Source organism: Streptomyces dengpaensis, assembly GCF_002946835.1.
GTDB classification, from domain to species: Bacteria; Actinomycetota; Actinomycetes; order Streptomycetales; family Streptomycetaceae; genus Streptomyces; species Streptomyces dengpaensis.
This window is the reverse complement of the sequence record NZ_CP026652.1, coordinates 683,430-738,800: the sequence shown is the minus strand read 5'-3', so window position 1 is coordinate 738,800 and position 55,371 is coordinate 683,430. Positions and strand designations below refer to the sequence as shown.

Genomic DNA, 55,371 nt, shown 5'->3' with positions numbered 1-55,371 from the left:
GGCGGCCCCGGCTTCGGCGCCAACCGCTTCATCGGCAAGCAGGCCTGGCTCGGCCGCGCGGTGCAGGAGTTCCGGGTGCTGCTCCTCGACCAGCGCGGCACCGGCCACTCCACCCCGGCCAACCGGCAGACCCTCCCGCTGCGCGGCGGCCCACACGAACAGGCCGACTACCTCACCCACTTCCGCGCCGACTCCATCGTGCGCGACTGCGAGGCCATCCGTCCCGGGCTGACCGGCGGCGCCCCCTGGACCGTACTCGGCCAGAGCTTCGGCGGCTTCTGCACGGTGCACTACCTGTCCACCGCGCCGGAGGGCCTGCGCACCGCGGTCATCACCGGTGGCCTGCCCTCCCTCGACGCGCACGCGGACGACGTCTACCGGGCCGCGTACCCGCGCATCGAGCGCAAGGTCGCCGCGCACTACGCGCGCTACCCGCAGGACGTCGACCGGGCCCGCCAGATCGCGGAGTACCTCCTCCAGCACGAGCCGGTCCTGAACGGCGGCTACCGCCTGACCGTCGAGGCCTTCCAGTCGCTCGGCATCGTCCTCGGCGGCGGCGAGGGCAGCCACCGGCTGCACTACCTCCTGGAGGAGGCCTTCGTCCGCACCGCGCACGGCACGGCCCTCTCCGACGCCTTCCAGGAGGACGTCCAGAGCCTGCTCTCGTACGCGGGGCACCCCCTGTACGCGCTCGTCCACGAGGCCTGCTACGCCCAGGGCGGTCCCCCCACCGCCTGGTCCGCCGAGCGGGTGCGCGCCGAGTTCCCGCAGTTCGACGCGGCCAAGGCCCTCGCGGACGACGGACCGCTGCTGTTCACCGGCGAGTCCGTGCACCCCTGGACGTTCGAGACCGACCCGGCGCTGCGCCCCCTGCGCGAGACCGCCGAGGAACTGGCCGCCCGCACCGACTGGCGGCCGCTGTACGACCCCGCCCGGCTCGCCGCCAACGAGGTGCCGGTCGCCGCGGCGGTCTACCACGACGACATGTACGTCGACACCGAGCACGCCCTGCGCACCGCACGCGCCGTCCAGGGCCTGCGCACCTGGGTGACCGACGAGTTCGAGCACGACGGTGTACGGGCCGGCGGGCCGCGCGTCCTGGATCGCCTGCTCGCGCTGGCGCGCGACGAGGCCTGACGTCAGGGGTGACGGACGAGCCGCGCCAGAGGGGTGGCGACGGCAGCGGGTCGGCATAGTCTGCACCCATGAGCGAGCCGACGATCAGCCAGCTCCAGCCGATGCCCGGCGACTGGCAGCGCGCCCTCGCCGTGGTGGCCCACCCGGACGACCTGGAGTACGGCTGCTCGGCGGCGGTCGCGGCCTGGACCGACGCGGGTCGCGAGGTCGCCTACGTCCTCGCGACCCGCGGCGAGGCGGGCATCGACACCCTGGAGCCCGCCCAGTGCGGCCCACTGCGCGAGCGCGAGCAGCGGGCGAGCGCGGCGGCCGTGGGCGTCTCGGCCGTGGAGTTCCTCGGCCACCAGGACGGGGTGATCGAGTACGGCACCGCCCTGCGCCGCGACATCGCCGCCGCGATCCGCCGCCACCGCCCCGAACTGGTCATCACCCTCAACCACCGGGACACCTGGGGCGGCGTCGGATGGAACACCCCCGACCACATCGCCGTCGGCCGCGCCACCCTGGACGCGGCCGCGGACGCCGGCAACCGCTGGATCTTCCCCGAACTCACCGAGCGGGGACTGGCGCCGTGGAACGGCGTCCGCTGGGTCGCCGTCGCGGGCTCGAGCACCCCGACCCACGCGGTGGACGCAAGGCCCGGCCTGGAGCGCGCGGTGCGCTCCCTCCTCGAACACCGCACCTACATCGAGGCGTTGACGAGCGAGGACCCGGAGACGTACGTACGGGAATTCCTGACCGCGACCGCCACGACCACCGGCGAGCGCTTCGGCGGGGCGCCGGCGGTGGCGTTCGAACTCTTCGCCCGTTAGCCAGAGCCCAGTAGCGGGAGCCCGGCAGCGCGAACCCGTTAGCGGGATCGGCCCTCCCTCCCTCGGCAGCGTAATGGGATCATCGGGTGAGCGACACATACCGAACGGGGACGGGATGAACGACGACGAACTGCTCGCCGACCGCTTCGAGCAGCACCGTGGGCAGCCGCGGGCCGTGGCCTATCGGATGCTGGGCTCGCTGGCCGAGGCGGACGACGCCGTGCAGGAGACCTGGCTGAAGCTGAGCCGGACCGACGCGGACGCCATCCAGAACCTCGGCGGCTGGCTCACCACGGTGGTGGGCCGGGTCTGCCTGGACATGCTGCGCTCGCGCGCCGCGCGCCGCGAGGAGCCGATCGACGAGACCTTCGTCCCGGACCCGGTGATCCGGCCCCTGTCGCAGATCGACCCCGAACAGGAGGTGCTCCAGGCGGACTCGGTCGGCCTTGCCCTGCTCGTGGTCCTGGAGACGCTGGAGCCCGCCGAGCGGCTGGTGTTCGTCCTGCACGACATGTTCGCGGTGCCGTTCGACGACATCGCGCCGATCGTGGAACGCAGTTCGGCGGCGACCCGGCAGCTGGCCAGCCGGGCCCGCCGCAGGGTCCAGGGGGCCACCCCGTCGGCCGATCCCGACCTCGGCCGGCAGCGCCAGGTGCTCGACGCCTTCCTGGCCGCCTCCCGCGGCGGCGACTTCGAGGCACTCGTCGCCCTGCTCCACCCGGACGTGGTGCTGCGCGTCGACTCGGGTGCCCTGGTGCGCGGAGCGGCCGCGTCCAAGGTGGTGCACGGGGCGAAGGCGGTGGCCGAACAGGCCTTTACGTTCCGGCAGTTCGCTCAGGTCGCACGGCTCGCGCTGGTCAACGGCGCGCTGGGTGTCGTCACCGCACCCGAGGGCCGGCCGGTGTCGGTCACGGCCGTCACGATCGCCGACGGCCGGATCACCGGCATGTACATCCTGTCCGACCCCGAGCGCCTCGAGCGTCTCGCCCTGCCCTTGGGGGAGGACTGACGATCAGGTGGCCACGCCCGCCGCGCTCGATCGCTTCGCCGGGAAGCCATGCTGTCGGAGCGGACCAACACCAGCCGGAGACTGCTGCGTTACTACGAAGAGCAGGGCCTCATCGTCTCCGAGCGCTCCCCGAACGGCTACCGAGAGTACGACGAGCGCCTCGTCGACCGGGTGCTGCAGATCCGGGGGCTGCTCGACGCCGGGCTGCCCACCCGCATCATCAAGCAGATCCTGCCGTGCCTGGACAAGCCGCGGGCGATCCACTTCCCCGATGCCACCCCGGAGATGATCAGCACTCTGGAAACGGAGCTGGGACGGATGAGTCAGCGCATCGAGTGCCTGACGCGCAACCGGGACGCGGTGGCCGAGTACCTGGAAGCCGTGCGGAACTACGGCGGCTCCGACACCGCCTGAACGCCGCTGCGCGGCATGGCCACTTGCGCGGCATGGCCACTTGCGCGGCATGGCCACTTGCGCGGCCCCGGGGCGGTTCAAGCAGGTCAGTAAGCTGGCGGCATGCCAGACCAGAGAGCCGACCTGCGCGACCTGCACGACCTGCGCGGCGACTGTGCGCGCTGCTTCGGGCTGTGTTGCGTCGCACTGCCCTTCTCCCGCTCGGCGGACTTCGCGATCGACAAGGACGCCGGAAAGCCCTGCCCGAACCTGGAGACCGACTTCCGGTGCGGCATCCACACGCGGCTGCGGGACAAGGGCTTCACGGGCTGCACCGTGTACGACTGCTTCGGCGCGGGCCAGAAGGTCTCCCAGGTCACCTTCGGCGATGCGGACTGGCGCTCGGGATCGCGGGAGCGCGCCCGGCAGATGCTCGACGTGTTCCCGGTCGTCCGCCAGCTCCACGAACTGCTCTGGTACCTCAACGAGGCGCTGACGCTCCCCGCGGCCCGCCCCGTGCACGCCGACATCCGCCGCGCGCTCGGCACGACGGAGCGGCTCACCCGCCAAACCCCCGAGGAACTCGGCGAGTTGGACGTGGACGCTCACCGGCAGGAAGTGAATGCGCTGTTGCTGCGCACCAGTGAGCTCGTGCGGGCGGGAAGCGGCCGCGGAAAGCGCAAGGACCGCCGGGGCGCCGACCTCATGGGGGCCCGGCTCAAGGGGGCCGACCTGCGGGGCGCCAACCTGCGCGGCGCCTACCTCATCGCCGCCGATCTCACCGGCGCCGATCTGCGCGGCGCGGACCTGATCGGCGCCGACCTGCGCGACACCGACCTCACGGACGCCGACCTGGCCGGCGCGTTCTTCCTGACCCAGCCGCAGCTGAACGCGGCCCGGGGCAGCGTCGGCACCCGGCTTCCGGAGTCAGTCACCCGTCCGGATCACTGGACGGGCCGGCACTGAGTCCGGTGTGGGCACGCGGCGTTCGAGCCGCAGCCGCAGCCCCTCCGGCATCAACGTCAGCCGCTCGGCCACGCGCAGCCGGTAGTCCGGGTCGGCCAGCAGCTCGTAGCGGCGCAGCAGCAGCCCGAGGACCAGCGTCGCCTCGTGCAGGGCGAACTGGCGGCCGATACAGGCCCGCGCCCCGGTGCCGAAGGGCTTGAAGGTGTGCGCGGGCCGGGCCCGTACGGCCTTGGCGTCGAAGCGATCCGGGTCGAACCGCTCGGCGTCGGCGCCCCACGCCTGCGGATCGCGGTGCAGCATCGCCGTCAGGACCAGCGTCCACGCGCCCTGCCGCATGGGGTGGACACCGCCCAGCACCGTGTCCTGCCGGGCCTCCCGCGCGAAGGCCGGCGCCGTCGGCCACAGCCGCAGCGATTCGTCGAGGACCCGGCGGAGGTACCGCAGCCTGGCGACCTGGTCGTACCCGGGCCGGTCCGTGTCGCCCCAGACCCGGTCGACCTCGGCCCGGGCGCGCGCGGCGACGTCAGGGTGCCGGGACAGGTAGTGCAGGGCGAAGGAGAGCGCGCCCGAGGTGGTCTCGTGGCCGGCGACCAGGAAGGTGATGACCTGACGGCGAATGTTCTCCGGCGCGAGCCGTTCCCCGGTCTCCGGGTGTGCCGTCTTCAGCATCCGGTCCAGCAAGTCGCCTTCCCCGTCGGCGGATCGACGGGCGGCCACCACCGCGTCGACCGTGCGATGGAGATACGCGATGTCCGCCTCGTTGCGCCGGATGGCGCCGCGCAGCAGCAGCGGAGCCAGCGGACCGGGGACGGCATTGAGGCGCTGCGCGTACGTCAGCGTGCCCACCATCGCGTTCACGAAGGGATGCGGCCGGGAGCGCTCGAAGGAACCGAAGTCATGGCCGAAGCCGGTCCGGGCGATCGTCTCCAGCGTCAGCTTCGTCATGTCGCCGGGTACGTCCACCGCGCGCCCGGCCGCCTGCTCCCGGTCCCAGCGGTCCGTCAGCCGCTCGGCGACGGCCAGCATCATCGGGTGGTAGCCCTCCATGGCCTCGCGGCTGAAGCCGGGGGCCAGGACGTCGTGCGCCAGCTGCCAGTTGGGCTCGTGGTTGTACGCCGTGAAGAGGCCGTCCCCGGCCACAGGGCGGAGATTGGCGACCCCGAGGCCCACGTGCTTGGCGAACCGCGACTCGTCCGCCAGCTCGGCCGCGAGATCCGCGCCCCAGACGAAGACGATCTCCTTCCCGAAGGCCTTGCGCCGGAAGATCGGCCCGAGCCGACGCCCGAAGCGCATCGAATCCTGCAGCGGCGATCGCACGCCCGCGCCGAGCACATCGCCGATCAGCGGCACACGGCGCGGCGGATGCGGAATGCGGTGCAGCTCCGGCCAGCCCAGCTCGGCGCTGCGGAACCCCTTGGGCAGCGCGGTCCCCTTCGTCTCCGCCATGACGCCATCTCCCTTGTGCCTGGGGTGAGTTGAGTCTGTTGTACGCGAGTTCAATAGCCGATTTCAGTCTGGTCCCGTTGTCGAACCCACGTCAAGTAAGGTGCGGGCATGGCGGGGAAACAGGGGGAGCGCGGGCGTCGGCGGCTCAGCACCGAGGAGCGCAGAGAGCAGCTCCTGTCGGTCGGGGCCCGGCTGTTCTCGGAGAGCCCGTACGACGACGTGTGGATCGAGCAGGTCGCCGAGATCGCCGGAGTCTCGCGCGGACTGCTGTACCACTACTTCCCGACGAAACGGGACTTCTTCGCGGCCGTCGTCGAGCGTGAGAGCCATCGGATGCTGCGGATGACCGCCGCCGTACCCGGAATTCCCGTCCGCGAGCAACTGGCCGCGGGCCTCGACACCTTCCTCGGATACGTCGAGGAACACGCGCACGGCTTCCGCGCCTTCCACCGCGCCGACGCGGCGGGCGACCAGGCCGTGCGCAAGGTCTACCAGCGGGCGCTGGCCGCGCAGGAGCGGCAGATCCTGGAGGCGCTCGCCGCGGACCCCGAGCTCGGCCGGGCGCCGCAGGACCGCCCCGAACTCCGGATCGCCGTCCGGGGGTGGCTGGCCTTCACCACGGCCGTGTGCCTGGAATGGCTCAGGGGTGCGGAGCTGACCCGCGAGCAGGTGCGCGATCTGTGCGCGCGGGCGCTGCTGGGCGCGATCACCTCCTGAACGCCCACGGATGCGGGAGGCCTGGTTGGCGTACACCCGGATCTTCGGTAGGTTAGGCAAGCCTTACCTAAGGAGGAATCTGATGGGTGACCGTCACACCCGGACGGCCGAGCCCGCCGCTGCGGAACGCGCCCGCTCGGTACTCGCCGCGACATGGTCCTGCGCGGTGACCGCCGAGGGCGGCCGGGAGGAGTTCGTCGGCGCGCACACCGTCGCCGCGGACGGCCGGGTGCTCCTGCACGTGCCGGAGGACAGCACGCTGCTCGCGGCCGCGATCTGCGCGCCGCGCGGCGAGCCGTCCGCCGTCCTCGAGTTCGCCGACGTGGCGCCCGTCCCGCTGCGCAACCGGATCCGCGCCCGGCTGTGGCTCGCCGGCTGGTTCGTCCCCGAGGACGGACACCTTGCTTTCCGCCCGACGCGCGCCGTGCTGCGGCAGCCGTCCGGGACGGTCGTGCTCGACCTGGACGAGTTCGCAGACGCCGAGCCCGACCCCCTCGCCCTGGCCGAGGCCCAGCTGCTCACCCATCTCGCCGACGCCCACCCGGACGCGGTCGAGCGGCTCACCCGCCTCGTCGAACCGGACAGCCTGCACGGCGCCGTGCGCGTCCAGCCCCTCGCCGTCGACCGCCACGGGCTCACGCTGCGCATCGAGCGGGCGCGGGGCAACGGCGACGTACGCCTGCCCTTCCACGCGCCCGCCGACGACGTCGCCCAGCTCACGGAACGCATGCACGTCCTGCTCACCCAGGCGAGCGCCGCCTCCTGCCCCCGCGCGCTACAGCGGCAGCGCACAGACCGCGACGGGTGAGGCGAACGGCTCGCCCGCGAGCCGGAGTTCGCCGCTCTCGCCGTCGACGTGGAAGACACTCACGGTGCTCGACCTCTGGTTCGCCGCGAACAGCAGCCGCCCGTCCGGCGAGAACGCGATCTGGCGCGGGAAGTCGCCGCCCACCGGCACGGTGTCCAGGAGCCTGAGACGTGCGCCGTCCGCCTCGATCGCGTAGCGCGTCAGGCTGTTGTGGCCGCGGTTGGCGAGATAGGCGTACGCGCCGTTCGCCGTCACCAGGATCTGTGCCGGGTAACTCGTGCCCTCACCCGTGCCCGTGGACTGCGGCTCGCCCACTGTGAGCCGCCCGGTGGCCGGACCGTAGGCGCAGACCGCCACGGTGTTGTCGACCTCGTTGGCGAGATAGGCGTAGCGGCCGCCGGGGTGGAACGTGAGGTGACGGGGGCCCGCACCCGGCCGCGTCCGTGCCTGCGACACCTCGGTCAGCGTGCCCTCGGACCCGTTCAGCCGGTAGCTGTAGACGGTGTCGGTGCCCAGGTCGACGGCGAGCACATGACCGCCGTCGGGACTGGTGATGACCTGGTGGGCGTGCGGGCCCTGCTGACCCGGGCCGGGCGCCGGACGGGAGTGCGTCACCAGGTCGGTGCGTTCACCGAGCGCGCCCGAGGCGTCGATGGGGTGCACGGCCACGCTGCCCGAGCCGTAGTTGGCGCTCAGCAGCCAGCGCCCGCTCGGATGGACCGACAGATGGCAGGGGGCCGACCCACCGGTGCCGCGCGTGCCGAGCACCTTGTTCGAGTGCAGACGTACGGCCGTCACCCCGCCCTCGTCCCGCTCATTGACGGCGTACAGCGTGCGGCCGTCCGGATGAAGGGCCAGATACGACGGGTCACCGACACCCGTGATGGTGCCGGCGCCCGTGATACGCCCCGTCGTGGCGTCGTAGGTGGCGACACCGATCCCGGTGCCGCCGCCGTCGACCGAGGTGTACGTGCCGAGGAACAGCGGGCGCGGGCCGGCGCGGTGGGTGGGGGACGGGGACGGGGCGGATCCGGGCGTGGGCGCTGCCGGCGTCGTCGGGGCCGCCGCCGGGTCCGGCCCGGGGGCGGCCGGTGCCGGGACCGTCGTCACCGCGGCGGCTCCCGCCAGCACGCCGACGAAACGGCGCCTGGTCCAGCCGCCGCCCGAGCCTCGCGCCGGTTCTGCACCACTGCTCATGCCTGCACCTCAGGGTGTCGGTTGCCTCAGCTGTGACAGCCACCTTGGCGTGCGACACCCCCGCAGTGCAAAAACGTCAACAGGATGTGCGTCCTGCGGAACACGCTTGCCGCGCCTACCAGTCACCGTCCTCGACCGGCTTGCCCGGCGCGTCTCCGAGCGGCTTCACCTGATGGGGTGAGGGCTGCTGCCAGGGCTCGTGGTCGTCGCCGAGCCAGTCGCCGACCGGCTGGACCGAGCCCAGCGTGTCCGTCGGGGCAAGATCGGTGGCGTCCTGGTCGTAGTAGTCGAACCAGGGGAGCCCGGCGCGGGTGTAGGCCGCCCGGTCCACGGGGGACGGCGGGGGCGCCTCGCCGGTGATACGGCGCCACTCCGGAGGCGTCACGAGATGGACGAAGACGCGTCCGGCCGGCGTCTTGGCCCAGGATGTGAGCGGCCGGTCGTCCCGGTAGACCTCCTGGCGCATCGAACCGCCGACGCCGAGGCCCATCGCCGGGGCACTCCGCGGGCGCCCCGGCGGAGCGCCCGCGGGAGCCGGAGCGGCTCCCTGCGGGGCCGGAGCGGCGCCCGGCGCGGCCGGTGCGGCGGCCATGGGGAACGCGGCACCGTAGCCGCTCCCGGGCGGAGGTGGGGCCATCTCCCGGGCCTGCTCCGCCCTGCGGCGCTCCGCCTCACGCCACGCCGCCAGCTCCTCGTCACGCAGCGGGAAGGACTGCAGCTGTACGCCGCCCCACACCTCCTCGCCGGTGACCTGGCCCTCGACCGTGGCGCCCAGGCCCAGGGGCACCGCCACGAACTGGCGGACCGTCCCCTTCCCGGAGTTGATGCCGTCCAGCCACGGCTGGCGCGGCAGCACCACATAGTTCTGCGGATCCCGGGCGAGCCGGGAACTCCACGGTTTGCCCGAGACGGCGCACACCTTGCCCACGCCGACCTGCAGGGCGGCCGGCTCCGACGTCCCGGCGAAACTCAGCCACATGGCCTCGCGCAGATACACCGGCAGCATCACACCGCCGCGCGCCCGCCACTCGGCGGGCACCGTGTCCGCGTAGTCCTCGACACGGCGTATCGGGAACTCGCCGAGCCCCGGAGGAAGCGCGTGCGTGCCCGTCTCGGGCAGCCGCAGGGTCCGCATGAAGCGCACCTGCACCCCGCCCGGCAGCCGCAGTGTGTTCCCGTCGATCCGCACGGTGCCCTCGGTCATTCGCCCGCCCCCTCGTCGTTTCGCCTCATCGAACGTCGTACCGCTTCCATGACGTCGTGTCGCGCCGTCATATCGCTTCGTCACGTAGAACGACGAGAAGCGGCCGGGCGGTTCCGGTTCCTGCGCAGCAGCGCCAGGGTGCGCAGCTGCTGGCGCAGGCGGGTGAGGCGGGGATGGCGCTCGTGCTCTTCGTGGGTGCAGCGGTCCAGCTCCTCCAGCAGCCGGTGGGTGCGGTGCTCCGTGTCGAGCTCGTCGATGATGCGGTTGACCTCGGTGAGGACGGCGCCGTGCAGCTGCCACTGGCGGGGGTCCCGCTGGACCTCGTCGAGGAACAGCTGGGCCAGCTTGTCGCGGGTGCCGGCCGCCGTGGTCAGTTCCGCGCTGAGCCGTGCCTCGGCCGACTCGGCGCTGCGGCTCACATCGGTGGTGACCAGGACGGCGAAGCTGACGATGGCGTCGGCGACCTCGGACAGCAACTGCTCCAGGGTGGCCCCGGCCTGCGGCGCGAACAGCGGCTGGGGTTCACGCTCCTTGGCGAGGTCGGTGAGACTGCGCGCGAGGACGCGCAGGACCACGGTGCAGATCTCCAGGGTGTCGAGCCCGGTGCGCAGGACGACCCGGTGCAGCAGGCCCTCGCGGACGCGCGGGTTGAGCTTCAGGCTCTCCTCGGCCTGTAGCAGCGCCGCGTCCACCGCGGTGATGTCGTGGTCGAGGCGGCGTGCCTCGTGCAGCCGTTCGGCCGCGAGCTTGAAGGGGGTCTGACCCGCCGCCTCCTCGCCGATCCGCAGCATCAACCGCCGCATCCGGCGGGCCAGCTCCTCCATGGACTCACCGGCCGGGCCCACCCACACCGGCGGCGGGAGCACGGAATTGGCGGCGAGCCCCACGATCGCCCCGATCAGCGTCTCCACCACCCGTGCCCACGCGATGTCGCCCACCCGGGTGACACCGAGGACCAGCATGGCGCTGATCGCCACCTCGGGCACGAACTCGTCGACCCGGACGAGATGTCCCACGATCAGCGAGGCGAGGATGATCAGGCCCAGACTCCACCAGGTCAGACCCACGAGGGTGCTGAAGCCGATGGCGATGACGACGCCGGCCACCACGGAGTTCACCCGCCGGATGCTGGTGATGAGCGTGGAGTACAGGGTGACCTGGACGACCAGCAGCGCGGTCAGGGGAGCGGTGAGGGGTGCGGACTCGGGGCTGAGGTGCACGGCGACGACGTACGCGATCGTCGCGGCGGCCGTCGACCTGAGCGTCTGGACGACCACGGGTTCCCGGCGTTGCTTCACCAAGCGGGCGACGGACTCCGCCCACTCACCACGTTCCTCTTGCATCCTTGGGGTTTTCCCGTTTCACAGGCGTACCGAACGACGGTCTTCGATGAGGACCCTAGCTGTCCGTAACCGGCCCGGCCCGGGACCCGCGCGCCCGTTTCCTGCTGGTTTCCTCCTCGGAGGACGAGCTGGAGGATCACCTAGAGGACGAGCTTGTCGAGGAATGCCGACAGGTTGCGTACCGTCCGGGCGATCTGCTCCTCCGTCGTGAGGCTTTCCTCGAAGCGGGCTCCCGACAGGGGGACCTTCTTGCCGCGTACGTACAGGGAACAGGCCAGGTCGGCGCAGATGCAGACACCGACCGAGTTGCCCTCGCGGCCGGCCGCGCCCGCCTTGCGTGCCGTCATCAGCGAGACACCGTTGCCCGGGTGGGTCGTCAGGCACAGCGAGCACATGCTGCGGTGCAGGAAGCCGCGCTGGGAGAACGGGAAGCGCAGCGTGATGCCGACGAGGTCCTCGCCCCGCTCGGTGACGATATAGCTGCGGCCGGGCGCTCCGGGATCTCGCCAGCCCAGGAAGTCCAGGTCGTCCCAGGGGCGTTCGTCGAGTTCCCGGGGGATCGCGAGACGCTTGGCCTCACCCTTGGAGCAGTTGATGAACGAGGTGCGGATGTCCTGCTCGGTGAGTGATCTCATGGGGATTCCCTCCGGGGTTCGGCCGACGAAACCTTCCGTATCGACGACAGCGCCCCGGTCGTCATGGTCGCGGCGGGCACGGGACTCGCCCCGTTCCGCGGAGCCATCGCCGACCGCACCGCGGCGATCACCGCGCGCAACTGGCCCCGGACGTCTGCTACTTCGGCTATGACGCCCCGGATGCGGACTTCCCGCACGCCGAGCACCTCCGCGCCGCCGAGGCCGCGGGGGCCTGATCATGCTCGTCGAGACCGTGCCTCGCGCACCCGGCGACGAACGCGTGGCCTGGGTGCGCGAGGCGGTGGCTCCGCAGCTCGTCGCCGCCCTCGACGAGATTGCCTAGGCCGCCCCGTGCCCCCTCCCGCCGTGCTCCCGGATGATCTCCGCGTACCGGTGACCGCTTCTCTTCACCGTGCGCCGCTGCGTCTTGTAGTCGACGTGCACGAGCCCGAAGCGCTTGTCGTAGCCGTACGCCCACTCGAAGTTGTCGAGGAGCGACCAGGCGAAGTAGCCGGCGAGCGGAACGCCCTTGCGGACCGCTGATGTGCAGGCCGCGAGGTGCTGTTCGAGGTACGCGGTGCGCTCGGGGTCGTCGACGGTCCCGTCGGGGCGTACCACGTCGGGGTAGGCGGAGCCGTTCTCCGTGACGTACAGCTTGCGGGCGCCGTAGTCGTCCGTGAGGCGGAAGAGGAGGCGTTCGATTCCGGCGGCGTCGACCTCCCAGTCCATGCCGGTGCGGGGCACGCCGAGACGGCGGACCGCGCGGACGTGCGGGGCCGGTCCCGTGGGGTCGTCGGCGGCGGTGGACGGGAAGTAGTAGTTGAGGCCCAGCCAGTCCAGCGGCTCGGCGATCGTCTCCAAGTCGCCAGAGACTTCCGGGAGTTCGACTCCGTACACCTCGCGCATGTCCGCCGGGAAGCCGCGCCCGTGGACCGGGTCCAGCCACCAGCGGTTGCTGTGACCGTCCAGACGCAGCGCCGCCGCGACGTCCTCGGGTCGACCGGAGGCGGGCTCGACGCTGGACAGGTTGTTGACGATGCCGATCTGGGCGTTCGGCACCGCGGCCCGCAGCGCCTGGGTGGCCAGGCCGTGGCCGAGGAGGAGGTGGTACGAGGCGCGGACCGCGGCGGTGAGGTCGGTCAGGCCCGGGGCCATCAGCCCTTCCAGGTGGCCGATCCAGGCCGAGCACAAGGGCTCGTTGAGCGTGGTCCAGTGCGTGACGCGGTCACCCAGCCGCTCCGCGACGACCGCCGCGTACGAGGCGAAGTGGTGCGCCGTGTCACGGACCGGCCAGCCGCCGCGGTCCTGGAGCACCTGCGGCAGATCCCAGTGGTACAGCGTGACGGAGGGCGTGATGCCCGCTTCCAGCAGGGCGTCGATCAGCGCGTCGTAGAAGTCGAGCCCCTTCGCGTTGACCGGACCGTCGCCGCCCGGGACCACACGCGGCCACGCGACCGACAACCGGTAGGCGTTGGTGCCGAGTTGGCGCATGAGCGCGACGTCCTCGCGCCAGCGGTGGTAGTGGTCGCAGGCGATGTCCCCGTCGTCGCCGCCCGCGATCTTGCCGGGGGTGTGCGCGTAGGTGTCCCAGATCGAGGGGAAGCGGCCGTCCTCGGCCACGGCGCCCTCGATCTGGTAGGCCGACGTGGCCGTGCCCCACAGGAAGTCCTGGGGGAGTGCGGCGAGGTCGATGGTCACGGAAGTCCCTTCGGGAGAGGCGGAGCCGGTCACTTGACGGCTCCCGCCGTCAGTCCGGCGACGAGATAGCGCTGGAGCAGCAGGAAGCCCGCGACCACGGGGACGCTGACCACCAGCGAGGCGGCCATGATCTGGTTCCAGTACACGTCGGTCAGCGTGGAGTAGCCCTGGAGCCCGACGGCGAGCGTGCGGGTGGTGTCGTTGGTCATCACCGACGCGAACAGCACCTCTCCCCAGGCGGTCATGAAGGCGTACACGGCGACCGCGACGATGCCGGGGATCGCGGCGGGCACCACCACACGGAACAGCGCCCCGAGAGGTCCGCAGCCGTCGACCAGCGCCGCCTCGTCCAGATCACGCGGCACCGAGTCGAAGTACCCGATCAGCATCCAGATCGAGAACGGGAGGGAGAAGGTGAGATACGTCAGGATCAGTCCGCCGCGCGAGCCGAACAGCGCGATCCCCGTGGCGTTGCCGATGTTGACGTACAGCAGGAAGAGCGGAAGCAGGAAGAGGATGCCCGGGAACATCTGCGTGGACAGCACTGTCACGGTGAAGACGCGCTTGCCGCGGAAGTGGTAGCGGCTCACCGCGTACGCCGCGAAGACCGCGATCACCACCGAGCAGACCGTCGCCGCGCCCGCCACGATCAGTGAGTTCACGAAGTACTTCGCCAGCGGCACCGTCGACCAGATGTCGATGTACGGGCGGATGGTGAGGCCGCTCGGCAGCCAGCGGAACTTGCCCGTGACGTCGGCGAGCGGCTTCAGGGAGCTGGAGACCATGACGTACACCGGCACCAGGACGAAGCCGGTGAGCAGGGTGAGGAAGATCCGCCGGGACCAGAGGAAGGACCGGGGCGGCGCCATCGGGGACCTGGACATCGCGAACGGGGACTTCACGGACCTAGACATCGGCGGTCCTCCGTCCGCGCGAGGTGAGCACGAGGTACACGCCCGTCACGACGAGCAGGAAGAGCAGCAGGAGGACGGACATCGCGGACCCGGCGCCGAAGTTCCAGGTGACGAAGCTGGCTTGGTAGATGTGCACCGAGATGAGGTCCGCGGCCTCCGGTGCCGTCTTGCCGAACAGGACGTACGGCGTGTTGAAGTCGTTGAACGTCCACAGGAACAGCACCAGGATCAGCACCTGGTTGACGGGGCGGAGTGACGGCAGCGTGATGCGGCGGATCTGCTGCCACATGCCCGCACCGTCGAGCGCGGCGGCCTCGTACAGCTCCTTCGGGATGTTCTGCAGCCCGGCCATGACGATGAGGAAGGCGAACGGCCAGCCCTTCCACACCGACACCGTCAGCAGCGCGACGAAGCTGTTGTCGCCGAGGAGCCAGAAGGAGGGCTTGTCGGTGAGGCCGAGCTGGTCGTGCAGGACGTGGTTCACCAGGCCGTTGTCGTGCTGGAACATGAACACCCAGGTGATGACGGCCGCGTAGACGGGCAACGCGTACGGGACGAGGAAGAGCGCCCGCAGCAGTCCGCGGCCCCGGAAGGTGTCCTGCATGAAGACCGCCGCCGCTGTGCCGATCAGCCAGCACAGGCCGACCGACAGCAGCGTGAAGCCGACCGTGACGAGGAACGAGTGGAGCAGCGCCTGGCCGACGGGCGCGCTGAAGTCCACCGAGACCTTGTAGTTGTCGAGGCCGGACCACGGCGCCGTGCCCCAGTCGCGGATGTAGAACTGCGTGAGCTCCTTGAAGCTCATCACGATGCCGGTCGCCATCGGCACCAGATGGACCAGGAGTTCGAGGAGCAGAGCGGGCAGAAGCAGCAGATACGGCAGTCCGATGCGGCGGATCCGCCCGGTGCGGCGGCGGGTGTCGCGCGCCGGCGCACCGGGGGGACTCCCGCCCACGGCGCTCTCCGCCATGGCGGTCGTCATCGTGCTCACTTCGTCGGCATCTGCTGCTGGGCCTTCCCGAGCTTGGCCCGCACCGATTCCGTGGTCACCGGCCGTCCGGCAGCGGCGTCGGCGAACAGCTCCTTGACGGCCGTACCGACCGATGTCTCGAACTGCGACTCGTCGGCGACCTGCGGCAGCGCGGCGGCGCTCTTGGCCAGGGTGTCCTTGAGGACCGCGTTCGCCGGGGTGTTGAAGGTCGGGTCCGCCTGGGCGTTCTTGACCGGCGGAATCGAGCTGTAGGCCTTGTTGAGGATCTTCTGCTCCGCGTCGCTGGTCATGAACTTCACGAACTTCGTCGCGCCGTCGAGGTTGTCGGTGTTCTTGAAGACCGCCAGATTAATGCCCGCGACCATCGAGTTGACGTTTGTGCCGGTCCCCGGCGTGCCGGACTGCACGGGCACCGGGGCGATGCCGTACGCGTCCTCACTCATGCCCTGCGACGTCAGGTTGGCGGACGCCGACTGCCACAGCAGCATCGCCGACTTGCCCTTGGCGAAGTCGCTCACGGACTGGTTCTGCGCGTACTCGGCGTTGCCCGGCGCGATGATCTTGTCCTTCGCCATCAGGTCGACGTACTGCTTGACCGCGGCGACCGCGCCCTCGGACGTGAAGTCGGGCTTGCCGTCGGCGGTGAAGAAGCCGGCCCCGTGCTGCTGGGCGAAGACGAAGGCGTGGTGGATGTTCTCCGACGGGTTCGAACCCTCGGCGCCGAGGCCCCACTTGCCGTCCTTGGACAGTTTCTTGCCGTCGGCGATCAGCTCGTCCCAGGTGGCCGGCGGCTGGGAGATTCCCGCGTCGGCGAACATCTTCTTGTTGTAGTAGAGCGCGTACGCCATCGAGTACAGCGGCACCGCGGCCGGGTCCTTGCCCTGCGCGCCCGTCGAGCCGAGTGCCGAGTCGACGAAGCGGTCCTTGCCGCCGATCTTGTCGAAGTTCTCGGCGTCCCAGGGCAGCAGCGCCCCGGTGGCCTGCAGGGATGCGCTCCAGGTGTTGCCGATGTTCAGCACGTCGGGGCCCTGACCGGACGTGGTCGCGGTGAGGATCCGGTTCAGCAGGTCGGACCAGGGCACGACCTCCACCTTCACCTTGATCCCGGTCTGCTTCTCGAACTTGTCGAGTTCGGGCTGGAGGACCTTCTTGTCCACCTCTACGCTGGCGCCCTGGTTGGAGGCCCAGTACGTGAGCGTCTTCGGCGAGTCGTTGGACCCGCCACTCGACGAGCCGCCGCCACAGGCGGTCGCGGCGGTCAGCAAGGAAATGGTGACCGCACCGGCGGCCGCGGCTCGGATTCTGCGCATGGCTGCTTGTGTCCCTTTCCCGGAGGGAGAGCCGCGAGAGGCGCCCGCGTTCACTTCCCGAACGACCCTCATGGCTTAATTTAGGACGTGAGTTAAGACCCGGAAGAAAGTCGCGTCAAGGGATCGCGCAGCGGTATCTTGCAGGTCGGGCGGGCCGGAAGGGATGCACATGGCGGGGTGGAACGGGCGGACGGTGCGTGACCTGCGGCGGGGCAATCGCACCGCCGTACTGCAACGGTTGTATTTCGACGGGCCGATGAGCCGTTACGAGCTGGGCCCGGCCACCGGACTGAGTTCCGGTTCCGTCAGCAACGTGGTCGCCGAACTCGTCGCCGACGGACTGGTCGAGGAGGCGGGCAGCGTCGACTCCGACGGCGGCCGCCCGCGCACCCTGCTGCGCGTCGTGCCCGGCAGCGGCCACATGATCGGCGTCGACGTCGGCGAAACCCGCGTCCGCGTCGAGCTGTTCGATCTGACCCTCACCGAACTCGCCCGAACCGAACGGCCGTTGGAGCCGCCCCAGGGGTACGAGGCCGGCCAGCAGTCGGAGCGTCAGGGATCGTCGGAGCGCCAGGGATACGAGGCCGATCAGCCGTCGAAGGGCCAGGGATACGAGGCCGAGGACGCGCCGAAGCGCCAGGATTACGACGTCGACCTCATCGTCGGCCACATCCGTGACGGCATCGCGGACGTCCTCGCCGAGGCGGAGATCGCCCCAGAACAGCTCCTCGGCGTCGGCATCGGCGTCCCCGGCATCGTGGCCCGCACCCCCGAGCTGGGCGCGGTCGTGCACGGCCAGACGATCGGCTGGGACGCTGTCCCGCTCGAATCCCTGCTCCGCTCGGCCTGCGAACTCCCCGACTCCGTCCCGTACTTCGCGGACAACGGCGCCCGGACCCTCGGCCAGGCCGAGATGTGGTTCGGCTCCGGACGCGGCGCCCGCAACGCGGTCGTCGTCCTCTTCGGCTCCGGCGTCGGCGCCTGCCTCGTCACGGAGGACGTGGAGAACGGCCGGTCCGTGGAGTGGGGCCATCTGACCGTACGGGTCAGGGGGCGCCGCTGCCGCTGCGGCGCCCTGGGCTGTCTGGAGGCGTACGCGGGCGCCGAGGCGCTCCTCGACCGCTGGCGCGAGGAGGGCGGGCGCCCCCCGGAGGGCACCGACGAGGAGACCGCGCTCACCGCGATGCTCGCCGCCGCCTACCCCGCCGGGGACGCCGAGCCCGACCCCGTGGCGCTCGCCGTCCTGGAGGAGGCCGCCGAGTATGTGGGCGCGGGCCTGTCCGACCTGATCAACCTCTTCCAGCCCGAGCGCATCCTCATCGGCGGCTGGGCGGGCCTCCAGCTCGGCATCCGCTTTCTGCCCGCCGTGCGCCGGTACGCGACCTCGTACGCCCTGCGCTACCCCGCCGAGCGCGTCTCCATCGACCTCGGCGAACTCGGCCCGGACGCGGTCACGGTCGGCGCCGCGATCCTCCCTCTCGCCGACTTCTTCGCCCGCGGCGGGCGCCGGGCCGAACCGGCGGGCGAGGGGCCGTCACCGGCTTGGCGCACGGCGCTGGGGGAGCGGGCGCCGCGCTGATCCCTGGCGGGGGATCCGCTGGTTCTCGCCGTCATCGGCCTGCTGCTCGGGTTTGCTTCGCCCCCTCCGCCCCTACCCGTCCCGTACCTGGGCCCGCGGCGGAGCCGCTGATGGATGCAGCGCCCCAGACCCCGCTCCTCAAACGCCGGAGGGGCTGATTTTCAGCGCCTCCGGCCCGACAGCACGCTCGAGGTTCATTCGAACGCGTTCACCCCGGTCAGCTCCGCCGACAGCTCCCACAGCCGCGCGGCCTGCTCGGAGTCGATCGCGTAGTCGGCCACGCCGACCCTGGTGCCGTCCGCCGGAGCGGGCTCGGCGATCTCGCAGTCCTCGCAGTACACCCCGCCCATACCGGCCAGCTGCGGCGAGGTCGCGGCCCACACCTCGGTGGCCGCGCCCTGCTCCGGCGTCTTGAAGGCCTCGGGGTCCAGCGGGTTGCCGTTCTCGTCGATCCAGCCGCGCTCGACCATCTCCTCCGTCGGGAGATGGCGCTGGAGCGGCGTGAGGATGCCACCGGGGTGCAGGGCGAACGCCCGTACGCCGGATTCCCGGCCGAGCCGGTCGAGGTGTACGGCGAACAGGACGTTCGCCGTCTTGGCCTGGCCGTACGCCTGCCACTTGTCGTAGCCGTTCGTCCAGTGCACGTCGTCCCAGCGCATGCCGGACAGGAGGTGAGCGCGGGACGACACGGAGACGACGCGCGCCCCGCCGGGCTCGATCGCAGGCCAGAGCCGGTTCACGAGGGCGTAGTGACCGAGGTGGTTGGTCGCGAACTGCGCCTCCCAGCCGGGGCCGACCCGCGTCTCCGGGCAGGCCATGATTCCCGCATTGTTGATGACGATGTCGATGACGCGGTCCGAGGCGAGGAACCGGTCGGCGAAGGCGCGCACGCTCTCCAGGTCGCCGAGGTCGAGCTCGTCCACCTCGACCCCGTCGATGCCCTCCAGCGCCTCCCGGGCGGCGGCCGGGCGCCGCGCGGGGACGATGACATGGGCGCCCGCCTTGGTGAGCGAGCGGGTCGCCTCCAGGCCGAGGCCCGAGTAACCGCCCGTGACGATCGCGAGCTTTCCGGAGAGGTCGATGCCCTCGAGGACGTCGTCGGCGGTGCTCCGGGCACCGAAACCCGAGCCGATCTTGTGCTGTGCAGTGCTCATGTGCCGCACGCTACGAGTTGGAGAGAACTCGATGTCAAACGGACGTCGCCGTCCGGCTCCCGGGAAAGACCCGCGGGAAAGAACTTCCGGGAAAGACCCGCGGGCAAAGAAAAGACCCCGACCGGACGGGGGAATCTCGGTCGGGGCCGCCTGTGGTGGGCACGGATGGCGGTCGCCTCTCGGCGAAACGCTCCACAGGGCTTCAGCCGGACGATCGTCCCTGTGGGCAAAAGGTGAGGCCCGGGGACACTGTCCCATCCGCACCCACGGATTGTTCAACGGGCAACTGTCCATGTGTGTTCCGGCGCCCACGGTGATCTGGATCACTGCGGCAGCCGGCGCTCCCGGGCCCAGGTCAGCAGGTCGTCGACGGGCCAGGTGGTGACCACCCGCTCGGCGGGCACCCCGCACTCCTCCGCCCGGGCGCAGCCGTTGATCTGCCAGTCCAGCTGACCGGGTGCGTGCGCGTCGGTGTCGATCGAGAGGAGGACACCCGCCTCGACAGCCCGGCGCAGCAGCGGCCGCGGCGGGTCGAGCCGCTCGGGACGGCTGTTGATCTCCACGGCCGTGCCGGTCTCGGCGCACGCGGCGAAGACCGCGTCCGCGTCGAACCGCGACTCCGGCCGCGCGGCACCCCCGTCCCGCCCGACGAGCAGCCGTCCGGTGCAGTGCCCGAGGATGTCGGAGTGCGGATCGCGTATGGCGGCGACCATGCGGCGGGTCATCGGGCGGGCGTCCATCCGCAGCTTGGAGTGCACGGACACCACCACGACGTCGAGCCGCTCCAGCAGCTCCGGCTCCTGGTCGAGCGAACCGTCCTCGAGGATGTCGCACTCGATGCCCGTGAGCAGCCGGAACGGCGCCCAGGTCGCGTTCAGCTCCGCCACCACGTCCAGCTGCTCCCGCAGCCGCTCGGGCGACAGACCGCGCGCCACGGTCAGCCGCGGTGAGTGGTCCGTGAGCACCGCCCACTCGTGCCCGATCCACGCCGCGGTCCGGCCCATGTCCTCGATCGGGCTGCCGCCGTCCGACCAGTCGGAGTGCAGATGGCAGTCGCCGCGCAGCAGCGCCCGCAACCCCTCACCCGCACCGGAAGCCGGCGCCCCGGCCTCCCGCTCCAGCTTGTCCAGATAGCCGGGCACCTCACCGGCCAGCGCCTCGCGCACGACCTGCGCCGTCTTCGGCCCGATGCCCTTGAGCGACTCCAGCGATCCGCCGGCGGCACGCTCCGCCACCTCGTCGGCGGGCAACGCGGTCAGGACGGCCTGCGCGGTGCGGAAGGCACGTACGCGGTAGGTGGGGGCCTGGGCCCGCTCCAGCAGGAACGCGATCCGGTCCAGGGCCTCGACGGGGTCCATCGGCACCTCCTGCCCCCTCCTTCCAGCGTTGCCAGGCCGTTCCTCCAGCGTTGCCCAGCCGCCGCCGGCGCGCACGGCGGCTGGACGCTTCCGCGGCGCGATGGCTCTCAGCCGCTGACCCGGGCGAACCGCTCTACGCTCTATTCATGACCGAAATCGCGAGCCCCCACATCTCCCACCCGCGGATCATGGTGCTCGGGGTACAGCCGGGCACGCCGCCGTTCCGGATCATGGAGATCGACGGCGAGGTGGTCGGTGAGGCCAAAGCGCTCACCGACGTCCTGGAGACCGCCGCGGCCTACGGCATCACGGTCCACGACCTCGACGACCCGGAAGTGGTCCGCTGGGTGGGCGGCGACAAACTCACCTGGACACTGCGCTGACCCGCGGCCGCACTGCAGCAGCTCGGGGAGCGCGCGGACCTGCGGGTTTCGCGCCGTTGTGAGCTGCGTGGGGGACGAATGCCCCCGCACCCCGGCAAAGATCATCAATCGGTGGGAACCGCGCATGGGTCCGCTCCCGCGAGGGCACGCTGATCTCGCCGGGTGATCATCACCGCCCGGCGTCCTCTCTTCCCGACGGGAGTCGTCGTGTTCCGTGGCTTCGCCGTGCCCGCAGCTGCCCTCGCCGCCGCCTTGCCGGGGGCCGCCCCCGCCCCCGCCACCGCCGTTGGCGCGCCGCTCGCCGGGGACGTGTGCTTCTGGACGGCCGCCGGACAGCACGGCTCGTCCTGGTGCTACACACCACCCGGCTATACGGATGTGCCCGACTTCCTCCAGGACAAGGCCGCTTCCTTCCGCACCAATGCCGACACCGCGGTGTACGCCATCGAATGGGGCCGTGACACTTGTCACCACCGGCTGATTCGCACGCACGATCTGGCCGACAACTGGCCCTGGGGCGCCCGGCTCGACGGCGTCGCCGATACGACGATGGGCTGCGAGGTCGGCTGACGCGTGCGACTGTTACGCGCGCTGTGCGCCACCGCGCTGGCGCTGCTGGGAGCGCTGGCGCTGACCGGATGCGGCACGACCACGGACGCGACGGGTGCACGGGGAGCCTTGGCGCTGCCCACCACCGAGCGCGGCAAGGACGACCTCATCGACACCGCCCAGCAGGTGCTCGTCGACCGGTGTCTCGCCCGCCAGGGCCTGACCCTGCGGCCCGCGTCGGACCAGGGGCACGCGGCCTCGGACCAGGGGCACGCGGCCTCGGACCAGGGGCACGCGGCCTCGGGCCAGCGGGCCTCGCCCTCGGACCAACGGCCCCCCCCTCGACGAGCGGAAGGCCTCGGCGGAGGACGACCAGCGGCTCCAGGCCGCCCTGTTCGGCAGCGGCCGCCCCGAGCTCTCCGTCACCCTCGCCACCGGTTACACCGTCACCGCCCACACCGACGGCTGCCTGGCCACCGCGCAACGCGAGCTGTACGGGGAGCAGGGCCGCTGGTTCCGCACCCGGGTCGTCGTGAACAACCTGCGGGCCGAGGCCCAGCAGCGCATGAAACGCGACCCCGACTACCGTGCCGCGACCGCCCGTTGGGCCCAGTGCACCACCCCGGCGCACGGCCCCCGGCCCGAGCGCCCCGACCCCGCCGTCTCCGCGCGCTGCGCGCACCGGAGCGGCCTGGCCGGGCTGCGCGCCCGATTGGAGCCGGCGCTGCTGGCCGAGGTCCGCGCCGACCGGCGCGCCCAACTGACCACCTACCAGCAGCTGCGCACTCGCGCACTGCACCGCGCGGCGGCCCTGTACGCCGAGCGGACCGTTCCGGTAACCCGAGAGAAAGGCAGTACCACCTCGTGATCACCAAGCGCCTCGCCACCTTCGCCGCCGCGGCCCTCCTCGCCCTCGGGGGCGGCCTGGCCCTCGCCACGCCGTCCGGCGCGGCGGACTGTCCCAGCGGCGACTTCTGCGTATGGGAGAACACCAACTTCGACGGTCAGCGCGCCAATTGGTCGGGGGACGACGGCTGGTGGGAGAGCTGGATCGCCGACACCGACTCCTCTTGGGCCAACCACGGCATCTCGGGACCGGGCGTCAAGGACCACGTCCAGGTCTACGAGGACGCCTGGCAGGGCGGCGACATGACGATCTGCCTCACCCCCGGTGAGGAGGTCGGCTACAACGGCGTCGCCAACGACCGCGGCGACTCGCACACCTGGACCATGAGCTGCTGACCGGCCGACACCAGCCAGTGAGCTGCTGACCGGCTGACACCGGCTGAAGCGGACCGATTCCGAACCGTTCCGACCGGCATCGGCCGAGTCCATTCCTGACACCGGCCGACCGGTTGCGTCCGCCCGCGGCGAGCACCGCGGGCGGACGGTCATGAACCGGCAGGACCTCAGCCCACCGTCCACTTCTGGTTGGCTCCACCGGTGCACGACCAGATCTGCAGTCGTGTGCCGGTGGCCGAGTTGTTGCCCGTGACGTCCAGACACTTGTTGGCCTGCGGATTCACGATGTCGCGGGCCGCGGTGACCGTCCACTTCTGGTTCGGACCGCCGGTGCAGTCCCACAGCTGGACGGTCGAACCGTCCGCCGTGCCGTTGTTCGTGACGTCCAGGCACTTGCCCAGCGCGCGGAGGGTGCCGTCCGAGGCCACCGTCCACTTCTGGGCGGCGGTTCCGTTGCAGTCGTAGAGCTGTACGGGAGTGCCGTTGGCGGAGTTCGCCCCGGCCACGTCCACGCACTTGCCCGCGAGGCCCGTGATCGGAACGCCCGAGCCGCCCGGGCTGTCACTCGTCGTCACCTTCACCTCGTCCACGACGAGTTGCTGCGGGAAGACGGTGGAGCCGTCGGGGTCGCCCGGCCAGTAGCCGCCGACCGCGAGGTTGAGAATGAGGAAGAACGGCTTGTCGAACACCCATGGGTTGCCGCCCAGATCGGCGGGCGTACGCCGCTGGTAGACCGTGCCGTCCACCGACCAGGTGATCGAGCCGGGCGCCCAGTCGACCGCGAACGTGTGGAAGGCGTCCGCGAAGGCCTGGCCGTTCGGCAGGGAGTATCCGGCGCCGATGCCGCCCGAGCCGGAGTACCCGGGACCATGGAGCGTGCCGTGCACGGTCGACGGCTCGAAGCCGACGTTCTCCATGATGTCGATCTCGCCGGAGTTCGGCCAGCCGACCTGTCCGATGTCGTTGCCGAGCATCCAGAACGCGGGCCACATGCCCTGGCCGCGCGGAATCTTCATCCGGGCCTCGACACGGCCGTATGTGGTGGTGAACTTGCCCGCGGTGTTCAGCCGGGCCGAGGTGTACTGGCACGTTCCGTACCAGCACTGGTAGTTGGCCGGATTCTCCTTGCGTGCGGTGATGACCAGATGGCCCTGGCCGTCCAGGGCCGCGTTCTTGTTTCCGGACGTGTAGTACTGCCGCTCGTGGTTGTTGACGTTGTCGCCGGTCTCGATCTGCCACTTGGACGAGTCGACGGCCGAACCTGCCGGGCCGTCGAAGGTGTCCTGGAACGTCACGGCGGCGGCAGCGGCCTCCTCGGGGCCCGCGTACGCGGGAGTGAGGGCGGCGGACGCGACGAGCACGGCGGACAGCGCGGCGAAGAGGCATCTTCGGAGCAGGCGCGGGGAGTCCATGACTCTCCCTTCCGTACGGCGACCCGGGGGACGGGTGCGCCGACTGAGTGGGGGGTAACTGAGTGGGGGTGATGCTTCGCCTCTTGATTCAAGGAGTGAGCTAAGGGGGTGTCAAGAGCTTGGTCCAGACCATTACTTGACCAGACCCATACTTGACAGACGGTTACTGAGTGCCTGTCAGGAGCTACGGCGCTTCTTGGGGTGTACCGCCCGGCCGAGCCGCCGCCCCAGCAGCAGATAACCCACCAGTGCCCCGGCCGTGTTGAGGATGACGTCGTCGATGTCGAAGGCGCGCCCGGTGATGAGCGCCCCCTGGATGAGCTCGACCAGGAGCATGACCGCCGCGGTCAGCGCCGCAACGCGCAGGATTCCCAGGGCCCTTGGCACCAGCACGGGCAACAACACCCCGAAGGGAATACCGAGCAGCAGGTTTCCGCCGATCTGCTTGACGGCGTCGCGCAGTTCCGGCTGGTCGAGATAGGCGCGCAGTGAGCGGCCGGGGCGCAGGTTGCTGTGGGTCAGCGCCTCTGACGCCGGGGACGGCTCCAGCGTCAGCCGGGCCAGCGCGGCCGCGAACGCCACCATGGCCGCGAAGGCCAGCGCCATGGCCATCAGTCGCACGGCGAGCGGGAGCGCTCCGCGCCCACCGGGTGGCGCCGAGGCCCGGCGACCGGACTTCGGTGCCGGTTTCGGGCCCGCTGACTTCGCCGCCGCTGTCCGGCGACCGGATTTCGCGGCACGCGTGCGTGGCGCCGTACGGGCCATGCGATCCTCCCGGTTTCCAACTGCCCTCTGAATAAGGGCGGTTACCCCAATGGATGGCGCCGATGCCGAGTAGGACGACGGCGGCATGGCCCGCACGGTGACGTGAGCTCGACGGGTCAGGTGCCGTAGGTGACCGTCACCTCCTTGAAGCCCAGGGAGCGCAGAAGGCCTTCCAGCATGCTGGTGGTGTTCGTCTCGGCGCGCGCGGTCAGGCGGCTGTCCTTCGCCGCCTCACCGATGTGCTTCACCGCGAGCTTCTGCACGGCGCGCTCGCTGTTGGGGTTGTCGGAGAAGAGATCGCCGAGCCGGTCAAGGAGACCGCGCTGTTTCGACACGGCATACGAGTGGTCGGCGTCGAGGGCGGGCTTGCCCAGCGCCGCGTGGGGGAGCCGGAGCGTGGCGGACGTACGGTCGTCGTTGACCGTCACGTCGTTCTTGTCGAGCCGGCCGAGGTCGACATACGCGTCGACAGTGCCCGCCCCCACGTACAGGGTGCGGGTGCCGCGGAGCGCGTCCGGCAGGTACTTGGCGTCCTTCTCCAGATCCACGACCACCTGGAAGTTGCCCGAGGCGGCGTCGTAACGGCTCAGGTCCTGGATGGACTTCAGGAGCGTGGGCCCCGACCGGTCGTGCGTCTCCGTGCCGAACAGATCGCGCAGCCCCGGCAGCACGCTCAGCCGCAGACCGGCGAACAGCACCACGAGCACCAGCGCGACCGCGGTGACCACCTTCGCCCAGCCGGGCATCCGCCGCTTGGCGGGCGTCGAGGGGGGCGTCTGCTTGATGGACGTCGTCATGTCGACAGTCCTCCCTTCACTGAGGCGAGTGCCCCCAAATCCCCTTCCAGAACGCCATGTTGGACGCACGTGGTGCTGATCGTCTCTTGGACCGACCGCAGTTCGCCGTACGACGATGACGCATCGCGTCCGCTCGGAATACCGCATCCGGGGCGGCGAACCGCGGGTCGCCCTACGCCCGTCGGCTTCCCGGCCCTCCCGGCCGTGCGGCCAGGCGAGCAGCGCCGCGCGGACCGTGTCCCAGTACCATGAAGCACGCCCCCCGGGCCGATCTTGCCAACCGGCGACTGAGCCCGGTTTGCTCAAGCGAGGAGCGGTCGTGCGTGACATCGCCGTGTTCAGCGGTAGTGCCCATCCTGAGCTGGCGGCCGAGGTCTGCGCGCATCTCGGTGTGCCCCTCAGCCCCACCCGCGTCAGCCGGTTCGCCAACGACTGCCTGGAGGTCCAGCTCCAGGCCAACTGCCGCGAGCGCGATGTCTTCCTGGTACAGCCGCTGGTCACGCCTGTGCAGGAGCATCTCGTCGAGCTGCTGATGATGTGCGACGCGGCGCGCGGAGCCTCCGCCGGGCGCATCACCGTGGTCATGCCGCACTACTCGTACGCCCGCTCGGACAAGAAGGACATGCCGCGGATCTCCATGGGCGGACGGCTCGTGGCGGACCTGATGGTGGCGGCCGGGGCGAGCCGCGTCCTCGCGATGACGCTGCACTCGCCGCAGGTGCACGGCTTCTTCTCGGTCCCGGTCGACCATCTGCACGCCCTGCGGGAGCTCGCCGCGCACTTCCGCGGCTACGACCTGTCGCGTACGACGGTGGTGTCGCCGGACCTCGGCAACGCCAAGGAGGCGGCGGCCTTCGCCCGGCTGATCGGCGCCCAGGTGGCCGCCGGTGCCAAGCAGCGGTTCGCCGACGACCGGGTCAGCATCAGTTCGGTCATCGGTGACGTCACCGGGCGGGACGTCATCGTGCTGGACGACGAGATCGCCAAGGGCAGCACGGTCCTCGAACTCCTGGAGCGGCTGCGGGAACTCGGGCCGCGGTCCATCCGGGTGGCCTGCACGCACGGGCTGTTTGCCGCGGGCGCCCTCAAGCGGCTCAGCGACCAGCCCGACGTCCTGGAGATCGTGTGCACGAACACGGTGCCGGTCCCGATCGAGAAGCACACGGAGAAGCTGCGCGTCCTGTCCATCGCCCCGGCGCTCGCCGAGGCCGTGCGGCGCATTCACAACGGCGAGTCCGTCAGCGCCCTGTTCGACGCGCCTGAGAGCGAATAGACAGGAAGGACAGGAACTTCCTGTCCGTTCGCCCGGCCACGAGCGCGGCGATTCGCCCGGTCAGGAAGCAGTGAAGCAACGCTCGGCGTCACCCAGGTGATCAGGAGGGCTTGCAGTGGCGAAGGCGAAATTCGAGCGGACCAAGCCGCACGTCAACATCGGCACCATCGGTCACATCGACCACGGTAAGACGACGCTCACGGCGGCCATGACCAAGGTGTTGCACGACCAGTTCCCCGACCTGAACCCCTACACGCCCTTCGACCAGATCGACAAGGCTCCCGAGGAACGCCAGCGCGGCATCACGATCTCGATCGCGCACGTCGAGTACCAGACGGAGAACCGGCACTACGCGCACGTCGACTGCCCGGGACACGCGGACTACATCAAGAACATGATCACGGGCGCGGCGCAGATGGACGGCGCCATCCTGGTCGTCGCGGCGACCGACGGCCCGATGCCGCAGACCAAGGAACACGTCCTGCTGGCCCGGCAGGTCGGCGTCCCGTACATCGTCGTCGCCCTCAACAAGACCGACATGGTGGACGACGAGGAGATCCTGGAACTCGTCGAGCTCGAAGTGCGCGAGCTGCTCATCGAGTACGAGTTCCCGGGCGACGACGTCCCGGTCGTCCGGGTCTCCGCGCTCAAGGCCCTCGAAGGCGACCCGACGTGGAGTGCCTCCATCCTGGAACTCCTCGCGGCCATCGACCAGTTCGTGCCCGAGCCGGTACGCGATGTCGACCGGCCGTTCCTGATGCCCATCGAGGACGTGTTCACCATCACCGGCCGCGGCACGGTCGTCACCGGGCGCATCGAGCGCGGTGTGCTGAAGGTCCACAACGAGGTCGAGATCATCGGCATTCACGAGCAGAAGACGAAGACCACCGTCACCGGCATCGAGATGTTCCGCAAACTCCTCGACGAGGGCCGGGCGGGAGAGAACGTCGGACTGCTGCTGCGGGGCGTGAAGCGCGAGGACGTGGAGCGCGGGCAGGTCGTCATCAAGCCGGGCTCGGTGACCCCGCACACGGAGTTCGACGCGCGCGCGTACATCCTGTCCAAGGACGAGGGCGGCCGGCACACGCCGTTCTTCGACAACTACCGGCCGCAGTTCTACTTCCGTACGACGGACGTGACCGGCGTCGTGACGCTGCCCAAGGGCACGGAGATGGTCATGCCGGGCGACAACACCACCATGCAGGTGCAGTTGATCCAGCCCATCGCCATGGAGGAAGGGCTGAAGTTCGCCATCCGTGAGGGCGGCAGGACGGTCGGGGCAGGGCAGGTCACCAAGATCCGGAAGTAGCTTCCGGGCGACTCTGCGACTCTGCGACTCTGCGCCTCGTCCGGCGAGCCGACGGCGGCAGCGGGCGCGCGAGACCGGAGCCCCGGACGAGGCGTGGCGTCACAGGCCGCGAGGTCAGTCCATCACCAGGACCAGCTTCCCCGCGGTCCGGCCGGTCTCGCCGAGCTCATGCGCCTTGGCGGCATCGGCCGACGGGAACGTCCCGGCGATCGTGGCGCGCAGCTTGCCCGCCTCCACGAGCTCCGCGATCGCCTTCATCCCGCTGTGGGAGGCGTCGACGAGCATCCTGACCGCCCGTACGCCGAGCCGCTCGGCCTCCTCGTAGAAGTCGTCCGACCCCACCGGCAGGATCGACACCACGACCCCGCCCGGGCGCAGTACACGCAGTGAGCGCAGGCTGTTGTCGCCACCGAGCGTGTCCAGGACGACGTCGACGTCCTGGACGGCCTCGACGAAGTCGGTCGCCCGGTAGTCGATCGTCTCGTCCACGCCGAGTTGGCGCAGGAAGTCGTGCTTGCCCGCGCTTGCCGTACCGATCACATACGCGCCCCGCGCCTTGGCGATCTGCACGGCCACGTGCCCGACCCCGCCGGCCGCCGCGTGGATCAGTACCCGCTGCCCCGGCTGGATGTCCGCCGTCTCGACCAGGGCCTGGTACGCGGTCAGGGAGACCAGCGGCAGAGCGCCCGCCTGGATGTGGTCGATCACGGACGGCTTGTGCGCGAAGGCGCGGGCCGGGGCGGTGACGTACTCGGCGTGCGAGCCGTGACCGTACGGGTAGGACAGCATGCCGAAGACCTCGTCACCCGGCTTGAAGCGGGCGACGCCGATCCCCGTCGCCTCGACGACGCCGGAGACGTCCCAGCCGAGGACGAAGGGCGGCTCGCCCAGGAAGCCGCCGCCGGCGCGGTGCTTCCAGTCGGTCGGATTGACTCCGGCGGCGCGCACCCGGACCAGCACCTCGTTGGCGCGCGGCGTCGGCCGCTCCACCTCCACTTCCCTGAGGACCTCGGGACCGCCGAGGACGTCCTGACTGATGGCTCGCATCGTGTTCACAGTGTTCATGGTCGTCCAGCCTGCCGGGGTTCGCCCGGCACGAACATGGCACGATTGCCAACCTTCGATAGGATCGTGCCATGCGGCATGTGGAGCGAGTCGTGGTCCTGGCGCTGGACGGCGTCTATCCCTTCGAACTGGGCATCCCCAGCAGGATCTTCGGCGCGGCGGACGGCCGGTACGAGGTGGTGACCTGCACCGCCGACGGACGCCCCGTCCGGACCAACGCCGACTTCTCGGTCACCGTGGACCACGGTCCCGAGGCGCTGCGCACGGCGGACACCGTGGTGATCGCGCCCATCGACCCGTGGAGCGTCACCGCGGAGCTCCCCGACGAGGTCAGGGCGGCGCTCGCGCTCATCCGGCCCGACGCCCGCATCCTCTCCATCTGCACGGGCGCCTTCGTCCTGGCGGCGGCGGGTCTGCTGGAAGGTCACCGGGCGACGACACACTGGCGGCTGGCCGACCTGTTCCGGAGCATGTACCCGCACGTTCCCCTCGACGCCGACGTGCTGTTCGTCGACGACGACACGGTCCTCACCTCGGCCGGCGCCGCGTCCGGGGTCGACGCCTGTCTGCACATCGTGCGCAAGGACCACGGCAGCGAGCTGGCGAACAAGGTGGCCCGGCGCTGTGTCGTCCCGCCCCTGCGTGACGGCGGCCAGGCCCAGTACATCGAGCAGCCCGTGCCGGAACCCACGGCGACGAGCACAGCCGCCACGCGCGCGTGGGCCCTGGCCCACCTCGGCGACCCGCTGACCCTGACCGACCTGGCAGGCCACGCCCGGATGAGCCTGCGCACCTTCGCCCGCCGCTTCAACGACGAGGTGGGCATGAGCCCCGGCCGCTGGCTCATCCAGCAGCGGGTCTTCCGGGCCCGCCATCTGCTGGAGTCCAGCGACCTGTCGGTGGACCAGATCGCCGGCGAGGTCGGCTTCGCGACCGGCACCTCGCTGCGCCAGCATCTGCACGCCGCGATCGGCGTCTCACCGCTGGCGTACCGGCGTACGTTCCAGGCCACCCGCTAGCCACCGGACGAGCGGTGCCGCCCGGGCGTCGGGCCTGGGCGAGTGCGCCGGGCAGGGCCTGCCCGAAGATCACGCCCGGCGGTCATCCGGTTGTGCTTCGCCGGCCTGGGGTAGCGATGCACCGGATCTCCGCTTCCGGAAGGGGAGTTGACGTGTCGGGCAGTCTCACGGCGGGTGGGTGGAGCGCGCGTGAGCAGGCGATGTGGGCCGCTTTCCGCAGGGGGAGTGGTACGCGGACGCCGGCGAGGTCCGGGCCTCGGTCGTCCGCGCACTGCTGCTCGCGCCACCACCGGCCGAGTCGGGACATCTGCCGCGGCTGCGCCTGCGGGATGTACGGATCGCCGGGACCGTCTTGGTGACGTACCACGGGGCCCGCGCCCGGCACCACGCACACGGTGCCGGGGCGACTAGGGCCATGCTGCCCGTCAGCCCTGGCGGGCCTTGAAGCGCGGGTCCTTCTTGTTGATGACGAACGTCGCGCCCCGTCGACGCACCACCTGCGCACCGGGCTTGTCCTTCAATGAGCGCAGCGACTTGCGCACCTTCATCGTGGTCTCCTTCTTCAGAATCGAACTGGGTCCGCGGTCAGCGGCGGAACGACGCGGCAGTGCCACCACTCGCAGTGCTCCACGCGACCCGCGTTGTCCACGACACGCGAGGCTGTCCGGGTCGGGTGGCTCGTCGACGAGATCAAGCGCCCGGAACCGGATACGCAGGGCGGGGGAAAACTGGACACCTGAGGTGCGGTCGCGGAAGACGACCGGGCCGGAGACGGGGTGGGTACGGGTCTCTTGCGGTGTCGTTGGTCGGTGGCCTTCGCCGCGGGCCGGCGAAGGCGAGGGGTCATCGCTCTTCGCGGAAGAGGACGTGCTCGTCGGCGATCGGGTCGTACTTGCGCAGAACCAGCCGGTCAGGGTCGTTGAGACGGTTCTTGCGCGTCACGTAGGTGACGCCGGTACCGGCCGTCGACTTCAGCGTGACGACAGGTCGTGTGGTGCTCCGTGGCATGAGGTGCTCCTTCCACCACCGAGTCAATTGACTCAAACATGTCAGACAATCCCCTTAACGCCGTCGCCCCGCACCGCATTCCCGGCGGTCGTTGTTCTCGGGGAGCCTCGACCGACGCAACACTCCCGCGCGGCCCGCGCCAGGCGCCGAGGTGGCAGACGCGGTGCGTGTCCGCATCCGGAGGAACGACGTGTGCGGAGACGCACTCCACAGGTCGGCTTCGCCGGTCCGGGGGCAGTCGAAGGTGCCGCGTCCGGGAGGACGCCGTTGCCCCCCGAGGGGGCGGGCCCGGCCGTCGAGGAGACCCCGCGAACACCGGTCCGCGACGGCAGGGTCCGTTACCCAGGCCTCCCCGACGTGCCGGACTGGGCCACCCCCGAGGCATCCCCCCACCGCGGTGGCCGGGCTCAGCCGAACAGCTCGTAGGACTCCACATAGATGCCGTCGGTGTGACGGCGGGCCTCGGAGTGGATCTTCTGGAGCTTCGTGTAGAGGGCGTGTTCGGCCGGGGCGGGGGTGAAGGTCTCACCTGGGCGCACCATGGCGTCGATGGCGGTGTCGAAGTCCGGGTAGGTACCGGTGGCGACGGCGGCGGTGATGACTGAGCCGAGGCCGGCGGCGTCGGCGACGGCGGAGCGGCGGGCGGGGACGCCGAAGACGTCGGCGAAGATCTGCATCATGACGTCGGAGGCGGAGCCGCCGCCGGAGACGATGACCTCCTTGAAGTCCGTGCCGAGTTCGGCCGCCATCTTGCCGGCCGTCTCACCGATCGTCAGCGCGAGCCCTTCGAGGATCGAGCGGTAGATGTGGAAGCGGCCCTGGCGGCCGTCGAAGCCGAGGATGGAGCCCTTGCGGTGGGGCGCCTCGGTGGGGGCGAGCCAGTCGAGGACGGTGATCAGGCCGTCGGAGCCGGGCGGGACGAGGGCCGCCTGCCGGTTGATGTACTCCTCCGGGCTGATGCCCGCCTCGCGGGCCGGGCCGGCCGCTTCCTCGCCGAGCAGGTCGCGGTACCAGCTGACCGTCCACATACCGCGCCGTACGCCATAGCTCTCGTAGAGGTAGGCGTGCGGGGTGGCCGCGTAGTTGGTCCAGAAGTCGGCGCTGTCCGTGACGTTGCGGCTGCCGGTGGTCATGCCGGCGACGTAGGTGCCGAGGGAGACCAGGAGGGTGTCGTCGGAGCGCAGGCCGCAGCCGAGGGCCTCGACGGCCTTGTCGTTCGCGGTGGCGACGACGGGCAGGCCGGCGGGGATACCGGTGTGGGCGGCGGCGGCCTCGGTCACGGTGCCGAGGATGGCGCCGGGCTGGACGAGGTCGAAGAGCATCGAGCGGTCGAGGCCGAGTTCGGCGATCCCGGCGTCGTCGGTCTTCCAGTCGAAGGTGTCGGAGTCCAGCGGCCACATGCCGGCGTAGTTGGCGGCGGTGTCCCGGAACTGCCCGGTCATGCGGTGGGTGATGTACCCGGAGGAGGTGGTGACGTAGGCGGCGTCGGGGGTTTCCCGCTCGTAGGGGCGGGAGACTCGGGCGTCCATCCAGCTCATGACGGGCTGGGCGAGGGTGCCGTCCGCCTTCAGGACCGCGCGGCAGAAGCGGATGGTGCACAGTCCGACGCCCACGATGTCGGCCGGGTCGCCGGGGAAGGCGGCCATCGCCTCGCCGGCGGCGGCGCCGATCGAGGTCCACAGGTCGTCGTCGGGATGCTCGACGACGCCGGGGCGCGGGGTGTCGTAGGGGCGCAGGGCGCGGCGGGCCACGCTGACGACGTGGCCGTGCTCGTCGAAGACGCTGACCTTGGAGGACTGCGAGCCGTTGTCGATGCCGATGAAGTACCGGGTCATGCCCACTCCGGGGGTGCGGGGCCCGGGCGCCGTCGTCCGGGCGGGAAGTCAGAGGGGTCGAAAGTCGATGCGGGCCGGTGCCGGACCGCGCTGTGGGCGGTCCGGCACCGGGGTGCGGCTCAGTCCTCGATCGGGAAGATCGTGCCCTTGTTCATGATGCCGTTCGGGTCGAAGGCGGTCTTGAGCTTGGCGAGCATGTGGTACGCGGAGCCGTGCTCCTCCTTGGTCCACGGGGTGCGGTACTTGCCGATGCCGTGGTGGTGGACCATGGAGCCGCCAACCTTGAGAGCCTCTTCGACGATGATCGCGTTGAGCGGGATGTGGTACTTGTCGATCTCTTCCCGCGGCTCGCAGTTGATCTTGTAGTCGTAGACGAAGTAGAGGTTCGTGCCGGTCTGGTAGGAGTGCGAGGAGTGCGCGCCGAGCATGGTCAGGTCGCCGGTGTGCGGGTACTCGTGGCGAATCCGGCCCATGACGTTGTCGTAGAGCTCGACGGTGTGCGACCAGTCGACCGAGACCTCGGTGGTGTAGCCCAGCTCGTTCTCGCGGAGCATGGTCTGCTTCTCCGCGTCGATCTTGTCCTGGCCCCAGTTGAGGTTGGCGAACCAGGTGGAGATCAGTTCGGAGTCGACCTTGATGTGCTTGTGCTGGTCCGCGACCCGCACGATCTCCTCGCTGGTCGCCTTGACCAGACCCTTCGGGCCCTCGGCGACGAAGACGACCACGCACTTGCCCTCGTAGAAGTGGGAGAAGTGCTGGCGGGCGTCCTCGGGCGAGTAGACGCGCACGACGGAGGGACGGAAGCCGTTGGTGACCACCTCGCGGATGACGGATACACCAGTGGCCAGGTCGTCGACGAGGAAGCCGTGGTACTCGTTGTTCTCCGGCTGGTACCTGAAGACCTTGATGGTGACTTCGGTGATGTAGCACAGGGCGCCCTCGTTGCCGATGACGATGTGCCGGATGTCCGGACCGGCGGCGCGGCGCGGGACGTTCTTGACCCGCGAGACGGTGCCGTCGGGGAAGACCGCCTCCAGGCCGACGACCATGTCCTCGATGGCGCCGTAGAGAGTGGACAGCTGCCCGATGGAGCGGGTGGAGACCAGACCGCCGTACTGGGCCAGCGGCTTGGACTGCGGTGAGTGGCCGGTGGTCAGGCCCTGCCCGCGCAGGATGTCCTCGAGCTTCTGCAACGGAACGCCGCAGCCGACGGTCACCTGCATGTTCTCGGCGTCGATCTTGATGATCTCGTCGATGCCCGAGCCGTCGAGGACGATGGTGTCCTCGACGGCGGTCTCCAGACCGCCCTCGGTGCCGGTACGGCCGGTGCGGGCCACCACGTTGATCCGGTTCTCGTTCGCGAACTTCAGGACGGCAGCGACGTCGGCGGTGTTCCCCGCCTTCACGATGGCGCTGGGGAAGGGGCCGTCGAAGATGCCGTGGACGGAGGTGAACTTCTTGAAGCGGTCCACGCTCGCCTCGCGCAGCTGCTCCTCGTCGGTGACGACCTTCCCGGCGCCGACCAGGCCGACGAGCCCGGCGACGATGTTCCCTCGGTCCAGCTTGGAGACGGACGGTGCCATGGTGAATCTTCCTCTTGCTTCTTCGGGGCAGGTGGGGGCTGGTTGTGGTGGAAGTGAGGAGGCCTGGGTCAGCGGACCAGGTAGCCGCCGTCGACGGCCAGGACGTGCCCGTTGACGTAGTCGGCCGCGCGGGAGGCAAGGAACACGGTCGCGCCCATGAGGTCGGCGACGTCGCCCCAGCGGCCGGCCGGGATGTGATCGAGCACGCGCTGGTTGGCCTCGGGGTTGGCGCGGGTCTCCTCGGTGATCTTCGTGGCGAAGTAGCCCGGGGCGATCGCGTTGACCTGGATGTTGTACTGCGCGAGCTCGTCGCAGTACGCCTTGGTGAAACCGGCGATGCCGTGCTTGGTGGCGGCGTAGGCCGGGGACCACTGGCCGCCGAGGAAGGAGAACATCGAGGCGATGTTGATGATCTTGCCGGAGCGCTGCGGGATCATGAACTTGATCGCCTCATGGCTCAGCTCGAACGGCGCGGTCAGGTTGACGTTGATCATCGGGTCCCACTCCGCGCGGCCGAACTCCTCGACAGAGGCGAGGTTGGAGATGCCGGCGGAGTTCACGACGATGTCGAGCGAGCCGAAGGCATCCACGCAGCCCTGGGCGATCTGGGCGGGGACGCCCGGCTTGGTGAGATCGGCCTGGAGGAACTCCATCCTGCGGCCCTCGGCCTCGATCAGCTTCGCGGTCGTGCCGTCGTCCGGCGTCACACTGGGCACGAACACGTTGGCGCCGGCCTTGGCCAGGGCCAGCGAGAACGCCTGGCCGAGGCCGGTGTTGCCGCCGGTGACGATGGCGTTCTTGCCGTCCAGGGAGAAGAAGTCGCGGTTGAACTCGGTGATGTCCATGAGTACGTCTCCGGGAAGGGTGTCGGGGTGGGGGTCAGCCGGCAGCGAGCTGCGGTTCGGGGGCGGCGGTGCGGGCCGCCAGTTCGCGGGCGCGGACCCGCTGGGTGACCGTCGTGACGACCAGGCCGAGGACGGCGGCGGCGAACAGGACGGCGAACATGGTGGTGTAGCCGCCGCCGTGTTCGGGGACTGCGGGCTTCGCGGTCGGGTCGCCGATCCACCAGGCGGCCAGCGCCGGGAGGAAGGCGTCGGGGAGATAGGCCAGCCCGGAAGCGAGGCCGATCACGCCGCCGCGCTCGTTCTCGGGAATCTCCACCTCGCCGACCGTCGCCCAGTAGACGCCGCGGGCGGCGAAGACGAACAGGCACAACACGAACATCAGGGTCAGGGCGACCCACGCCAACGCGCTGGTACGCGGCATCAGCAGGAAGGCGGCGGCGATCACCGCACAGCCGGCGAACATCCAGCGCAGGAACTTCGGCGAGGACTTGGTGACCTTGTCGACCAGGACTCCGCCGGTCGGGCCGGCGACGAACTGGAAGACATAGGTGCGCACGACGCCGATGACACCGATCAACCCGGCGGCCAGGCCGTACTGGTACTCCAGCAGCGGCGAGAAGTAGCCGAGCGTGGTGTAGAAGCAGTACATCAGCATGACGGTGAGGCCGATCAGCCAGGTGTACTTGTTCTTCGCCGCATGCAGCAGCTGGCGCAGGGTGACGGTGGAGGAGCCGAGCGCGGCCAGCTTCTCCCTGTCCTCCTTCACGCAGAACCAGACGGCCGCGGCGAGCACGAAGCAGAGGATGCCGTAGATCCGGATCAACCACAGGACGCCGTGGGCAGGGACGACGGCCATGGCGACGATCGCGGTTCCCACCAGGCCCACGAGCGTCGAGGTGAGACCGCGCACGCCTTCCAGGAAACCGAAGAGCCGGCCCTGCTCGGAGGCGTCACCCAGCATGCCGATCGCCTTCACCAGAGCAGGCCAGTACAGGCCCATTCCGAGGATTGCGAAGGCGATGTGGACGAGAAGAGTGCCGAAATACCCTGGCGCCGCGGCCAGATAGATGTCGGCGATTCCGGTGCCCGCCAATGCGATGGTGATCAGCAGCCGCGGGGAGAATTTGTCGGCGAACCAGCCGCCGAAGAAGTACATCACCATCGCCACGACACCGAACACGGAGACGATGTTTCCGTAGTCCTGGGCCGAAAGCTCCAGCGCCTTCGCCGTTGGGCCCAGGAAGACGAACCGGATGTACGCCACCTGGTAGATGATGCCGCCGGTCATCGACAGGATCAGAAAGGCGACCCACCGCCGTGACCGGCTGGTTCCCTCCGTCATGGACCACTCCCTTGTGGTGATTTCGGACAAATCGAAAGCTGCGGACCCAAAAAAAGAGAACAGCAAACACCCTGTTGAAAGGGAGTTACTGTTCTCTCGTCTCTAGTAACTGCCGCCACGCGAGGTGGCAGCCAATATGAAGTTTTTGGTCGAGCGCCGCCAAAGTTACGTTCCGAGCGTCGCCACAGTCAATGCCTTCAGCTGTGTCCGCCGTCACATTCTCCGTGAAGCGCGGGCCGCGACGGCGAGATCCAGGTCCCTGGTCTCAGGGGCCAGGAAATGCGAGACGTGCCCGCCCAGCGCGAGAACTCCGGCTCCGATCCACAGCACGAAAGGCGCCCCATAGGCCTCGGCGACGATGTCGATCTCGATGCCGTAGCGGGTGATCAGTGCCTCCGCCTCCGCCCGGCGGTCGCGGCTGAGCAGCCAGCGCGCGACTCCGGAACGCCCCCGCACAGCGCCACGCAGACCACGGCGATCACCGCCGAGCTCGCCGGCGACCGGCGCCAGCCGCCCTCGACGTCCGCGAGCACCGCGCTGACCACGGTGGCCGGCGCGTATCCCGGTTCGGCGGCGGGCCGCACCAGTCGGAGCCCGACGCGGGCGACCGGCGCGGGCTCCGGTCGCCCGGCCGCGCCGTCGTCACATCTTCCAGACGTCCTGATTCGACGAGGCGATGGCCGCCGCACCCGCGCCCAGAGCGGCGATCACGTCGTCGCGGTCGCAGACCAGGCCGCCCGCGATCAGTGGCACGTCGATGTCCGCGACCACCCAGCCGATCACCCGCGGCATGCAGCCCGGCAGGATCTCCACACTGTCGGCCTTCGACATCGCGACCTGCTTCGCCAGGTTCCGGTACGACAACGAGTCGATCAGGAAGAACCGGTGCACGGCGTAGAGTCCCAGCTCACGGGCGGCACGCACCATGAACGCCTTGGAGCTGAGGATGCCGTCCGCCTCAGTGCGCTCCTTCACATAGCGCACCACGATCTCCTTGCCGCCGAAACCCTCCAGCAGGTCCACGTTGACCAGCACGATCTTCCCCGCCGCCTTGAGGGAGGCGACGATCTCCGGCAGGTCGAGAATCGACCCGTACAGCAGGAAGGCCACCTTGCAATCGGATTCCAGCACCGCCTTCAACCCGGCATCGTCCTTGACGCTCGCGACGATCGGGTGCTCTTCGAGGAGAGTGGCGAGGGAGGGCACGGCAGGCTCCAAACACTCAAGGGGACGGTTGAGCGACAGGCCACAGTAACCCGACCCGGACTGCCCGGGGGTGGCGTAGGGCGGCCAGCTCCTCGTTGGCGAACACGGTCGCGTGCCGGTACCCCGATGGGGATCTTGACAGGGGAACCGCCGTCGACCGGCTCATTCCAATGGATCAAGCACTCGTGTGGTACGTCCGCGCAATGCCGCATGTGTGGCATGCGGCACCCCGGGACGCGGCACACCTCACCTGTCGGCCGCCCGGCTGAGCCTCCCCACTTCCGCCGCCGGCGTCGACGGTGAACGCACCACGGTTGTCAGGTGATCACAACGCAGTCATCACCGGCACTCACGCTTGTCGCGGGGGCGGAGCTGCGGGTCGAGGCGGTGACGGGGCGGAGCAGTGGGCGGCCGTGGCCCTGGTCTGCCTCGGCTGGCTGCTCGCGACGACGGCTGCCGCGGGCGCCAACCGGATGCTGCGCAGGGCCTGACCGCTCCGGTCGGCCTCCGGCGCTCGCCATCACGGACGCCGAGCACCGGGGGAGGCCGCCGGCCCCTATGCCGTACGCGGGTGCGGTGTCATCGACAGCTTGTCCGGCTTGACCGTCACGATGGCCTGCGGGCGCGGGGGAGCCGAGGTGAGCGTCAGCCGCCACCGCTGGAGAACCGTGGCGAGGATGATGAGGAGTTCCGTCCAGGCGAACTCCTCGCCGATGCACTTGCGGCGGCCGTCACCGAAGGCCAGGAACGAGGAACGGTTGACGCCCTTCGCTCGCTCCGGCTCCCAGCGGTCAGGGGCGAAGGTGCCGGGGTCGGCGTAGACCTCGGGGTCGTGCTGATGGACGTAAGGGCTGTAGATGACGTCCGCGCCCTTCGGTATCGGGTGGCCGTCCAGCGTGACCGGGCGCGTGGTGGTCCGCGTGACCAGCCAGGCCGGGCCGTACATGCGCATGGTCTCCTTCAGCACGGCGCGCATGTACGGGAGAGCGGCCAGGTCCTGCTGGGTGAGCGGGCGGTCGCCGCACGCCGCGTCGAGCTCCTCGTGCAGGCGTTGCTCGGTCTTCGGGTTCCTGCTGATCTCGTACAGCGCCCAGGCGAGGGTCGTTCCCGTCGTCTCGATGGCACCGGTCAGGAGGGTGATCGCCTCGTCCTGGAGCTGCTGGCGGGAGAGCGGGCCGGTCTCCGGGTCGTCGGCGGTGAGCAGGGTGGAGAACAGTCCGCCGCCGGGGGCCTGTTCGGCGGACTGGTGCGCCGGGCAGCCTGCCGGTGCCTCGGAGGCGGTCGGCGCCGCCGCCAACTGGGCACGATGGTGGTCGATCGCCTGGTCGATGAGGGCGCGCAGGCGCGCCACACGCCGCTCGTGCGCCCGGTTCGCCGGGAGCGGCAGCTTGGTCACCCAGCCCGGCAGGATGGTCTGCCGGATCGTGCCGCGCATGATCGCCGGCATGAGGCCGGTGAACTCCTCCTCGACATGGGCGGGCAGACCCGAACCGAAGAGGGCCACCAGAAACGTCGAGAGCGTGAGGTCGTTCATGTCCTCGTACGTCTCGCGCGCGACTCCCGGTGTCCAGGCGTAGGTCGCGGTCCGCACGTGGTCGATCATGACGTCGCCGCGGGTCGCGATGTGCGCCTTGTTGAACATGGGCTGCATCAGGCGCCTGTGCTTCATGTGCAGGTCGCCGTCGGCGATGGTGGCGAGCCCGTCGCCGAAGAACACCCGCAGCGCGTCGATGATCTTTCCGCCCTTGGCGAAGGCGTCGACCTCCGTCACCAGCACTTTGCGCGTGACGGCGGGGTCGGTGACCACGTAGGCGGGGGTGGGTCCGAGCAGGATCCTTACGACGCTGCCCTGTCCGCGCAGGGAGTCCATGAAGTCCAGCGGACGACGGGCCAGTTGGTGAGCGTGTCCGATCAGGGGCAGGCGGCCGGGCGCGGTGGGCGCCACGGTGGGGGAACCCGGCAGGGGACTCATCCGTACGTCTCCTCAAGATCATTCCGAGTGGCATTGAGCATGACATGCATGCCCCTGGCGATCGCCGTATACCCCCGACGGATTGATCACATCCGTCGGTTCGATGGCTACACAATGTGCGTGATTGCGGTATCGGTGAAGGGATTTGTCGAGAAGAGCACACCTTTCGGAGCGCGATCGGATACTCACCGGTATGCGGAGGGGAGTTGATCCTTTCGATCTCAAACCCGATAAGCTCCCCTGTGGCGCTGCGAGTTGACGCGAACACATTCGGTCGCCTCACGCTTCGTTGTCGACGCCTACGGCGCCAACACACCCCCCCGTTCGCACGTGTTGCTTTCGAAGGATCCAGATGGAACTTGCCACTCCGCCCCCGGCGGCGCGGGCACCGGTCACCTGGTACAGCTGGTGGCTGATGCCGCTCGCCTTAGGCGCTGGGACCGTCGCCACCGCCGTCGCGGGACCCGACCAGGTCCAGATACCCGCGACGTTCGCCGGTGCCGCGGCCACCGCGGCCAGCGCCGTCTGCGTACGGCTCCTCGTCCGTACCCAGTCCCAACTGCGCCGCACCACCGGCGACTTCCGTGCCTCCCAGGCCGAGCAGTCGCAGCAGTGGCAGCAGCACGTGTCGGGCCTGGAGCGGAAGTTCACGGCCGAGCGCTCCGGTCTGGAAGCCCAACTGGCCGAACAGGCCGACGCCTTCGAGGCGCGCCTCGCCGAGCAGGCCCAGGCCTTCGAGACGCGGCTCGCCGAGGAGACCAAGGCCCACGAGGCCCGGCTTGTCTCGGAGGCCCAGGGCTATGAGACGCGGATCGCCGACGAAGCCGGGGTCTGGCAGGAGCAACTCGCCTCCCAGCAGGCCGCCGTCGCCCGACTCGCCGACACGCATCTGCCCGACGCGCTCAAGCGGCTGCGGGCCGGTGACGCCATCGACGACATCCTGCCGGAGATCGCCGAGGAACTGGACGCGGGCCCCGAGCTGCGGGCCGAGCTGCGCAAGGTCCTCAGGACCGCGCTGATCGGTATGGAGGAGGAGCTCGACCGCTCCACCTCGGCCGAGCAGGCCGTGATCAGCATCGGCAGCCGTATCCACGTACTGACCAGCAAGCTGCGCGGGCGCCTGCACGAGATGCAGGGCGAACACGGGCGGCTGCCCGCGGTCGCCCAGGGCCTCATGGAACTGGACCAGGAGATCGGCCCCGCCGACTGTCTCGCCGCCAGCATCGGCGTGCTCGGCGGCTCGGACCGGCCCGGACGCCAGTGGCAGGAACCGCAGCGACTGCTCAGCGTGGTCCGCGGCGGCATCGGCCGCATCAAGGACTTCGACCGCGTCCAGGTCCGCCACCTGCCCGAACTCGGCGTCGACGGCGGTCTGGTGGACCACCTCACGCTGATCTTCGCCCACCTCCTCGACAACGCGGCGCGCTACTCGCCGCCCACCGAGCCCGTGGTCGTCTCCGGCAAGGAGGTCCCGAACGGCGTCGGCATCGAGATCCAGGACGCGGGCAAGGGCCTGAACGAGGAGAAGAAGCGCGAGGCGGAGCAGTCCCTCGCGGGCACCTCGGCGGGCCCCGGCCTCGGAGGCATCTCCGAGGACGCCAACCTGGGCCTGCGCGTGGTGGGCGCCCTGGCGCGCCGCTACGGCATCCGGGTCACCTTCGCGGACTCGCCCTGGCTCGGTACGTCGGTCGTCGTGGTCGTACCTCACAAGTACTTCAGCCCGCTGCCCGCCGCCGTCGCCGAACCGGCCCCGGTCCAGGCCGCGGTGGCCGCGCCGAGCGCCGCACCGGCCCCGGCCGCCCCCGCACCGGCCGCCGAGGCCGCGGACACCACGCCCGGTGGCCTGCCCCGGCGCCGCAGCAGGAAGAACGAACCGTCGGTGCCGCGGCCGAAGGCCGCCGACGAGACCGTGGAGGCCATGGCCGCCGTACCGCCGGACGCGTCCTTCGCCGGCCTCGCCGCCTTCGCCACGGCGGGACGCGAGAGCGGCCCGTCGAGCGAGACGACCACGGACAACGGTCCGGCCGCCGACAGCGAGAAGAGCGCCGGACGCGAGTCCAACGAGCACCGCACTGAAGAGAGCGACTAGTCCACATGACGCAACAGGGAACCGACGTGAGCTGGGCGCTCCGCGACCTGACGGAGAGCATCCAGGAGATCCGCTTCGCCCTCGTGGCATCGAGCGACGGCAAGGCCATCACCTCTTACGGCGCCGACGACCCCGACGACGTGGACCGCTTCGCGGCCGTGGTCGCGGGCCTGCAGGCGCTGGCCCAGCCGGTGGCCGAGCAGTTCCCCCAGTACGCGGGGCAACTGCGGCTCGCGATGATCGAGGTCGACGGTGGCCACCTGTTCGTGGTGCGGGCCGGCGTGGAGACGTACCTCGGAGTGCTGGCAAAGGAAGGCCTCGACCAGGGTCTTCTCGGTCACCAGATGAGGGATCTGGCCCGCAGGATGGGTGAGCTCCTCGGCACCACTCCGCGGCTGGAGGAGCACTCTGGATGAGTGCTCCCCGCCGGCCCACGGACCCGTCCGGTCTCGAGCGCTACTACGTCCTCACCGGTGGCCGCAGCGGACCGGGCGGTTCGGCGTCGGGCCTTGACGTGGCGACCCTCATCGTCTCCCGCGCAGCGGCCGTACCCGGCATGCAGCACGAGCACGAGGAGATCATCCGGCGCTGCCGCGATCCGTTCTCGGTGGCCGAACTGGGCGCCCACCTCGGATTGCCCTTCAACATTCTCGCGGTGCTCCTGGCCGATCTGCTGGACGCAGGCCGCGTCGAAGCCCGTCATCCCATCCCGGCGTCGGACGCCGGCAGCGGGGCCGACCTCGCGCTCCTTGAGGAGGTACTCAGTGGACTTCAAAGGCTTTGACCACCCCGACCGGGGTGCGGGCGGCGGCACCCGCTCGGTGAAGGTGATGATCGCCGGCGGCTTCGGCACCGGCAAGACCACCATGGTGCGCTCGGTCAGCGACATCAAGCCGCTGACCACGGAGGAGACACTGACCCAGGCCAGTGCCGGCGTCGACAACCTGATCGGCGTGGTGGACAAGACGGAGACCACCGTCAGCCTGGACTTCGGCAAGATCGGCATCAACGACGAACTGGTGCTGTACCTGTTCGGCACGCCCGGCCAGGAGCGGTTCTGGTTCCTGTGGAACGGCCTGTTCAAGGGTGCCCTCGGCGCGGTCGTCCTGGTGGACACCCGGCGGCTGGCCTCCAGCTTCCGGGCCATCGAGGAGATGGAGCGGCAGAACGTCCCCTTCGTCATCGCCCTGAACGTCTTCCCCGACTCCCAGGACCACCCGATCGAAGAGATCCGCGACGCCCTGGACATCTCCCCGCACACTCCGATCGTGGCCTGTGACGCCCGCGACCGGTCCTCCAGCCGTGACGTGCTGATCGCGCTGATACGTCACCTCAAGGAACGCTCTGCCGTCGCTATGGAGCCCCGATGAACGACCAGCCCTTAGACGGACCCGACGTCCCCCGCGGTTGCCCCGTCGCGCACGGCGGCGCGGGCGATCTCACCCGGCTGTACGGGGCGGAGGCGGCGCTCGATCCCCACGGCATCTACGCGCGGCTGCGCAAGGAGTACGGGGCGGTGGCGCCGATCCTCCTCGAGGGCGACATTCCCGCCTGGCTGGTCCTCGGCTACCGGGAGAACCGGCGCGTGCTCGACAACCCCCGCCAGTTCAGCCGTGACGCGCGGATCTGGCGGGACTGGAAGGAGGGCCGCGTCGAAGACTCCTCACCGCTGATCCCGATGCTCGGCTGGCGCCCCGACTGTGTGTCCCAGGACGGCGAGCCGCACCGCAGGCTGCGCGGGGCGGTCACCGACAACCTGCTGACGGTGGCGGGCCGCGGGATCCGGCGCCATGTCACGCACTTCGCGAACAAGCAGATCGACGCGTTCGCGAACGGAGGCAAAGCCGACCTGGTGTCCGACTACGCCGAGTACCTGCCGATGCTCGTGCTGACCAGGCTCTTCGGGCTCCCGGCGGGCGAGGGCCACAACCTGGCAGTCTCCTGCGCCCAGGTCATCAAGGGCGGTGAGGACGCCGTCGCCCACAACGACCGCATCATGCGGATCCTCGGGGAACTCGCCGACCGCAAGCGTGCCGAGCCCGGCGCCGACTTCACCACCGGGCTGATCGGGCACCACGCCGGCCTCGACGAGGACGAGATCCTCAGCCATCTGCGCCTGGTGCTGATCACCGCGCACATCACCACCAGCAATCTGCTGGCCCGGGTGCTGCAGCTGATCCTCACCGACACCTCCCGCCTGGCGGGTCTGGTGAGCGGACAGCTGAACGTCTCCGCCGTCGTCGAGGAGGTCATGTGGAACACCCCGCCCCTGGCGGTCCTGCCGGGGCGCTTCGCCGCCACCGATCTCGAACTCGGCGGCCACCACATCAAGGAGGGCGACCTCCTGGTGCTCGGTCTCACTGCGGGCAACCTCGACCCGGACATCCGGCCCGACGCGGGTGTCTCCGTCCAGGGCAACCAGTCGCATTTGGCGTTCAGCGGCGGCGCCCACGAGTGCCCGGGCCAGAACATCGGCCAGGCCATCATCGAGACGGCCGTCGACGTGCTGCTGCACCGGCTGCCGGGCCTGCGCCTGGCCGTCACGCCCGACGAACTCACCTCGACCGCCTCCACCTGGGAGGCACGGCTCGACTCCCTGCCCGTCGAGTTCGCAGCGCAGGTCGCCGGAGCCTGATCGTTTCTGTGACGTTTCTGCCCGGCCGGAGCACTCCGGCCGGGCAGAAACCGTCCGTCACACCGCGAGCAGATCGTCCAAGGACCCCTTGCCCGCCAACTCCGCGGTGGCGGCCGGGCCTTCCTTCGCGGCGGCGTAGCGGCCCGTGGTCAGGGCCCATTCGTAATTGCCGTTGATCCAGTGCTGGATGGCCTCCACGCCCATCCGCACCTGGACACGCTGCTCGGCGCTCAGGCCGAGCTCCTCGCACATCTGCGGGACGCGCGCCTCCAGTTCGAGGTACTCGTCGAGGCATTCCGTGGTCATCCTGTACGCCTCGGCGGCGGCCTCCTCCCACGTGCAGCCGGTCTCGCGGTGCAGCACGGCGATCAGGTTGTGTCCGTCTCCCCGGCGCTTCTCGCGCTCGAAGGAGTGGATGTCGTTCATGAACCCGATGGTGTCCGAGGCCAGGTCCCGCATCCGGATCATCAGCGGATGCGCCTGCACCTGAGGCGGCACCTCGAAGCGCCGGCTGCGCTCACCGGCGTCGATGCTGTGGTGGATGCCCACCGTACGGCGCCGGAACTCGGCGTACTCCTTGAGGCCGAGCGTGCCCTCCAGGCCCTGCGCCGCGAGGTCGACCTCCTCGGTGTGCGCCACGAGGAAGCGTCCCCAGGACGCGGCGAACCGGGTCCGCCAGGTCAGGGACATGCCATCCGAGAGATGGGCCCAGACCTCGGCCCAGGCCACGGTGATCGGGCACACCACCCGGGGAGCGGTCCCGGCGGGACGCAGCGGCGTGACGATCAGTTCTCGTGCGACCTCCGCTATGCGGTCGGCGCGGTCGGGTTGTCCCGTGTCGAACTGGTCGTCGAACAGGAAGGCCAGGGAGAACCAGTTCATCAGGACGACCATGTCGTCGGCCGAGGCGTGGGGGTAGGTTCGTGCCGCCGCCTCGGGAAGGTCCCAGGACTGGTACTCCTCGAACCCGGCCTGGCTGCGCACCAGTCCCATGTCCCACACCCAGCGCAGATGGCGCTCTCGGGCGTACTCCAGGTGCTCGCTGACCGGGGTGGTGAAGGGGAGGTCGAACCTGACGTCCTGCGGCATTCGCATCCTCTCTTGAGACATAACGCAGGCCCCCGCCCCTGCGAGCGGGCGATTGGAATGGACGCCCGCCGACTCGAACTGCTCATTTTGAGCCGCTAGTTGACGACTCAAGTGCACTTCGAGACTGCCCTGAGCCTAAACGATCTATGGTGTGAGATCGATTACGCGTGATGCGGGTGTGAAATGCGGGGCGAGCCGCTCAACTCGCCCCGCCGCAGGTGGTGTCGGATGCAGAGCCCCCGGCACAGGTCCGAGTCAGACTTCCGGTGCCTCGTACACGCACTCACCGCCGACATACGTGAGCGCCACTTTCGTCTCACCGATCGCTTCCGGACGCCCCGCGTACGGGTCGCGGTCCAGGACGACGAGATCCGCCAGCGCCCCCGTCCGTACGCTCCCGGTGTCGTCGAGATGGTTCGCGTACGCACGTCAACTCACCCCGCCTGCCTCTACTTCCGCATCATCCCGCGGCGTGTGCAGGCCTGGCGCGAGGCCGACGAGTGGCCGACTGATCTTCAGTCCCGGCCGCCCTTGTCCGAGGACGGCCGGCGACGGCGCCGCCGGCCCAACTCAGCACGAAGCCGAGGAGCTTGTAGGCGAGGGGGAGTTTGAGCTTCTTGGGCTTCGTGGACACCTGGTCTCCTCTGGCTCGGCGGTCGACGTCGGCCGTGTCACAGAGGGAAGCCCCGCCGCGACGGGGGAACGCGGCGGGGCCTGACGCTCGGATGCCCCGTGGGGGGCGGATCATGCGCGCCGATTCCAAGGAAATTCGCGCGAGCGTCAGTCGGTCGGCTCCAGCACGAAGACGGGGATCTCGCGCTCGGTCTTCTTCTGGTAGTCGGCGTACGGGGGATACGCGGCGACCGCGCGCTCCCACCACAGCGCCTTCTCCTCACCCGTGACCTCACGGGCCGTCATGTCCTGGAGGACGGGGCCGTCCTGGAGCTCCACGTGGGGATCGGACGTGACGTTGTAGTACCAGACCGGGTGCTTGGGGGCACCGCCCAGCGAGGCGACGACCGCGTAGCGTCCGTCGTGCTCGACGCGCATCAGCGGGCTCTTGCGGATCTTGCCGCTCTTGGCGCCGCGAGTGGTGAGAATGATGACGGGCAGGCCGGTGTCCATCAGCGTCGTCCCCTTGGTGCCCCCGGAGCTCTCGTACAGCTCCACCTGCTCACGCACCCACTGCGTCGGGCTGGGTTCGTACTCGCCCTCAAGAGGCATGACTTCCGTCCCATCGTCGCGTCGTACCGATTCCTTCTCAGCAGACTGCAACAGCGGCACCGGCGCAAATCATCCGCGCCATGCCCCCGGAGCTCACCCCCAGGTGGCCCCCGCAGGCTCCTTGATCGTCGCGTTGAGCCGGTTGAAGAAGTTCGTCGTGGCGATCCAGAGGATGAGCGCGGCGAGCTGCTGCTCGTCGTAGTGGTCGGCGACCTCGTCCCACAGTTCGTCGCAGACCGCGTCGCCGGAACGGTCACCCAGCCGGGTCATCTCCTCGGCCAGCGCCAGGGCGGCCCGCTCGGCGTCCGTGTAGTACGGCGCCTCGCGCCAGGCCGCGACGGACCACAGGCGCTCGTCCGTCATGCCTGCCTTCTTCGCGCCCCGGCCACCCCCGTCGACACAGGCGCTGCACCCGTTGATCTGGCTGGCCCGCAGGTGTATGAGCTCCAGGGTCTCCTGCGGGACACCGCCCTTGCCGGTGGCCTTGATCAGCCCCTGGATGGCCTCCATGGCGCCAGGAAGGATCATCGCCGGGTTCTTCATCCGTGCCTGCATGACATGCTCCTCAAGAGTTCGCGGCGTCTTCTGCTCTGCCACTGCACTGCTCAGTCACTGCACTGACGGAGCCCGGCGGGGACATGTGACAGGACGGTCCGCGCTCTTTTCCGCGCGTCTCGTTCGCGTCTCTTGCCGCGCGCCTTCGCCCGCCGCTCTTCTCGGTCACGGCGGCGCCACGAGCATCCGCACGGCCAGCACCGTGATCACGACGCTCGACGCGAGCGCCGTCACCAGCCGCCCCCGGTGCCCCGTCAGGGCCCGGCCGAGCAGTGCGCCGCCCCCGGCGAGCAGGAGCTGCCAGCTCGCGGACGCGGCGAACGCGGCGAGGACGAACACCCCCTGCTCCAGAGGGCGAACCGCGTCGGCCGTACGGCTTCCCAGCACCAGCGCGGTGAAGTAGATCACCGTGGTGGGGTTGAGCAGGGTGATCCCCAGCAGCGCCAGATACGCGCGCGCCGGGTGCGGCGGATCCTCTCCGGACCGGGCGGCGAGCCGTTGGCCGCGGTACTGGCGGAAGGCGCTGACCGCCCCCCGTATGGCGAGCGCCGCAAGGACCAGTCCCGAGGCCCAGCGCAGCGGGAGCAGTACCGGCTGCAGCGTGCCCGCGAGCGCGGAACCGCCGAGCGCGGCGACCAGGGCATAGAGTCCGTCGGCGGTCGCGACGCCCAGGGCGGCGCAGACGCCGGTCCGCAGGGAGGTACGAGCGGTGAGGGAGACGAGGTAGGTCGCGACCGCTCCGACGGGGATGGCGATGCCATACCCCGCGAGAAGCCCCGCGACGAGCGCGGCGGTCACGACCGCGGAAGCGCAGGCCTCCGCGGTCGGCCGGGCTGCTGCTGGACCCGCACCGGACGAGCGGCGGCGGGGGTCGGCGGCAGGAAGGCTTCGATCATGGACATGCGTAGATCCTGGGGCCACCGGATGGGCCACGCAAGCGAATTACCCCGGAGTTAGGCTGGAGTGGATCAGGCCATGTGTGCGCCGCCAGGGCGACGACACACGTGGGAAACCCGAGGAACTCGGCGGCGGTCCCCCCCACGCTTCGGCCAGATCGCGCGTCCGGCGCATCTGGCCGAACTTTGTGTGGCCGTATAGGTGCCTGGGGCATCTAATGAAGATCGGCAAGAGGGAACCAGCGCTTGCGAGGTCATCCATGACAGAGCCCCTCACGACACAGCCCCCCACGGCGGGACCCCCCACCGCGGAACCGATCGCCTTCCCCCAGGACCGTACGTGTCCTTACCACCCGCCGACCGCCTACGACCCTTTGCGCGAGGCACGCCCGCTCTCGCGGATCTCCCTGTTCGACGGGCGCGGCGTGTGGGTGGTCACCGGCCACACCACCGCCCGTGAACTGCTCACCGACCCGCGACTGTCGTCGGACCGGACCCTGCCCTCCTTCCCGGCGCCCACGGAGCGGTTCGCCAAGGTCCGTGACCGCCGCGTCGCGCTGCTCGGCCTCGACGACCCCGAGCACCACATCCAGCGCCGCATGCTGGTCCCGAGCTTCACCCTCAAACGGGTCGCCACGCTGCGCCCGCGCATTCAGGAGACCGTCGACCAGCTCCTCGAACGGATGGCGGCGCAGGGCCCGCCGGCCGACCTGGTGGACGCCTTCGCGCTGCCCGTGCCCTCCATGGTGATCTGCGCCCTGCTCGGCGTCCCGTACGCCGACCACGACTTCTTCGAGGAACAGTCCCGCAGGCTGCTGCGCGGTCCGGCCGCGGCCGACATCAAGAACGCGCGCGACCAACTGGACGCGTACTTCGTATCGTTGATCGACCGCAAACAGCGGGAGTCGGGCGACGGGCTGCTCGACGAGCTCATCCAGGATCAGCTGCGCGCGGGCACGGTGGACCGCGCGGAGCTGATCTCGCTCGCGACGATCCTGCTCGTGGCCGGGCACGAGACGACGGCGAACATGATCTCGCTCGGTACGTTCACCCTGCTCAGGCACCCGGAACAGCTGGCCGAACTGCGGGCCGAGCCGACGCTGATGCCCGCCGCCGTCGAGGAGATGCTGCGTTTCCTCTCCATCGCGGACGGGCTGCTGCGGGTCGCCACCGAGGACATCGAGGTCGCCGGGAAGACGATCCGCGCCGACGAGGGAGTGATCTTTTCCACCTCCGTCATCAACCGCGACGGGCACGCCTTCCCCGAACCGGACGCCCTGGACTGGCACCGCTCGGCCCGGCATCACGTCGCCTTCGGCTTCGGCATCCACCAGTGCCTCGGCCAGAACCTCGCCCGCGCCGAGATGGAGATCGCACTGCTGTCGCTCTTCGACCGGTTCCCCGGGCTGCGGCTCGCCGCACCGGTGGACGACATCCCCTTCAAACCGGGCGACACGATCCAGGGGATGCTGGAACTCCCCCTGACTTGGTAAGAGGCTGCGGGCATGACTATCAAGATCTCCATCGACAAGGACGTCTGCATCGGTGCGGGCCAGTGCGCCCTCACCGCCCCGAACGTCTTCACCCAGGACGATGACGGATTCAGCGAGCTGCTGCCGGGCCGCGAGGACGGCGGCGGCGACCCCATGGTGCGGGAGGCGGCGCGGGCCTGCCCGGTCAGCGCCATCACGGTGACCGAGACCTGAAATCAGCCATGGTGACCGAGACCTGAAATCAGGCATGGTGACCGCGACCTGCCAGCAACAGGCCCGAAGGTCACGCTCGCCGGGTCCTGCGCGGAGAAGTCAGGGCCAAAAATCAGCCCCTCCGGCGTTTGAGGAGCGGGGTCTGGGGCGGAGCCCCAGGTACGGGACGGGTAGAGGCGGAGGGGGCGAAAAACCCACCCGCGCACCCCAACGCCCGGCTCAGGACCGGCGGTAGATCGTGATCGAGTGGCCGACCTCGTCGACCGGCGTGCTGGTGGCGAGCAGTTCCGCCAGCCGCCCGCCGGCTTTGGCGACGGCGGAGTCGGACACCACAAGCAGCCCCCGCACCTTGCCGGGAGGCACCACGCGCGGATCGGCCGCCTCGATCCCGTAGTACGAGGGAACCCCGGCACCCTTGTAGACGAGCCACACCCGCTCGTCCGGATACCCCCGCTCCAGGCGCTCGGCGAGGCGCCCCAGATCCTGCCCCCAGTCGACGTTCGAGTCGTGCAGACGCAGATGGGTCTTCGCGGGCCCGCCGAACACCTCGTTGGAGTACGGCAGATAGTAGGGGTACGCCCGCAGCGAGCTCACGGCGGCGAACAGGACCAGCCCCGCCGCGGCGACAGGGCCCCACCGCCACCGGAAGGCGACGACACCGGCCGCCGCGACCGCGAGGAACACCGGCACGAAAAGCGCGTAGCGCACACCGAGATCCCGGGAGCCCTGCATGGCCGCACCCAGCAGCACGGCCGGCAGGATCAGGACGTACGGCACGGCGGGCCGCAACCGGCGTACGGCGACCATCGCGACGGCACCGGCGAGCCACAGCGCCAGCATGCCCAGCGGCGTCTTCACCAGCAGCGCGGCCGGCAGGTAGTACCAGAGCGAGCCGTGATAGAGGCGCCCGAAGAGGAAGCCTTCCCAGAGCGTGTTCTCGAAGCCGTACTGGACCCGCATTCCGTCCCGGTAGGGCTGCGGGAACGGCAGCCAGTCGATGAGCAGCCCGCGCAGTCCGTGCACGGCGGGCAGGTTCGCCGGCGCTGTCCAGCGCAGCTGCGGGTCGACGGCGAGGTAGGCGGCCCACACCACGGCGATGCCCGCCAGCGCCATCCCGGCCGCGGCCGCAGCGCCGAGCCGCGCCTTCCCGGCGGTGCCGAGACCGCGCCCGTGCCACACGGACGCCACCGCCAGGAGCAGCAGCACCGGAACGGCGGGCAGCGTACTCATCTTCGTGGCCACCGCCGCGCCGAGCGCCGCACCGGCCAGGAGCAGGTGGAGCAGCGGACGCCCCCTCGCCCGCCACACCAGCCACACCGACGTCAGGAGGAAACCGGACGCCGGTGCGTCGAGCGTGGCCAGCGAGCCGTGCGCGATGACGTCGGGGGAGAACGCGTACAGCGCGAGCGCCACCAACCCGCCCGCACGGCCGGTCAGTTCACGGGCGAACGCGAGGACGACCAGGCCGAAGAGCAGCGTCAGCACGATCACCGGCAGCCGCGCCCACAGCATCACCCGCCAGGGATCGTTGCCCGACTCGTACAGCAGACGCCGCCCCAGCTCCGTCTGGTCACCCTGGAAGTCCGCGTCCAAGTGCGGGCGGGCGAACACCAGCCCGCTCGCGATGATCAGTTTGCCGAGCGGTGGATGCTCGGGGTTGTAGCGCAGGCTGTGCTGCTGGACGTAGACCACCGCCGTGCCCGCGTACACGGGTTCGTCGATCGTGGGGGTCTGCTCCACGGCCGTCGTGACCATCGCGACCGCCATCTCCACGAGCAGCGCGACCACGGCCACCACGAACAGCCACCGCCGGTGCCGCCCCAGCCCCTCGCATCGCCTCGGCGGCTCCGTGCTGCTCACGGGCACACGGTCCCCGCGCCTGCTGGCCATGAATGTCGGCATGCCCTTGGTTACGTCCGTTCCGTACGAGCCTGCTCATCAGTGGCTCAAGCGTGCCGTCCCTGGCCCGCCTCCGCCCGGATTTCCGGCCGATGGAGCGCCCGCATGAACGCGGACGCCGTCACGTCTTTCGTCAGCGGGTCCGGCGGACATAGTCCTCGCTGCCGGGCGTCGACACATCGACATCCCGGCGTACGATGCTCAGCCGGTCGCCGAAGCCCGAACGGGCCTTGCGCAGACCGCTGTCGGTGTACTCGACGACGACCACCCGGTCGTCGAAGGCCTTCGCGTACACCCCGCACTCGTCGTACGCGCCGCACTCCTCCGCCACCGCGAAGTCGAGCCCGGTCCGGGACCTGAGAGCCGCCAGTTCCACGGTGTTCTTCTGGCCGATGGCCAGATTCCGGGCGTGCGCGTGCGCCGACAGCAGGCTGATGAACGCGGTGGCGTCGTCGGCGGTCACCAGGTTCCGGGAGCGGGTGTAGCTGTCGTAGTTGTCGGGCTCGACCGCGTCGAAGCCCTTGTCGGCGCAGCCGTCGATCCACTGGTTGATCCGCGCGGCCACGCGCTGCCGTTTGGCCGCCGTGCCGATGTCGAGCAGCGCCTCGTCCCAGTCCTCGTCGACGACCAGCTTGCCGTGCGCGTCGCGCAGCAGCAGGTCGGCGGGCCACGACTCCTCGGCGCCTGGCTGCGCCTGGAAGGCGTTGACGTAACAGATGTTGTAGAGGCCGGGCGCGGGGGACGCCGTACGGTCGCGGGCGACGATACGGACGCCGGAGGGCGGGGGATAGGCGCCGCCGATCTGGTAGTCGAAGTCCGCGTGCAGCGGAGGGAGTTCGACCGCCGTCGGGGGCGACGCGGTCTTCGGCGTGGGCTTCGAGGAGGTCGCCGGGGCCTTGGCGGACGCCGGCGATCCGTGCGACCCGGCGCCCGTGTCCTTCTCCGCACCACAGCCGGTCAGCGCCAGCAGAGTCGCCAGCACAGCCGCCGTCCCCGGACCCCCGACGCGGGAAACACGCGTGACGGACATGTCCACTCCATCAATCGCGAGTACGACCCCGCCTCGGACGCTTCCCGCGATCCTGGCGACTGTGGCCGGACTTGGACCGAGTCCGCTACCGGCTGGGCGCACCTCTGCGTGCCGGGTCGCACCACAGCACGCCGTGATCAAAGCGTGCGGACACACCCTCGTCAAGCCCGCGGCGGCAGAGGCACCACGCCAGGCGGCGGCCCGCTGCACCCGAACCTCTCCGGTCAGGACATGACCCGTATCGTCAGGACATGACCGGAGACCGCATCGCACTGGCTGTTCACGACCACGGGGGCGACGGCCCACCCCTGCTCCTCGTGCACGGCGCGGGACGCACCCTTGCCGACTGGGCGGCCGTCGCCCCGCTCCTCGTCCCCCGGCACCGGGTCCTCGCCGTCGACCTCCGCGGACACGGTCTCTCACCGTCCGGCACCTGGGACTTCCCCCATGTGCTCGGGGACATCGAGGCGGTCCTCGAGGAGTACGGCATCCCCGGCGCGCTGCCCGTCGGGCACTCCCTCGGCGGGTTGATCGCCGTCCAGTACGCCCTGGAGCACCCGCACATCACGCCCGGCGCGGTGAACCTCGACGGATACGCGTGGGGCCGCCTCGACCAGTACGTGGGCCTCGACCCCGCGTACGTCGGCGAACGGCTCGCCCAGGTGCGGAAGGCGGCGGAGACGGCGTCCGGCGAGCCGCTCCCCGCCGACGGGCTGAAGGGGCGGCTCGCCCGGGAGCGCGCGATGTCGCAGCAACTGGGCATCCCCTACGAGCTGTTGGAGGCGGGCGTCCTGCGCTCCCTCCGCGAAAGGCCGGACGGCCGACTGGAGCCGCGGCCGGAACGCCAACACGCACGGGAGATGCTGAACGCCGTCGAGTCACTCGACCCGTTCGCCCTCTTCCGTCGGGTGGCCGTACCGCTGCTGCTCGGGCGTGCGCTGCGACCCGGACCGCCGATTCCCGGTATGGAATGGCTCGGCGAACTGATGGGGGCGTACGCGCAGGGCCTTGCCCGGGATCTCGCCCAACTGGCCGAGCAGCGCGCCGATGTGACGGTCGCCGAGATCGACGGCAGCCACGCGATGCTCCTGGAGAACCCCAGGGCGGTCGCCGACGCGATCCTCGACTTCACCTCCCGGACGATCCCCGGATCCGCCGCGTGACCGGCCCTCAGTGGGGACCCGCCGCCGCGAACCCCGTGCCGCACGGCCCGCCGCCCTCGCTCTCGGGCAGGGCGACGGGGGCCCCGCTCATCGTGAGCGTCCGGTAGAAGCGTGCGATGCGTTGTGTGGAGCGGCCCACGTAGTGGCCGATGAAGGAGCGGCGGAAGCGGTCGGGGCTGCGGTTGGGGCCTGAGCCGTGTACGAGGCTGCCGTTGAAGAACAGGACGTCCCCCGGCTCCATGTCGACGGGGACGGCGGCGAGGCCGGGCGGCGGCGGAACGTACTCGCGCGCGAAGGACAGCGCCGCGTCCGCCTCCTCCGGACAGAACAGGTCCATGCGGTGCGTGCCCGGGACGACCTCCAGGCCGCCGTTCTCGCGGTCGATCGTGTCGCAGGCGATCCAGGCGGCCACGCAGGTGCCCGGCTCGACCCGCAGATAGAAGTTGTCCTGGTGCAGCGCCTGGCCACGGGCGCCGGGCGGCTTGAAGTAGAACATGCTCTGCGCGGCCAGGACCTCCTCGCCCAGCAGGGTCTCCAGGATGTCCCGCAACCGGGGATCGAGGAGGCAGCGCCGTGACAGAGCGCTGATGCGGTGCGGATGCAGGACGCGGGGGTAGGCGTGCAGCGGATCGTCCAGGCCGCTGGTCTCCGTGGGGCGGGGTTCGAAGTGTCCCGGGACCGGTCCGGCGGCGTGGAGCGCCGTGAACTCCGCGCACAGCTCGTCGATTTCGGAGGCATCGAACAGTCCCCGCACCACCGTGAAGCCGTTCGCCTCGAACTCCCCGAGCCGGCTGATGTCTCTGACTGTC

Annotated in this window: 54 protein-coding genes and 2 pseudogenes (2 of these 56 running past the window's edge); 24 read left to right on the top strand and 32 right to left on the bottom strand. The window is 70.2% G+C overall.

Annotated features, from left to right (window positions below):
- From C4B68_RS03550 to C4B68_RS03530, 5 genes are all read left to right on the top strand, one after another.
- Positions 1-1,137: the 3' portion of an alpha/beta fold hydrolase gene (locus C4B68_RS03550; RefSeq protein WP_099501425.1), read on the top strand. It extends 165 nt beyond the left edge of the window; only the last 1,137 of its 1,302 coding nucleotides appear in the window; its start codon lies off the left edge, out of view; it ends in the stop codon at positions 1,135-1,137.
- A 68-nt stretch (positions 1,138-1,205) separates the two neighbouring features.
- A complete protein-coding gene (locus C4B68_RS03545) occupies positions 1,206-1,949 on the top strand; it encodes a PIG-L deacetylase family protein (RefSeq protein ID WP_099501424.1) in 744 nt (247 codons plus the stop codon).
- Positions 1,950-2,064: 115 nt separating this feature from the next.
- Positions 2,065-2,958, top strand: a complete 894-nt coding sequence (sigJ, locus tag C4B68_RS03540; RefSeq protein WP_099501422.1) for an RNA polymerase sigma factor SigJ — start codon at positions 2,065-2,067, stop codon at positions 2,956-2,958.
- Between the two features lie 48 nt (positions 2,959-3,006).
- The gene (locus C4B68_RS03535; RefSeq protein WP_099501420.1) at positions 3,007-3,372 is read left to right on the top strand and encodes a MerR family transcriptional regulator; all 366 of its coding nucleotides are present in this window, start codon (positions 3,007-3,009) and stop codon (positions 3,370-3,372) included.
- 102 nt (positions 3,373-3,474) lie between these two features.
- The gene (locus C4B68_RS03530) at positions 3,475-4,317 is read left to right on the top strand and encodes a pentapeptide repeat-containing protein (RefSeq protein ID WP_099501419.1); all 843 of its coding nucleotides are present in this window, start codon (positions 3,475-3,477) and stop codon (positions 4,315-4,317) included.
- On the opposite strand, the gene C4B68_RS03525 is transcribed toward C4B68_RS03530, so the two are convergent.
- Positions 4,279-5,763, bottom strand: coding sequence for a cytochrome P450 (locus tag C4B68_RS03525; RefSeq protein ID WP_099501417.1), 1,485 nt, complete (start codon positions 5,761-5,763; stop codon positions 4,279-4,281). The two genes, C4B68_RS03530 and C4B68_RS03525, sit on opposite strands and share 39 nt — an antisense overlap.
- Positions 5,764-5,871: 108 nt before the next feature.
- Between C4B68_RS03525 and C4B68_RS03520 the strand changes: the two genes are divergently transcribed.
- On the top strand, positions 5,872-6,480 hold the full coding sequence (locus tag C4B68_RS03520) for a TetR/AcrR family transcriptional regulator (RefSeq protein WP_099501415.1): 609 nt from the start codon (positions 5,872-5,874) through the stop codon (positions 6,478-6,480).
- 82 nt (positions 6,481-6,562) lie between these two features.
- A complete protein-coding gene (locus C4B68_RS03515) occupies positions 6,563-7,288 on the top strand; it encodes a DUF2470 domain-containing protein (RefSeq protein ID WP_099501414.1) in 726 nt (241 codons plus the stop codon).
- Here the strand turns inward: C4B68_RS03515 and C4B68_RS03510 are convergent.
- The 4 genes from C4B68_RS03510 to C4B68_RS03495 all read right to left on the bottom strand — a co-directional run bounded on the left by C4B68_RS03510 (position 7,256) and on the right by C4B68_RS03495 (position 11,667).
- Entirely contained in the window at positions 7,256-8,485 is a 1,230-nt protein-coding gene (locus C4B68_RS03510; RefSeq protein ID WP_180289234.1) for a lactonase family protein, read from the bottom strand. The two genes, C4B68_RS03515 and C4B68_RS03510, sit on opposite strands and share 33 nt — an antisense overlap.
- A gap of 115 nt (positions 8,486-8,600) precedes the next feature.
- Complete coding sequence (locus tag C4B68_RS03505) at positions 8,601-9,689, bottom strand: hypothetical protein (RefSeq protein ID WP_099501412.1); 1,089 nt, start codon at positions 9,687-9,689, stop codon at positions 8,601-8,603.
- An 80-nt stretch (positions 9,690-9,769) separates the two neighbouring features.
- Positions 9,770-11,032, bottom strand: a complete 1,263-nt coding sequence (locus C4B68_RS03500; RefSeq protein ID WP_099501410.1) for an aromatic acid exporter family protein — start codon at positions 11,030-11,032, stop codon at positions 9,770-9,772.
- 140 nt (positions 11,033-11,172) lie between these two features.
- Complete coding sequence (locus C4B68_RS03495) at positions 11,173-11,667, bottom strand: FBP domain-containing protein (RefSeq protein WP_099501409.1); 495 nt, start codon at positions 11,665-11,667, stop codon at positions 11,173-11,175.
- A 27-nt stretch (positions 11,668-11,694) separates the two neighbouring features.
- Between C4B68_RS03495 and C4B68_RS42915 the strand changes: the two are divergent.
- A pseudogene (locus C4B68_RS42915) lies at positions 11,695-11,900 on the top strand (hypothetical protein); the annotation flags it as partial.
- Positions 11,901-12,006: 106 nt separating this feature from the next.
- Here C4B68_RS42915 and C4B68_RS03480 read toward each other — a convergent pair.
- The 4 genes from C4B68_RS03480 to C4B68_RS03465 are packed head-to-tail and all read right to left on the bottom strand — an operon-like array spanning position 12,007 to position 16,580.
- Positions 12,007-13,365, bottom strand: a complete 1,359-nt coding sequence (locus C4B68_RS03480) for a GH1 family beta-glucosidase (RefSeq protein ID WP_099501631.1) — start codon at positions 13,363-13,365, stop codon at positions 12,007-12,009.
- A 29-nt stretch (positions 13,366-13,394) separates the two neighbouring features.
- Entirely contained in the window at positions 13,395-14,279 is an 885-nt protein-coding gene (locus C4B68_RS03475; RefSeq protein WP_099501407.1) for a carbohydrate ABC transporter permease, read from the bottom strand.
- The gene (locus tag C4B68_RS03470; protein ID WP_099501629.1) at positions 14,272-15,261 is read right to left on the bottom strand and encodes a carbohydrate ABC transporter permease; all 990 of its coding nucleotides are present in this window, start codon (positions 15,259-15,261) and stop codon (positions 14,272-14,274) included. Before C4B68_RS03470 ends, C4B68_RS03475 begins: the two co-directional genes overlap by 8 nt.
- A 5-nt stretch (positions 15,262-15,266) precedes the next feature.
- Complete coding sequence (locus tag C4B68_RS03465; protein WP_099501405.1) at positions 15,267-16,580, bottom strand: ABC transporter substrate-binding protein; 1,314 nt, start codon at positions 16,578-16,580, stop codon at positions 15,267-15,269.
- Between the two features lie 169 nt (positions 16,581-16,749).
- Between C4B68_RS03465 and C4B68_RS03455 the strand changes: the two genes are divergently transcribed.
- Positions 16,750-18,159 carry an ROK family transcriptional regulator gene (locus tag C4B68_RS03455; RefSeq protein WP_240634166.1) on the top strand — a complete coding sequence of 470 codons (1,410 nt, stop codon included), beginning with the start codon at positions 16,750-16,752 and terminating at the stop codon, positions 18,157-18,159.
- 194 nt (positions 18,160-18,353) lie between these two features.
- On the opposite strand, the gene C4B68_RS03450 is transcribed toward C4B68_RS03455, so the two are convergent.
- A complete protein-coding gene (locus C4B68_RS03450) occupies positions 18,354-19,313 on the bottom strand; it encodes an SDR family NAD(P)-dependent oxidoreductase (RefSeq protein ID WP_099501403.1) in 960 nt (319 codons plus the stop codon).
- 323 nt (positions 19,314-19,636) lie between these two features.
- A complete protein-coding gene (locus tag C4B68_RS03445; RefSeq protein ID WP_099501401.1) occupies positions 19,637-20,671 on the bottom strand; it encodes a PHP domain-containing protein in 1,035 nt (344 codons plus the stop codon).
- Between the two features lie 146 nt (positions 20,672-20,817).
- Here C4B68_RS03445 and C4B68_RS03440 point away from each other — a divergent pair, with 146 nt between their 5' ends.
- The 4 genes from C4B68_RS03440 to C4B68_RS03425 all read left to right on the top strand — a co-directional run bounded on the left by C4B68_RS03440 (position 20,818) and on the right by C4B68_RS03425 (position 22,845).
- Positions 20,818-21,054, top strand: coding sequence for a hypothetical protein (locus tag C4B68_RS03440; protein ID WP_099501399.1), 237 nt, complete (start codon positions 20,818-20,820; stop codon positions 21,052-21,054).
- A 162-nt stretch (positions 21,055-21,216) separates the two neighbouring features.
- On the top strand, positions 21,217-21,624 hold the full coding sequence (locus tag C4B68_RS03435) for a hypothetical protein (RefSeq protein WP_240634164.1): 408 nt from the start codon (positions 21,217-21,219) through the stop codon (positions 21,622-21,624).
- Positions 21,625-22,135: 511 nt separating this feature from the next.
- Positions 22,136-22,471, top strand: coding sequence for a hypothetical protein (locus tag C4B68_RS42395; RefSeq protein ID WP_180289233.1), 336 nt, complete (start codon positions 22,136-22,138; stop codon positions 22,469-22,471).
- Positions 22,468-22,845, top strand: a complete 378-nt coding sequence (locus tag C4B68_RS03425; RefSeq protein WP_099501398.1) for a peptidase inhibitor family I36 protein — start codon at positions 22,468-22,470, stop codon at positions 22,843-22,845. Before C4B68_RS42395 ends, C4B68_RS03425 begins: the two co-directional genes overlap by 4 nt.
- Before the next feature lie 167 nt (positions 22,846-23,012).
- Here C4B68_RS03425 and C4B68_RS03420 read toward each other — a convergent pair whose 3' ends face one another.
- The 3 genes from C4B68_RS03420 to C4B68_RS03410 form a co-directional block, all read right to left on the bottom strand.
- Complete coding sequence (locus C4B68_RS03420; RefSeq protein ID WP_099501396.1) at positions 23,013-24,257, bottom strand: ricin-type beta-trefoil lectin domain protein; 1,245 nt, start codon at positions 24,255-24,257, stop codon at positions 23,013-23,015.
- 177 nt (positions 24,258-24,434) lie between these two features.
- Entirely contained in the window at positions 24,435-25,022 is a 588-nt protein-coding gene (locus C4B68_RS03415; RefSeq protein WP_099501394.1) for a VanZ family protein, read from the bottom strand.
- A gap of 116 nt (positions 25,023-25,138) precedes the next feature.
- Positions 25,139-25,819 carry a DUF4230 domain-containing protein gene (locus C4B68_RS03410; protein ID WP_099501392.1) on the bottom strand — a complete coding sequence of 227 codons (681 nt, stop codon included), beginning with the start codon at positions 25,817-25,819 and terminating at the stop codon, positions 25,139-25,141.
- 319 nt (positions 25,820-26,138) lie between these two features.
- Between C4B68_RS03410 and C4B68_RS03405 the strand changes: the two genes are divergently transcribed.
- Both C4B68_RS03405 and tuf read left to right on the top strand, forming a co-directional pair.
- Positions 26,139-27,092, top strand: coding sequence for a ribose-phosphate diphosphokinase (locus C4B68_RS03405; RefSeq protein ID WP_099501390.1), 954 nt, complete (start codon positions 26,139-26,141; stop codon positions 27,090-27,092).
- Positions 27,093-27,207: 115 nt separating this feature from the next.
- On the top strand, positions 27,208-28,401 hold the full coding sequence (gene tuf / locus C4B68_RS03400; protein ID WP_099501388.1) for an elongation factor Tu: 1,194 nt from the start codon (positions 27,208-27,210) through the stop codon (positions 28,399-28,401).
- Positions 28,402-28,515: 114 nt separating this feature from the next.
- Here the strand turns inward: tuf and C4B68_RS03395 are convergent, their stop codons facing one another.
- On the bottom strand, positions 28,516-29,466 hold the full coding sequence (locus C4B68_RS03395) for an NADP-dependent oxidoreductase (RefSeq protein WP_099501387.1): 951 nt from the start codon (positions 29,464-29,466) through the stop codon (positions 28,516-28,518).
- A 71-nt stretch (positions 29,467-29,537) separates the two neighbouring features.
- Between C4B68_RS03395 and C4B68_RS03390 the strand changes: the two genes are divergently transcribed.
- Positions 29,538-30,485: a GlxA family transcriptional regulator gene (locus C4B68_RS03390; RefSeq protein ID WP_099501385.1), complete on the top strand. Its 948-nt coding sequence runs from the start codon at positions 29,538-29,540 to the stop codon at positions 30,483-30,485.
- A gap of 425 nt (positions 30,486-30,910) precedes the next feature.
- Here C4B68_RS03390 and ykgO read toward each other — a convergent pair whose 3' ends face one another.
- The 9 genes from ykgO to C4B68_RS03345 all read right to left on the bottom strand — a co-directional run bounded on the left by ykgO (position 30,911) and on the right by C4B68_RS03345 (position 40,276).
- Positions 30,911-31,033: a type B 50S ribosomal protein L36 gene (gene ykgO, locus C4B68_RS03385; protein ID WP_099501625.1), complete on the bottom strand. Its 123-nt coding sequence runs from the start codon at positions 31,031-31,033 to the stop codon at positions 30,911-30,913.
- Between the two features lie 295 nt (positions 31,034-31,328).
- Positions 31,329-31,493, bottom strand: coding sequence for a 50S ribosomal protein L33 (gene rpmG / locus C4B68_RS03380; protein ID WP_099501383.1), 165 nt, complete (start codon positions 31,491-31,493; stop codon positions 31,329-31,331).
- 407 nt (positions 31,494-31,900) lie between these two features.
- Positions 31,901-33,328, bottom strand: a complete 1,428-nt coding sequence (locus C4B68_RS03375) for an FGGY-family carbohydrate kinase (RefSeq protein WP_099501381.1) — start codon at positions 33,326-33,328, stop codon at positions 31,901-31,903.
- Positions 33,329-33,447: 119 nt separating this feature from the next.
- On the bottom strand, positions 33,448-34,911 hold the full coding sequence (locus tag C4B68_RS03370; protein WP_099501379.1) for an FAD-binding oxidoreductase: 1,464 nt from the start codon (positions 34,909-34,911) through the stop codon (positions 33,448-33,450).
- Between the two features lie 68 nt (positions 34,912-34,979).
- Entirely contained in the window at positions 34,980-35,756 is a 777-nt protein-coding gene (locus C4B68_RS03365) for an SDR family NAD(P)-dependent oxidoreductase (protein ID WP_099501378.1), read from the bottom strand.
- A gap of 34 nt (positions 35,757-35,790) precedes the next feature.
- Positions 35,791-37,098 carry an MFS transporter gene (locus C4B68_RS03360; protein ID WP_099501376.1) on the bottom strand — a complete coding sequence of 436 codons (1,308 nt, stop codon included), beginning with the start codon at positions 37,096-37,098 and terminating at the stop codon, positions 35,791-35,793.
- Positions 37,099-37,311: 213 nt separating this feature from the next.
- A complete protein-coding gene (locus C4B68_RS42905) occupies positions 37,312-37,554 on the bottom strand; it encodes a hypothetical protein (protein ID WP_240634163.1) in 243 nt (80 codons plus the stop codon).
- Positions 37,555-37,740: 186 nt separating this feature from the next.
- A complete protein-coding gene (locus C4B68_RS03350) occupies positions 37,741-38,304 on the bottom strand; it encodes a glycerol-3-phosphate responsive antiterminator (protein ID WP_099501375.1) in 564 nt (187 codons plus the stop codon).
- 556 nt (positions 38,305-38,860) lie between these two features.
- Complete coding sequence (locus C4B68_RS03345) at positions 38,861-40,276, bottom strand: cytochrome P450 (RefSeq protein WP_099501373.1); 1,416 nt, start codon at positions 40,274-40,276, stop codon at positions 38,861-38,863.
- Between the two features lie 352 nt (positions 40,277-40,628).
- Here C4B68_RS03345 and C4B68_RS03340 point away from each other — a divergent pair, with 352 nt between their 5' ends.
- Genes C4B68_RS03340 through C4B68_RS03320 form a run of 5 tightly spaced genes read left to right on the top strand, consistent with a single transcriptional unit; the run spans position 40,629 to position 45,000 of the window.
- Positions 40,629-42,365: a sensor histidine kinase gene (locus C4B68_RS03340; RefSeq protein ID WP_099501371.1), complete on the top strand. Its 1,737-nt coding sequence runs from the start codon at positions 40,629-40,631 to the stop codon at positions 42,363-42,365.
- Positions 42,366-42,370: 5 nt separating this feature from the next.
- The gene (locus C4B68_RS03335) at positions 42,371-42,781 is read left to right on the top strand and encodes a roadblock/LC7 domain-containing protein (protein ID WP_028798637.1); all 411 of its coding nucleotides are present in this window, start codon (positions 42,371-42,373) and stop codon (positions 42,779-42,781) included.
- On the top strand, positions 42,778-43,149 hold the full coding sequence (locus tag C4B68_RS03330) for a DUF742 domain-containing protein (protein ID WP_099501369.1): 372 nt from the start codon (positions 42,778-42,780) through the stop codon (positions 43,147-43,149). The genes C4B68_RS03335 and C4B68_RS03330 overlap by 4 nt, the downstream gene beginning before the upstream one ends.
- Entirely contained in the window at positions 43,130-43,735 is a 606-nt protein-coding gene (locus C4B68_RS03325; protein WP_099501367.1) for a GTP-binding protein, read from the top strand. Before C4B68_RS03330 ends, C4B68_RS03325 begins: the two co-directional genes overlap by 20 nt.
- A complete protein-coding gene (locus C4B68_RS03320) occupies positions 43,732-45,000 on the top strand; it encodes a cytochrome P450 (protein ID WP_099501365.1) in 1,269 nt (422 codons plus the stop codon). The genes C4B68_RS03325 and C4B68_RS03320 overlap by 4 nt, the downstream gene beginning before the upstream one ends.
- Before the next feature lie 57 nt (positions 45,001-45,057).
- Here the strand turns inward: C4B68_RS03320 and C4B68_RS03315 are convergent, their stop codons facing one another.
- The 5 genes and pseudogenes from C4B68_RS03315 to C4B68_RS03295 all read right to left on the bottom strand — a co-directional run bounded on the left by C4B68_RS03315 (position 45,058) and on the right by C4B68_RS03295 (position 48,666).
- Positions 45,058-46,089: a 7-epi-alpha-eudesmol synthase gene (locus tag C4B68_RS03315; protein ID WP_099501364.1), complete on the bottom strand. Its 1,032-nt coding sequence runs from the start codon at positions 46,087-46,089 to the stop codon at positions 45,058-45,060.
- Between the two features lie 255 nt (positions 46,090-46,344).
- A pseudogene (locus C4B68_RS03310) lies at positions 46,345-46,515 on the bottom strand (amidohydrolase family protein); the annotation flags it as partial.
- Between the two features lie 354 nt (positions 46,516-46,869).
- Positions 46,870-47,313, bottom strand: coding sequence for a nitroreductase family deazaflavin-dependent oxidoreductase (locus C4B68_RS03305; RefSeq protein WP_099501362.1), 444 nt, complete (start codon positions 47,311-47,313; stop codon positions 46,870-46,872).
- A 93-nt stretch (positions 47,314-47,406) separates the two neighbouring features.
- Positions 47,407-47,868: a carboxymuconolactone decarboxylase family protein gene (locus C4B68_RS03300; protein ID WP_099501360.1), complete on the bottom strand. Its 462-nt coding sequence runs from the start codon at positions 47,866-47,868 to the stop codon at positions 47,407-47,409.
- A 165-nt stretch (positions 47,869-48,033) separates the two neighbouring features.
- The gene (locus C4B68_RS03295; protein WP_099501359.1) at positions 48,034-48,666 is read right to left on the bottom strand and encodes a LysE/ArgO family amino acid transporter; all 633 of its coding nucleotides are present in this window, start codon (positions 48,664-48,666) and stop codon (positions 48,034-48,036) included.
- A 358-nt stretch (positions 48,667-49,024) separates the two neighbouring features.
- Between C4B68_RS03295 and C4B68_RS03290 the strand changes: the two genes are divergently transcribed.
- Positions 49,025-50,257: a cytochrome P450 gene (locus C4B68_RS03290; RefSeq protein WP_240634161.1), complete on the top strand. Its 1,233-nt coding sequence runs from the start codon at positions 49,025-49,027 to the stop codon at positions 50,255-50,257.
- An 18-nt stretch (positions 50,258-50,275) separates the two neighbouring features.
- Positions 50,276-50,470, top strand: a complete 195-nt coding sequence (locus C4B68_RS03285) for a ferredoxin (RefSeq protein WP_099501623.1) — start codon at positions 50,276-50,278, stop codon at positions 50,468-50,470.
- A 219-nt stretch (positions 50,471-50,689) separates the two neighbouring features.
- Here the strand turns inward: C4B68_RS03285 and C4B68_RS03275 are convergent, their stop codons facing one another.
- Positions 50,690-52,360: an ArnT family glycosyltransferase gene (locus C4B68_RS03275; protein ID WP_180289232.1), complete on the bottom strand. Its 1,671-nt coding sequence runs from the start codon at positions 52,358-52,360 to the stop codon at positions 50,690-50,692.
- A 142-nt stretch (positions 52,361-52,502) separates the two neighbouring features.
- Positions 52,503-53,399 carry an endo alpha-1,4 polygalactosaminidase gene (locus C4B68_RS03270; protein ID WP_099501351.1) on the bottom strand — a complete coding sequence of 299 codons (897 nt, stop codon included), beginning with the start codon at positions 53,397-53,399 and terminating at the stop codon, positions 52,503-52,505.
- Positions 53,400-53,650: 251 nt separating this feature from the next.
- Here C4B68_RS03270 and C4B68_RS03265 point away from each other — a divergent pair, with 251 nt between their 5' ends.
- Positions 53,651-54,562, top strand: a complete 912-nt coding sequence (locus C4B68_RS03265; RefSeq protein WP_099501349.1) for an alpha/beta fold hydrolase — start codon at positions 53,651-53,653, stop codon at positions 54,560-54,562.
- A 7-nt stretch (positions 54,563-54,569) separates the two neighbouring features.
- Here C4B68_RS03265 and C4B68_RS03260 read toward each other — a convergent pair whose 3' ends face one another.
- Positions 54,570-55,371, bottom strand: the 3' portion of a protein-coding gene (locus tag C4B68_RS03260) for a phytanoyl-CoA dioxygenase family protein (protein ID WP_099501347.1). The gene runs 2 nt beyond the window's last position; the window shows 802 of its 804 coding nt (coding positions 3-804); its start codon straddles the right edge of the window (only 1 of its three bases is visible, at position 55,371); the stop codon is at positions 54,570-54,572.

Excerpts from the sequence above, each read along its gene's own strand:
- C4B68_RS03365 (WP_099501378.1), bottom strand. The coding sequence starts at position 35,756 with ATGGACATCACCGAGTTCAACCGCGACTTCTTCTCCCTGGACGGCAAG.
- C4B68_RS03315 (WP_099501364.1), bottom strand. The coding sequence starts at position 46,089 with ATGCCGCAGGACGTCAGGTTCGACCTCCCCTTCACCACCCCGGTCAGC.
- sigJ (WP_099501422.1), top strand. The coding sequence starts at position 2,065 with ATGAACGACGACGAACTGCTCGCCGACCGCTTCGAGCAGCACCGTGGG.
- C4B68_RS03300 (WP_099501360.1), bottom strand. The coding sequence starts at position 47,868 with ATGCAGGCACGGATGAAGAACCCGGCGATGATCCTTCCTGGCGCCATG.
- C4B68_RS03390 (WP_099501385.1), top strand. The coding sequence starts at position 29,538 with ATGCGGCATGTGGAGCGAGTCGTGGTCCTGGCGCTGGACGGCGTCTAT.
- C4B68_RS03370 (WP_099501379.1), bottom strand. The coding sequence starts at position 34,911 with ATGGCACCGTCCGTCTCCAAGCTGGACCGAGGGAACATCGTCGCCGGG.
- C4B68_RS03520 (WP_099501415.1), top strand. The coding sequence starts at position 5,872 with ATGGCGGGGAAACAGGGGGAGCGCGGGCGTCGGCGGCTCAGCACCGAG.
- rpmG (WP_099501383.1), bottom strand. The coding sequence starts at position 31,493 with ATGCCACGGAGCACCACACGACCTGTCGTCACGCTGAAGTCGACGGCC.
- C4B68_RS03510 (WP_180289234.1), bottom strand. The coding sequence starts at position 8,485 with ATGAGCAGTGGTGCAGAACCGGCGCGAGGCTCGGGCGGCGGCTGGACC.
- C4B68_RS03345 (WP_099501373.1), bottom strand. The coding sequence starts at position 40,276 with ATGAGTCCCCTGCCGGGTTCCCCCACCGTGGCGCCCACCGCGCCCGGC.
- C4B68_RS03475 (WP_099501407.1), bottom strand. The coding sequence starts at position 14,279 with ATGTCTAGGTCCGTGAAGTCCCCGTTCGCGATGTCCAGGTCCCCGATG.
- C4B68_RS03455 (WP_240634166.1), top strand. The coding sequence starts at position 16,750 with ATGGCGGGGTGGAACGGGCGGACGGTGCGTGACCTGCGGCGGGGCAAT.
- C4B68_RS03330 (WP_099501369.1), top strand. The coding sequence starts at position 42,778 with ATGAGTGCTCCCCGCCGGCCCACGGACCCGTCCGGTCTCGAGCGCTAC.
- C4B68_RS03375 (WP_099501381.1), bottom strand. The coding sequence starts at position 33,328 with ATGACCCGGTACTTCATCGGCATCGACAACGGCTCGCAGTCCTCCAAG.
- C4B68_RS03305 (WP_099501362.1), bottom strand. The coding sequence starts at position 47,313 with ATGCCTCTTGAGGGCGAGTACGAACCCAGCCCGACGCAGTGGGTGCGT.
- C4B68_RS03535 (WP_099501420.1), top strand. The coding sequence starts at position 3,007 with ATGCTGTCGGAGCGGACCAACACCAGCCGGAGACTGCTGCGTTACTAC.
- C4B68_RS03335 (WP_028798637.1), top strand. The coding sequence starts at position 42,371 with ATGACGCAACAGGGAACCGACGTGAGCTGGGCGCTCCGCGACCTGACG.
- C4B68_RS03445 (WP_099501401.1), bottom strand. The coding sequence starts at position 20,671 with ATGGACCCCGTCGAGGCCCTGGACCGGATCGCGTTCCTGCTGGAGCGG.
- C4B68_RS03415 (WP_099501394.1), bottom strand. The coding sequence starts at position 25,022 with ATGGCCCGTACGGCGCCACGCACGCGTGCCGCGAAATCCGGTCGCCGG.
- C4B68_RS03505 (WP_099501412.1), bottom strand. The coding sequence starts at position 9,689 with ATGACCGAGGGCACCGTGCGGATCGACGGGAACACACTGCGGCTGCCG.
- C4B68_RS03340 (WP_099501371.1), top strand. The coding sequence starts at position 40,629 with ATGGAACTTGCCACTCCGCCCCCGGCGGCGCGGGCACCGGTCACCTGG.
- C4B68_RS03320 (WP_099501365.1), top strand. The coding sequence starts at position 43,732 with ATGAACGACCAGCCCTTAGACGGACCCGACGTCCCCCGCGGTTGCCCC.
- C4B68_RS03265 (WP_099501349.1), top strand. The coding sequence starts at position 53,651 with ATGACCGGAGACCGCATCGCACTGGCTGTTCACGACCACGGGGGCGAC.
- C4B68_RS03360 (WP_099501376.1), bottom strand. The coding sequence starts at position 37,098 with ATGACGGAGGGAACCAGCCGGTCACGGCGGTGGGTCGCCTTTCTGATC.
- C4B68_RS03290 (WP_240634161.1), top strand. The coding sequence starts at position 49,025 with ATGACAGAGCCCCTCACGACACAGCCCCCCACGGCGGGACCCCCCACC.
- C4B68_RS03395 (WP_099501387.1), bottom strand. The coding sequence starts at position 29,466 with ATGAACACTGTGAACACGATGCGAGCCATCAGTCAGGACGTCCTCGGC.
- C4B68_RS03275 (WP_180289232.1), bottom strand. The coding sequence starts at position 52,360 with ATGGCCAGCAGGCGCGGGGACCGTGTGCCCGTGAGCAGCACGGAGCCG.
- C4B68_RS03495 (WP_099501409.1), bottom strand. The coding sequence starts at position 11,667 with ATGAGATCACTCACCGAGCAGGACATCCGCACCTCGTTCATCAACTGC.
- C4B68_RS03470 (WP_099501629.1), bottom strand. The coding sequence starts at position 15,261 with ATGACGACCGCCATGGCGGAGAGCGCCGTGGGCGGGAGTCCCCCCGGT.
- C4B68_RS03525 (WP_099501417.1), bottom strand. The coding sequence starts at position 5,763 with ATGGCGGAGACGAAGGGGACCGCGCTGCCCAAGGGGTTCCGCAGCGCC.
- C4B68_RS03270 (WP_099501351.1), bottom strand. The coding sequence starts at position 53,399 with ATGTCCGTCACGCGTGTTTCCCGCGTCGGGGGTCCGGGGACGGCGGCT.
- ykgO (WP_099501625.1), bottom strand. The coding sequence starts at position 31,033 with ATGAAGGTGCGCAAGTCGCTGCGCTCATTGAAGGACAAGCCCGGTGCG.
- C4B68_RS03465 (WP_099501405.1), bottom strand. The coding sequence starts at position 16,580 with ATGCGCAGAATCCGAGCCGCGGCCGCCGGTGCGGTCACCATTTCCTTG.
- C4B68_RS03545 (WP_099501424.1), top strand. The coding sequence starts at position 1,206 with ATGAGCGAGCCGACGATCAGCCAGCTCCAGCCGATGCCCGGCGACTGG.
- C4B68_RS03530 (WP_099501419.1), top strand. The coding sequence starts at position 3,475 with ATGCCAGACCAGAGAGCCGACCTGCGCGACCTGCACGACCTGCGCGGC.
- C4B68_RS03440 (WP_099501399.1), top strand. The coding sequence starts at position 20,818 with ATGACCGAAATCGCGAGCCCCCACATCTCCCACCCGCGGATCATGGTG.
- C4B68_RS03410 (WP_099501392.1), bottom strand. The coding sequence starts at position 25,819 with ATGACGACGTCCATCAAGCAGACGCCCCCCTCGACGCCCGCCAAGCGG.
- C4B68_RS03450 (WP_099501403.1), bottom strand. The coding sequence starts at position 19,313 with ATGAGCACTGCACAGCACAAGATCGGCTCGGGTTTCGGTGCCCGGAGC.
- C4B68_RS03500 (WP_099501410.1), bottom strand. The coding sequence starts at position 11,032 with ATGCAAGAGGAACGTGGTGAGTGGGCGGAGTCCGTCGCCCGCTTGGTG.
- C4B68_RS03420 (WP_099501396.1), bottom strand. The coding sequence starts at position 24,257 with ATGGACTCCCCGCGCCTGCTCCGAAGATGCCTCTTCGCCGCGCTGTCC.
- C4B68_RS03515 (WP_099501414.1), top strand. The coding sequence starts at position 6,563 with ATGGGTGACCGTCACACCCGGACGGCCGAGCCCGCCGCTGCGGAACGC.